Source organism: uncultured Kluyvera sp., assembly GCF_902485085.1.
GTDB lineage: Bacteria > Pseudomonadota > Gammaproteobacteria > Enterobacterales > Enterobacteriaceae > Kluyvera > Kluyvera ascorbata.
Genome location: NZ_CABTJS010000026.1, coordinates 1 through 56,814, shown reverse-complemented (window position 1 = coordinate 56,814; position 56,814 = coordinate 1). Strand labels below are relative to the sequence as shown.

53 protein-coding genes, 3 tRNA genes and 1 riboswitch (1 of these 57 only partly in view) are annotated in these 56,814 nt (G+C 55.7%); of the genes, 28 read left to right on the top strand and 28 right to left on the bottom strand.

The genetic code is table 11. From position 1 onward, the window contains the following. The 3 genes from RDN66_RS04195 to ybiJ all read left to right on the top strand — a co-directional run. Window positions 1-448, top strand: the final stretch of a protein-coding gene (locus RDN66_RS04195) for a catecholate siderophore receptor Fiu (RefSeq protein ID WP_202216187.1). It extends 1,835 nt beyond the left edge of the window; the window shows 448 of its 2,283 coding nt (coding positions 1,836-2,283); its start codon lies beyond the left edge, outside the window; its stop codon occupies window positions 446-448. Between the two features lie 47 nt (window positions 449-495). Continuing rightward, window positions 496-1,173: a PKHD-type hydroxylase YbiX gene (gene ybiX, locus RDN66_RS04190; protein WP_202216188.1), complete on the top strand. Its 678-nt coding sequence runs from the start codon at window positions 496-498 to the stop codon at window positions 1,171-1,173. 455 nt (window positions 1,174-1,628) lie between these two features. Then, complete coding sequence (gene ybiJ / locus RDN66_RS04185; RefSeq protein WP_035892289.1) at window positions 1,629-1,889, top strand: DUF1471 family protein YbiJ; 261 nt, start codon at window positions 1,629-1,631, stop codon at window positions 1,887-1,889. Between the two features lie 170 nt (window positions 1,890-2,059). On the opposite strand, the gene ybiB is transcribed toward ybiJ, so the two are convergent. From ybiB to rhlE, 3 genes are all read right to left on the bottom strand, one after another. Beyond that, window positions 2,060-3,028 (bottom strand): DNA-binding protein YbiB, encoded by a 969-nt coding sequence (gene ybiB, locus RDN66_RS04180; RefSeq protein ID WP_202216189.1) that lies wholly within the window; start codon window positions 3,026-3,028, stop codon window positions 2,060-2,062. Window positions 3,029-3,103: 75 nt separating this feature from the next. Further along, window positions 3,104-5,257, bottom strand: a complete 2,154-nt coding sequence (gene dinG / locus RDN66_RS04175; RefSeq protein WP_202216190.1) for an ATP-dependent DNA helicase DinG — start codon at window positions 5,255-5,257, stop codon at window positions 3,104-3,106. Window positions 5,258-5,353: 96 nt separating this feature from the next. Further along, entirely contained in the window at window positions 5,354-6,730 is a 1,377-nt protein-coding gene (gene rhlE / locus RDN66_RS04170; protein ID WP_202216191.1) for an ATP-dependent RNA helicase RhlE, read from the bottom strand. A gap of 229 nt (window positions 6,731-6,959) precedes the next feature. On the opposite strand from rhlE, the gene cecR reads away from it, so the two are divergent. Genes cecR through RDN66_RS04145 form a run of 5 tightly spaced genes read left to right on the top strand, consistent with a single transcriptional unit; the run spans window position 6,960 to window position 12,640 of the window. Further along, the gene (gene cecR / locus RDN66_RS04165; RefSeq protein ID WP_202216192.1) at window positions 6,960-7,637 is read left to right on the top strand and encodes a transcriptional regulator CecR; all 678 of its coding nucleotides are present in this window, start codon (window positions 6,960-6,962) and stop codon (window positions 7,635-7,637) included. Beyond that, window positions 7,634-8,629 carry a secretion protein HlyD gene (gene hlyD / locus RDN66_RS04160; RefSeq protein WP_035892258.1) on the top strand — a complete coding sequence of 332 codons (996 nt, stop codon included), beginning with the start codon at window positions 7,634-7,636 and terminating at the stop codon, window positions 8,627-8,629. Before cecR ends, hlyD begins: the two co-directional genes overlap by 4 nt. After that, window positions 8,622-10,361: an ATP-binding cassette domain-containing protein gene (locus tag RDN66_RS04155; protein ID WP_202216193.1), complete on the top strand. Its 1,740-nt coding sequence runs from the start codon at window positions 8,622-8,624 to the stop codon at window positions 10,359-10,361. Before hlyD ends, RDN66_RS04155 begins: the two co-directional genes overlap by 8 nt. Continuing rightward, complete coding sequence (locus tag RDN66_RS04150) at window positions 10,351-11,484, top strand: ABC transporter permease (RefSeq protein WP_035892255.1); 1,134 nt, start codon at window positions 10,351-10,353, stop codon at window positions 11,482-11,484. Before RDN66_RS04155 ends, RDN66_RS04150 begins: the two co-directional genes overlap by 11 nt. A gap of 49 nt (window positions 11,485-11,533) precedes the next feature. Further along, complete coding sequence (locus tag RDN66_RS04145) at window positions 11,534-12,640, top strand: ABC transporter permease (protein WP_202216195.1); 1,107 nt, start codon at window positions 11,534-11,536, stop codon at window positions 12,638-12,640. Here RDN66_RS04145 and RDN66_RS04140 read toward each other — a convergent pair. From RDN66_RS04140 to moaA, 7 genes are all read right to left on the bottom strand, one after another. Further along, window positions 12,602-13,012: a YbhQ family protein gene (locus tag RDN66_RS04140; protein WP_035892252.1), complete on the bottom strand. Its 411-nt coding sequence runs from the start codon at window positions 13,010-13,012 to the stop codon at window positions 12,602-12,604. The genes RDN66_RS04145 and RDN66_RS04140 overlap by 39 nt on opposite strands. A 206-nt stretch (window positions 13,013-13,218) precedes the next feature. Then, entirely contained in the window at window positions 13,219-13,923 is a 705-nt protein-coding gene (locus RDN66_RS04135) for a Bax inhibitor-1/YccA family protein (RefSeq protein WP_035892249.1), read from the bottom strand. Window positions 13,924-13,976: 53 nt separating this feature from the next. Further along, window positions 13,977-14,429 carry a molybdopterin synthase catalytic subunit MoaE gene (gene moaE / locus RDN66_RS04130; RefSeq protein WP_035892247.1) on the bottom strand — a complete coding sequence of 151 codons (453 nt, stop codon included), beginning with the start codon at window positions 14,427-14,429 and terminating at the stop codon, window positions 13,977-13,979. Window position 14,430: 1 nt separating this feature from the next. Next, window positions 14,431-14,676, bottom strand: a complete 246-nt coding sequence (gene moaD / locus RDN66_RS04125; RefSeq protein ID WP_035892245.1) for a molybdopterin synthase sulfur carrier subunit — start codon at window positions 14,674-14,676, stop codon at window positions 14,431-14,433. Further along, complete coding sequence (moaC, locus tag RDN66_RS04120; RefSeq protein WP_202216196.1) at window positions 14,669-15,154, bottom strand: cyclic pyranopterin monophosphate synthase MoaC; 486 nt, start codon at window positions 15,152-15,154, stop codon at window positions 14,669-14,671. The genes moaD and moaC overlap by 8 nt, the downstream gene beginning before the upstream one ends. 3 nt (window positions 15,155-15,157) lie before the next feature. After that, window positions 15,158-15,670 carry a molybdenum cofactor biosynthesis protein B gene (moaB, locus tag RDN66_RS04115; protein WP_123651735.1) on the bottom strand — a complete coding sequence of 171 codons (513 nt, stop codon included), beginning with the start codon at window positions 15,668-15,670 and terminating at the stop codon, window positions 15,158-15,160. Between the two features lie 22 nt (window positions 15,671-15,692). Next, window positions 15,693-16,682 carry a GTP 3',8-cyclase MoaA gene (gene moaA / locus RDN66_RS04110; RefSeq protein WP_202216197.1) on the bottom strand — a complete coding sequence of 330 codons (990 nt, stop codon included), beginning with the start codon at window positions 16,680-16,682 and terminating at the stop codon, window positions 15,693-15,695. Next, window positions 16,670-16,806, bottom strand: a riboswitch (molybdenum cofactor riboswitch). It overlaps the preceding gene by 13 nt. 240 nt (window positions 16,807-17,046) lie before the next feature. Between moaA and yvcK the strand changes: the two genes are divergently transcribed. The 4 genes from yvcK to pmrB are packed head-to-tail and all read left to right on the top strand — an operon-like array spanning window position 17,047 to window position 21,438. Then, the gene (yvcK, locus tag RDN66_RS04105) at window positions 17,047-17,970 is read left to right on the top strand and encodes a uridine diphosphate-N-acetylglucosamine-binding protein YvcK (RefSeq protein WP_035892239.1); all 924 of its coding nucleotides are present in this window, start codon (window positions 17,047-17,049) and stop codon (window positions 17,968-17,970) included. Between the two features lie 59 nt (window positions 17,971-18,029). Further along, a complete protein-coding gene (gene eptA / locus RDN66_RS04100; RefSeq protein ID WP_202216198.1) occupies window positions 18,030-19,661 on the top strand; it encodes a phosphoethanolamine transferase EptA in 1,632 nt (543 codons plus the stop codon). A 10-nt stretch (window positions 19,662-19,671) separates the two neighbouring features. Next, the gene (gene pmrA, locus RDN66_RS04095) at window positions 19,672-20,346 is read left to right on the top strand and encodes a two-component system response regulator PmrA (protein WP_035892237.1); all 675 of its coding nucleotides are present in this window, start codon (window positions 19,672-19,674) and stop codon (window positions 20,344-20,346) included. 3 nt (window positions 20,347-20,349) lie between these two features. Beyond that, window positions 20,350-21,438: a two-component system sensor histidine kinase PmrB gene (pmrB, locus tag RDN66_RS04090; protein WP_308537578.1), complete on the top strand. Its 1,089-nt coding sequence runs from the start codon at window positions 20,350-20,352 to the stop codon at window positions 21,436-21,438. Window positions 21,439-21,724: 286 nt separating this feature from the next. Here the strand turns inward: pmrB and uvrB are convergent, their stop codons facing one another. After that, on the bottom strand, window positions 21,725-23,749 hold the full coding sequence (uvrB, locus tag RDN66_RS04085) for an excinuclease ABC subunit UvrB (protein WP_202216201.1): 2,025 nt from the start codon (window positions 23,747-23,749) through the stop codon (window positions 21,725-21,727). 246 nt (window positions 23,750-23,995) lie between these two features. On the opposite strand from uvrB, the gene RDN66_RS04080 reads away from it, so the two are divergent. Continuing rightward, window positions 23,996-24,133: a hypothetical protein gene (locus RDN66_RS04080; protein ID WP_156105143.1), complete on the top strand. Its 138-nt coding sequence runs from the start codon at window positions 23,996-23,998 to the stop codon at window positions 24,131-24,133. A 252-nt stretch (window positions 24,134-24,385) separates the two neighbouring features. Here the strand turns inward: RDN66_RS04080 and bioD are convergent, their stop codons facing one another. From bioD to bioB, 4 genes are read right to left on the bottom strand one after another with little or no spacing between them, the layout of a single operon-like run. After that, a complete protein-coding gene (gene bioD / locus RDN66_RS04075) occupies window positions 24,386-25,063 on the bottom strand; it encodes a dethiobiotin synthase (protein WP_202216202.1) in 678 nt (225 codons plus the stop codon). Then, on the bottom strand, window positions 25,056-25,811 hold the full coding sequence (gene bioC / locus RDN66_RS04070) for a malonyl-ACP O-methyltransferase BioC (RefSeq protein ID WP_035892228.1): 756 nt from the start codon (window positions 25,809-25,811) through the stop codon (window positions 25,056-25,058). Before bioC ends, bioD begins: the two co-directional genes overlap by 8 nt. Next, window positions 25,795-26,952, bottom strand: a complete 1,158-nt coding sequence (gene bioF / locus RDN66_RS04065) for an 8-amino-7-oxononanoate synthase (RefSeq protein ID WP_202216203.1) — start codon at window positions 26,950-26,952, stop codon at window positions 25,795-25,797. The genes bioC and bioF overlap by 17 nt, the downstream gene beginning before the upstream one ends. Next, complete coding sequence (bioB, locus tag RDN66_RS04060; protein ID WP_035892226.1) at window positions 26,949-27,989, bottom strand: biotin synthase BioB; 1,041 nt, start codon at window positions 27,987-27,989, stop codon at window positions 26,949-26,951. The genes bioF and bioB overlap by 4 nt, the downstream gene beginning before the upstream one ends. An 83-nt stretch (window positions 27,990-28,072) precedes the next feature. Here bioB and bioA point away from each other — a divergent pair, with 83 nt between their 5' ends. The 6 genes from bioA (at window position 28,073) to RDN66_RS04030 (ending at window position 35,780) form a co-directional block, all read left to right on the top strand. Then, window positions 28,073-29,362 (top strand): adenosylmethionine--8-amino-7-oxononanoate transaminase, encoded by a 1,290-nt coding sequence (gene bioA, locus RDN66_RS04055; protein WP_202216204.1) that lies wholly within the window; start codon window positions 28,073-28,075, stop codon window positions 29,360-29,362. A 70-nt stretch (window positions 29,363-29,432) separates the two neighbouring features. Then, window positions 29,433-29,909 (top strand): kinase inhibitor, encoded by a 477-nt coding sequence (locus RDN66_RS04050; protein WP_270501458.1) that lies wholly within the window; start codon window positions 29,433-29,435, stop codon window positions 29,907-29,909. 459 nt (window positions 29,910-30,368) lie between these two features. Then, complete coding sequence (locus tag RDN66_RS04045; protein ID WP_035892221.1) at window positions 30,369-32,354, top strand: PTS mannitol transporter subunit IICBA; 1,986 nt, start codon at window positions 30,369-30,371, stop codon at window positions 32,352-32,354. Window positions 32,355-32,407: 53 nt separating this feature from the next. After that, on the top strand, window positions 32,408-33,562 hold the full coding sequence (locus RDN66_RS04040; RefSeq protein ID WP_308537577.1) for a mannitol-1-phosphate 5-dehydrogenase: 1,155 nt from the start codon (window positions 32,408-32,410) through the stop codon (window positions 33,560-33,562). 167 nt (window positions 33,563-33,729) lie between these two features. Beyond that, window positions 33,730-34,287: an MltR family transcriptional regulator gene (locus RDN66_RS04035; protein ID WP_227675190.1), complete on the top strand. Its 558-nt coding sequence runs from the start codon at window positions 33,730-33,732 to the stop codon at window positions 34,285-34,287. 209 nt (window positions 34,288-34,496) lie between these two features. Next, window positions 34,497-35,780, top strand: coding sequence for a putative acyl-CoA thioester hydrolase (locus RDN66_RS04030; protein ID WP_202216206.1), 1,284 nt, complete (start codon window positions 34,497-34,499; stop codon window positions 35,778-35,780). A gap of 98 nt (window positions 35,781-35,878) precedes the next feature. Here RDN66_RS04030 and pgl read toward each other — a convergent pair whose 3' ends face one another. After that, entirely contained in the window at window positions 35,879-36,874 is a 996-nt protein-coding gene (gene pgl, locus RDN66_RS04025) for a 6-phosphogluconolactonase (RefSeq protein WP_035892216.1), read from the bottom strand. Window positions 36,875-37,003: 129 nt separating this feature from the next. On the opposite strand from pgl, the gene RDN66_RS04020 reads away from it, so the two are divergent. Then, window positions 37,004-37,822 carry a pyridoxal phosphatase gene (locus RDN66_RS04020; protein ID WP_308537576.1) on the top strand — a complete coding sequence of 273 codons (819 nt, stop codon included), beginning with the start codon at window positions 37,004-37,006 and terminating at the stop codon, window positions 37,820-37,822. On the opposite strand, the gene modC is transcribed toward RDN66_RS04020, so the two are convergent. The 4 genes from modC to RDN66_RS04000 all read right to left on the bottom strand — a co-directional run bounded on the left by modC (window position 37,823) and on the right by RDN66_RS04000 (window position 40,672). Continuing rightward, window positions 37,823-38,881 carry a molybdenum ABC transporter ATP-binding protein ModC gene (modC, locus tag RDN66_RS04015; protein WP_202216209.1) on the bottom strand — a complete coding sequence of 353 codons (1,059 nt, stop codon included), beginning with the start codon at window positions 38,879-38,881 and terminating at the stop codon, window positions 37,823-37,825. A gap of 2 nt (window positions 38,882-38,883) precedes the next feature. Continuing rightward, entirely contained in the window at window positions 38,884-39,573 is a 690-nt protein-coding gene (modB, locus tag RDN66_RS04010) for a molybdate ABC transporter permease subunit (protein WP_035892212.1), read from the bottom strand. Then, entirely contained in the window at window positions 39,573-40,346 is a 774-nt protein-coding gene (modA, locus tag RDN66_RS04005; RefSeq protein WP_270501466.1) for a molybdate ABC transporter substrate-binding protein, read from the bottom strand. The genes modB and modA overlap by 1 nt, the downstream gene beginning before the upstream one ends. Window positions 40,347-40,522: 176 nt before the next feature. Continuing rightward, window positions 40,523-40,672, bottom strand: coding sequence for an AcrZ family multidrug efflux pump-associated protein (locus RDN66_RS04000; protein ID WP_035892210.1), 150 nt, complete (start codon window positions 40,670-40,672; stop codon window positions 40,523-40,525). A 130-nt stretch (window positions 40,673-40,802) separates the two neighbouring features. On the opposite strand from RDN66_RS04000, the gene modE reads away from it, so the two are divergent. The 7 genes from modE to gpmA all read left to right on the top strand — a co-directional run bounded on the left by modE (window position 40,803) and on the right by gpmA (window position 48,684). After that, complete coding sequence (modE, locus tag RDN66_RS03995; protein ID WP_035892209.1) at window positions 40,803-41,591, top strand: molybdenum-dependent transcriptional regulator; 789 nt, start codon at window positions 40,803-40,805, stop codon at window positions 41,589-41,591. A 67-nt stretch (window positions 41,592-41,658) separates the two neighbouring features. Continuing rightward, entirely contained in the window at window positions 41,659-43,128 is a 1,470-nt protein-coding gene (modF, locus tag RDN66_RS03990; protein ID WP_202216212.1) for a molybdate ABC transporter ATP-binding protein ModF, read from the top strand. 270 nt (window positions 43,129-43,398) lie between these two features. After that, window positions 43,399-44,415, top strand: coding sequence for a UDP-glucose 4-epimerase GalE (gene galE / locus RDN66_RS03985; protein WP_035892206.1), 1,017 nt, complete (start codon window positions 43,399-43,401; stop codon window positions 44,413-44,415). A 10-nt stretch (window positions 44,416-44,425) separates the two neighbouring features. Further along, window positions 44,426-45,472 (top strand): galactose-1-phosphate uridylyltransferase, encoded by a 1,047-nt coding sequence (galT, locus tag RDN66_RS03980; protein ID WP_035892205.1) that lies wholly within the window; start codon window positions 44,426-44,428, stop codon window positions 45,470-45,472. A gap of 2 nt (window positions 45,473-45,474) precedes the next feature. Beyond that, on the top strand, window positions 45,475-46,623 hold the full coding sequence (galK, locus tag RDN66_RS03975; protein WP_248537441.1) for a galactokinase: 1,149 nt from the start codon (window positions 45,475-45,477) through the stop codon (window positions 46,621-46,623). After that, window positions 46,617-47,657 (top strand): galactose-1-epimerase, encoded by a 1,041-nt coding sequence (galM, locus tag RDN66_RS03970; protein WP_202216215.1) that lies wholly within the window; start codon window positions 46,617-46,619, stop codon window positions 47,655-47,657. The genes galK and galM overlap by 7 nt, the downstream gene beginning before the upstream one ends. 274 nt (window positions 47,658-47,931) lie before the next feature. Then, window positions 47,932-48,684: a 2,3-diphosphoglycerate-dependent phosphoglycerate mutase gene (gpmA, locus tag RDN66_RS03965; RefSeq protein WP_202216216.1), complete on the top strand. Its 753-nt coding sequence runs from the start codon at window positions 47,932-47,934 to the stop codon at window positions 48,682-48,684. A gap of 40 nt (window positions 48,685-48,724) precedes the next feature. On the opposite strand, the gene RDN66_RS03960 is transcribed toward gpmA, so the two are convergent. From RDN66_RS03960 to aroG, 3 genes are all read right to left on the bottom strand, one after another. After that, complete coding sequence (locus RDN66_RS03960; protein ID WP_202216217.1) at window positions 48,725-49,711, bottom strand: ABC transporter substrate-binding protein; 987 nt, start codon at window positions 49,709-49,711, stop codon at window positions 48,725-48,727. A gap of 11 nt (window positions 49,712-49,722) precedes the next feature. Then, entirely contained in the window at window positions 49,723-51,891 is a 2,169-nt protein-coding gene (locus RDN66_RS03955; protein ID WP_035892199.1) for a TonB-dependent siderophore receptor, read from the bottom strand. A 174-nt stretch (window positions 51,892-52,065) separates the two neighbouring features. Further along, window positions 52,066-53,118: a 3-deoxy-7-phosphoheptulonate synthase AroG gene (gene aroG, locus RDN66_RS03950; protein WP_035892198.1), complete on the bottom strand. Its 1,053-nt coding sequence runs from the start codon at window positions 53,116-53,118 to the stop codon at window positions 52,066-52,068. A gap of 333 nt (window positions 53,119-53,451) precedes the next feature. Between aroG and zitB the strand changes: the two genes are divergently transcribed. After that, the gene (gene zitB, locus RDN66_RS03945; RefSeq protein ID WP_202216218.1) at window positions 53,452-54,396 is read left to right on the top strand and encodes a CDF family zinc transporter ZitB; all 945 of its coding nucleotides are present in this window, start codon (window positions 53,452-53,454) and stop codon (window positions 54,394-54,396) included. Here zitB and pnuC read toward each other — a convergent pair. The 5 genes from pnuC to RDN66_RS03920 all read right to left on the bottom strand — a co-directional run bounded on the left by pnuC (window position 54,393) and on the right by RDN66_RS03920 (window position 56,746). Next, on the bottom strand, window positions 54,393-55,112 hold the full coding sequence (pnuC, locus tag RDN66_RS03940) for a nicotinamide riboside transporter PnuC (protein WP_202216219.1): 720 nt from the start codon (window positions 55,110-55,112) through the stop codon (window positions 54,393-54,395). The genes zitB and pnuC overlap by 4 nt on opposite strands. Before the next feature lie 23 nt (window positions 55,113-55,135). After that, window positions 55,136-56,179, bottom strand: a complete 1,044-nt coding sequence (gene nadA / locus RDN66_RS03935; RefSeq protein ID WP_035892194.1) for a quinolinate synthase NadA — start codon at window positions 56,177-56,179, stop codon at window positions 55,136-55,138. Window positions 56,180-56,469: 290 nt separating this feature from the next. Continuing rightward, window positions 56,470-56,545 (bottom strand) — tRNA-Lys (locus RDN66_RS03930). A gap of 46 nt (window positions 56,546-56,591) precedes the next feature. After that, window positions 56,592-56,667 (bottom strand) — tRNA-Lys (locus RDN66_RS03925). A 3-nt stretch (window positions 56,668-56,670) separates the two neighbouring features. Further along, a tRNA-Val gene (locus tag RDN66_RS03920) sits at window positions 56,671-56,746 on the bottom strand. Window positions 56,747-56,814 lie beyond the last annotated feature (68 nt).

Below are 56,814 nucleotides of genomic sequence, written 5' to 3'. Positions count from 1 at the left end.
CGTGGAAGGCTATGAGCTCTCCGTTGCCGGGAACATCACCCCGGAATGGCAGGTGATTGGCGGCTTCACGCAGCAGCGCGCCACCATCCAGCAGGGTACAGAGGTGACACAAGACGGCTCATCATCACTGCCGTATACTCCGGAGCATGCCTTCACCCTGTGGAGCCAGTACCAGGCCACCGATGCGATTTCCGTCGGCGCAGGCGCGCGCTACATTGGCAGCATGCATCGCGGCAAAGACGGCGCCGTCGGCACGCCGGACTCCACCGACAGCTACTGGGTTGCCGATGCCAAGATTGGTTACCGCGTGAACAGCACGCTCGACCTGCAGCTGAATGCCTACAACCTGTTTGATACCAACTATGTTGCCTCGATCAACAAGAGCGGCTATCGCTACCATCCGGGCGAGCCAAGAACCTTCGTGTTGACGGCTAACGTACATTTCTAAGTATCACCGTGGGGCGCAAGCCCCACTTTCTTTAAGGAGAGATTCCCATGATGTACCGCATTCCTGGCGTGTTGAGCGCCGAAGAGGTTCGCCAGCTTGTCGCTGAACTGGAGCAAGCGGAATGGGTAGACGGCCGGGCAACCGTCGGCGCGCAGGGTGCGCAGGTTAAGCAAAACCAACAGGTAGATACCCGCAGTGAACGCTATGCCGGGCTACAGGCACGCGTGCTGGACGCGGTGAACCGTCACTCGCTGTTCTTCGCCGCCGCACTGCCAAAAACCATTTCCAGCCCGCTGTTCAACCGCTATCAGCAGCAGGAAACCTATGGTTTTCACGTCGACGGCGCGGTACGTCAGCACCCACACACCGGCTGGATGCGCACCGACCTTTCCGCCACCTTGTTCTTGTCGGAACCGGATAGCTACGAAGGCGGTGAGCTGACCGTTAACGATACCTATGGACAGCATGCGGTGAAGCTCCCGGCAGGTGATTTAGTCCTCTACCCTTCCAGCAGCCTGCACTGCGTCACGCCCGTCACATCAGGCGTACGAGTTGCATCGTTTATGTGGATCCAATCCATGATTCGAGACGATAAACGCCGCGCCATGCTGTTTGAACTCGACGGCAACATTCAGGCTTTAAAACGCCGTCACGGCGAATCGGAAGAAGCGCTCTCGCTGCTCAACCTGTATCACAATCTTCTGCGGGAATGGTCAGAAATTTAAGCTGAGAATATCTCTCAAATTTTATGATGGAGTTAAACGAAGCCGGGATAACAAAGCGGTCACCGACGTCGCCCTCTCCATCAGAATACAAAACATCGAGAAAAGTTTACTCATCTCGTATCAATAAGAATATAATGCTACAAATAGACCACTTAACCAGTTTTGATGACAAAACTATACCTGAACATACAGAGCAATCGATTATCTTTACGAGCACGCTTTTTAGCAAAAAAAGTGGCAAATTGTGCGCTAGATCTCTTTACTGACCGCACTTCACCCGTAAACACATTCACATCATGAATATTTTATTAATAATCAATACATTAATAATTGTTCAATTTTTTTGATTGTCGACATCAATTCTCTTCGATTTATTCCATCGAATAAAAGCGTGATACTTCTCACATCGACGGAAACAACGTCATCCGAACAACATCACCTGCGAGAGATTAATGATGAAAACGATTAAATATGCTGTTGCTGCTATTGCCCTTTCTACCCTGTCTTTCGGTGCTTTTGCTGCACAACCGGTAACTCAGGAACAAGCGCAAAAAATGAATGAAATTGGTGTGGTATCCGCCAACGGTGCAACCACGCTGGATGGTCTGGAAGCAAAACTGGCGCAGAAAGCTGCTGATGCAGGCGCTACCGGCTACAGCATCACCTCTGCTAACACCAACAACAAAGTTAGCGGCACCGCGGTTATCTACAAATAACCGACCTAAGTACTACCCCGTGAGTTTGACCTCTCACGGGTGCTCCAACCCTCATTGAACTTGTTGATACCCTTGCTTGCCCGGCCGCCACGCCGGGCTTTTTTTTGCGTGGAATTTTGGGATGCGGTTGATCCCGGGGTCACTGCGTTCGCCCGGGAAAGCACGACCGCTTAATACGACTGCGCGACGCGCGCCAGCCCTTCTTCAATACTAGGCACTTCCCCCGTCGCCAGCAGGCAGCAGGCGAGCTGGATTTTCAGCGAATGCGGCACCGGCTCAACGCCCGCCACGCAGCGCTCGATCCATCGCGCGGTCACTTCCGGGTCTTTACTCGATGGTAGCACCACTTCTGCTTCAGGCTGCTCGCTCTGGCGCGCATTGACCACCCGCGCCCCCTCGCTATCAATCAGCGTTATCTGCGGGCAACGCTGCGGGTTGGCATACACCTCACCTTCCGTGCCGTGCATTAACAGCCCACGCCCACCGATATCCGCAAAGAACTTCGCCACTTTGCCCACGTATTCAGGGTGTGACACGCTGGATAAGCGCAGCGCCGCGTTCTCTTCAAAAGGTGTGGCTAGTTTCGCCAGCGTGTGAGCACTGTTGCGCACGCCAAGCTGCCAGCGAAAGTTAAGCTGGCGCTCCAGCGGCGGGCACAGCGCGCCAACGGGAATATAAACCGGCTGATGGCCTTCAAGCTTCGCCTGTGCCTGACCGGCATGGCGAGTAGGCTCAATGCCCATCAGTTCAAAAATCGTTTCGGTAATCACCCGGGTTGGGTCTTCGCTGACGCCGTGCACCACCACCGGGAAGCCCAGTTTGTGCAGCAGCATCGCCAGCAGCGGCGTCAGGTTGGCCTGTTTGCGCGCGCCGTTATAGCTCGGGATAACAATCGGCATTGGCTTGCCTGCCGGCGGCGTTAAACGCAGCGTCTTTTGCTGCATCGCCTCGTAGAAGCCAATCATCTCCGCTTCGCCTTCTCCCTTAATGCGCATGGAGAGCAAAATCGCACCCATTTCCAGTTCCGGCACGTCACCCTCCAGCATCTGACTATACAGGCTTCGCGCGGTGTCCTGGTCCAGGTCACGGGCGTGATTTTTACCTCGCCCGATTTCTTTGATGATTTTGCGGTAATCCATGTGCTGCTCCTTTTGCTCGTCGTGGTGCACAGCGGCCGCCTGATGGCGCTACGCTTATCAGGCCTACATGCCGAGTTAACGTTTTTTACGGCGCGGCGATTTGGGTTTCGCCGTCGGGGCTTTCAGCTTTACTTCCGGCACTTCCGGTCGTTCTATCGGGAAAACCGGTAACGCATTCAGTAAACGCTTACCGTAGTTTTTGGTCAACAGCCGCTTATCGTAGATAACTACTTCGCCCCAGCAGCCGTGGCTACGAATCAGCCGCCCCACCTGCTGAATCAGGTTAAATGACGCGCTGGGTAAGCTCTGCACCTCAAAAGGATAGCGGTTGAGGCTTTTCAGCCACTCCCCTTCGGTAATCACCACCGGGCTATCAATCGGTGGGAAGGCAATTTTGTGGATATGCACCTGGGTGAGCAAGTCACCTTTCAGATCCAGACCTTCGGCAAAAGATTGCAGGCCAACCAGCACGCTGCGCTCGCCGTTCTCCACCCGCTTACGATGCAATTCCACCAGCCGATAGCGCGGCTGATCGCCCTGCACCAGCAGCATCAGCCGCAGGTCGGTGACGTACTCAAGAAAACGCTGCATCGCGCGTCCGCTGGCAAACAGCACCAGCATACCGTGGTGCTTTTTGCTCTCAACCTGCTCGCGGAAATAGGCCGCCATCTCGGCAATATGCTGCTCTTCGTTGTCGATAAGCGGCTCATACTGCATCTGCGGAATAACGATTTTGCCCTGCTCGACGTGGTTGAACGGCGAATCCAGCGCGACGAAGCGATCGCCCGCTTTCTCTTTCAGGCCGCTCATCTCCTGCAGACGGGAGAAACTGTTCAGCGAACGTAGGGTTGCAGAGGTCACCACAATATGCGGCACGCTGCGCCACAGCAGGCGTTCAAGCTGATCGCTCACGCGAATACCGACGCAGTGGAACCAGACGTGCATCTGCCCGTCTCGCATATCGCGCGTCGCCCACTTAGTGACCGGTGCGCCCGACGCCTGAGCAAGCGAAGCCAGCCGCCACAGTTTGCTCTGGGACTCAAACATGCCCAGCGCGCGATTCATCTGCAAAATCACGCGGTGTAGCCGCACGATATCGTGGCTGCCGGTTTTTTCACTGAGATCGTTTAAAAACAGCTCTGCAAGCCCGCGCAGCATCTCGGTGAGCTTGGCCAGACGCTGACAAATCTCCATCACCTCGTCGGGCAGTTCGCCCATCGGGAAGCGGTGCTCGGCCTCCTGAGTGACGGGAAGATAGAGATTCAAAATATTATTGAGTGAGGCAATCAGCTCGTACAGCTCTTCACAGTGGGCGGTCAGCCGCTCCGGCAGCGCCAGCGGCGGCGTGGTTTTTGGACGGAACTGCTCCATACAGGTCGCCACCAGCTTGCTGAAGAGATCGAGCTGTAACCTATACCACGGCGCGGTAATCTCTGCGCTCATCTCCAGCGCATCACGGGCAACATCCGGCAGATGATGACCTTCATCGAGCACCAGCAGCAGGTTTTTCGGCTCCGGCAGCACCGCTTCGCTTTCCATCGCGGCCATCACCAGCGCGTGGTTGGCGACAACCACTTCCGCTTCCTGAATCTCGCGACGTGCGACGAAGAACGGGCATTCGCGATAGTAGTGACAGTTGCGGTTCAGGCAGCTGGCTTTGTCTGTGCTCAGGCGACGCCACAGATCGTCGTCAATGGCGATATCGGTGTGATCGCGCAGACCGTCCCATTTATAGCCGTCAAGGTCGACCTTGAGCTTCGCGCAGCGCTTCTGCTCTTCCTGATTGTTTGGCGTGAGCTCGTCGTCAAGAAAGGCCAGCAGGTCCTGCTGGTTTGGTTCGGTGCTGGCGAGCGCCGCCAGATTACGCGGGCACACGTAGCGCCCACGGCCAAAGGCTGCGGTAAAGCGCAGGTCGGGAATGATTTTACGTAGCAGCGGCAGGTCTTTACTGTAGATCTGATCCTGCAAGGCGACGTTAGCGGTACTGACCACCAGCGTTTTTTGCTCTTCGCGTGCAATGGCAATGCCGGGAATCAGATACGACAAGGTTTTCCCGACACCAGTCGGCGCTTCAATCGCCAGGTGCCGCCCCTCTTCCCCGGTAAGCGTTTTGGCGACGTCCGCAATCATCTGCCGCTGCGGCGCGCGGGGGATAAAGTCGGGGATCTGTTCCTGGAGCGCCTTGTACCAGGCGGCGATTTGCGCTTTTAGCGCAGCGGTCAAAGCCATGAGAAAACCTGAGATACTGTATAAACAGCCACTATTGTGGCATTTTCTGTACGTTGCCGCAAAAAAGAAAGCCCGGCTTTCGGCCGGGCTCGCAATTTACTGTGCTGCTGCGGGTTTACGCGGGCGGCGCGGCGGTCGTGGCTTATCGCCAGCCGGTTTACCTTCCGCGCTGCGCGGTTTGGCCTTCGGTGCCCCGCCATCGTTACGACGCGGCTGCTGCTGGCTACGACCCGCGCCCTGCCCTTGACCCTGGCTCTGACCGCGACCACGGCCACCGCCGTTGCCGCCGCCACGCTGCTGGCGACCGTTCTGAATCGGCTCGGCTTTGATTGACGGATCGACGTCATAGCCGTCGAGTGCGATGCGTGGGATCTCTTTCTTCAGCAGACGTTCGATGTCGCGCAACAGTTTGAGTTCATCAACACACACCAAAGACAGCGCTTCACCGGTGGCCGCCGCGCGGCCGGTACGACCGATACGGTGAACGTAATCTTCCGGGACGTTAGGCAGCTCGTAGTTCACAACGTGCGGCAGCTCTTCGATATCCAGGCCACGCGCGGCGATGTCGGTTGCCACCAGCACGCGAATATCACCGGATTTAAAATCAGCCAGCGCACGCGTACGCGCACCCTGCGATTTGTTGCCGTGAATCGCCGCGCTGCGGATACCGTCTTTATTCAACTGTTCTGCCAGATGGTTTGCGCCGTGCTTAGTACGGGTGAAGACCAGCACCTGCTGCCAGTTACCCTGACCAATCATCTGCGACAACAGCTCACGCTTACGCTTTTTATCCACCATATGCACGTGCTGCGTCACCTGCTCGGAAGCGGTGTTGCGACGCGCTACTTCGATTTCCAGCGGGTTGGTCAGCAGTTTTTCTGCCAGCGATTTGATGTCATCAGAGAAAGTCGCCGAGAACAGCAGGTTCTGGCGCTTGGCCGGCAGTTTGGTCAGCACGCGGCGGATGTCGTGGATAAAGCCCATATCCAGCATGCGGTCCGCTTCATCCAGCACCAGGATTTCAATCTGATCGAGCTTCACGGCGTTCTGATGTTCGAGGTCCAGCAGACGGCCCGGCGTTGCCACCAGTACGTCAACGCCGCCGCGCAGTTTCATCATCTGCGGGTTAATGCTCACGCCGCCGAAAACCACCAGCGAACGGATATTCAGGTAGCGGCTGTATTCACGAACGTTTTCGCCAATCTGGGCGGCCAGCTCACGGGTTGGCGTGAGGATCAGCGCGCGTACGGGGCGACGACCTTTAACGTGCGGCTCGCGAGACACCAGCAGTTGCAGCAGCGGCAGCGTAAAGCCTGCGGTTTTACCGGTACCGGTCTGCGCGCTGGCCATCAGGTCACGGCCCTGCAGTACAGCAGGAATCGCCTGCTGCTGAATAGGAGTGGGTTCCTGGTAGCCCTGCTCGGCAACGGCACGCAGAATATCGGGGTTCAGTCCGAGGGAATCAAAAGACATAAATACTCCACACCCACCCCGACCGCACGCGGTGTAGTTTTCGAGGGGATAAAAAACGGGGGAATGACAAAAACCACAATGTCATGAAGGGGCGGAGTGTAGCAGTTTTTGTGATGCACCGCATAAATTATCCCCTCCGGGGAAGAAAACAAGATTATTCACCAGACTGGACAAGTTTAAAAACGCGGCATAATCTTAATCAATCGTTTGATTAATTTTTGGTGGCACCATGAATACAACGCCAATAACCAGCAAAGGTGAACAGGCTAAAAGCCAGCTGATTGCCGCGGGGCTCGCTCAGTTTGGCGAGTATGGGCTGCATGCCACCACTCGAGATATTGCCGCCCAGGCCGGGCAAAACATCGCGGCGATTACCTACTATTTTGGCTCAAAAGAAGATTTATACCAGGCCTGCGCCCAATGGATTGCCGACTTTATCGGCGAGAACTTCCGCCCGCACGCCGAAGCGGCAGAACAGCTCTTTGCCCAACCCGAACCGGACAGAGGCGCCATGCGCGCGCTGATTCTTCGCGCCTGCCAGAACATGATCCTATTGCTGACCCAGGACGATACCCTTAACCTCAGCAAATTTATCTCTCGCGAGCAGCTTTCACCGACCGCCGCCTACCAGCGGATCCACGATCAGGTCATCGCTCCGCTGCACGCACACCTCACCCGGCTGATTGCCGCCTATACTGGCTGCGATGCCAACAGTACGCAGATGATTCTCCATACCCATGCGCTGCTGGGTGAAGTGCTGGCCTTTCGCCTCGGACGGGAAACCATCCTGATGCGCACCGGCTGGTCACAGTTTGACGCCGATAAGGCCGAACAGATTTTCCAGGTGGTGACCTGCCACATCGATTTGATTCTGCAAGGATTAACGCAAAGGAGTCTGACCTCATGAAAAAACCGGTTGTCCTTATCCTGGTTGTCGTGGCGCTCGTCGCCGTGATTGGCGGCGGGACGTGGTGGTATCAGAGCCTGCAAAACAACGGGCTCACCCTGTACGGTAACGTGGATATTCGCACCGTCAATATGAGCTTCCGCGTCGGCGGCCGTTTGCAATCCCTGACGGTTGATGAAGGGGACGCTATAAAACAAGGACAAACGCTGGGCGAGCTGGATAAAGCGCCATTTGAAAATGCGCTGATGCAGGCGAAGGCCAACGTTGCTACCGCCGAGGCGCAGTACGACCTGATGATGGCGGGCTATCGGGCCGAAGAGATTGCCCAAGCGGCGGCGGCCGTCAAACAGGCGCAGGCCGCCTATGACTACGCGCAAAGCTTCTTGCAGCGTCAGCAGGGGCTGTGGAACAAACGGCTGCTGTCAGCAAACGACCTGGCAAACGCGACATCCTCCCGTGACCAGGCGCTGGCGACGCTGAAATCCGCGCAGGATAAATTAAGCCAGTACCGCGCCGGTAATCGTCCGCAGGAAATTGCCCAGGCCAAAGCCAATCTGGAACAGGCGCAGGCGCAGCTGGCGCAATCGACACTGGATTTGCAGGACACCGTGCTCACCGCCCCTTCTGACGGTACGCTGCTTACCCGCGCCGTGGAGCCAGGCAGTATGCTCAGCGCGGGCAGCACGGTGCTGACGCTCTCCCTGACTCGCCCGGTCTGGGTTCGCGCCTATGTAGATGAAAAAAATCTCAGCCAGGCACAGCCGGGACGTGAAATTCTGCTCTATACCGATGGCCGCCCGGATAAGCCATACCACGGTAAAATTGGCTTTGTTTCACCTACCGCAGAATTCACCCCGAAAACGGTTGAAACGCCAGACCTGCGTACCGATCTGGTTTACCGTCTGCGCATTATCGTGACTGATGCCGACGATAGCCTGCGTCAGGGCATGCCGGTCACCCTGCGCTTTGGCGATGAGTCGCGCCATGAGTAAACAGCAGATTCAGCTGCACGGGCTGGTTAAACAGTTCACTGGCATGAATAAACCGGCGGTGGCGAAGCTGGACTGCACGATTAACGCGGGCTACGTCACCGGGCTTGTCGGGCCGGACGGCGCAGGGAAAACCACCCTGATGCGCATGCTGGCGGGTTTATTGAAGCCCGACGACGGCAGCGCCGAAGTGCTGGGGCTCGACCCGATTCGTGACGATAGCGCCCTGCACTCGGTGATGGGCTATATGCCGCAGAAGTTCGGTCTTTACGAAGACCTCACGGTGATGGAGAACCTCAACCTCTACGCCGACCTGCGCAGCGTCACCGGCGAGGCGCGCGAGAAAACCTTCGCTCGCCTGCTGGAGTTTACCGCGCTCGGCCCCTTTACCTCACGTCTGGCAGGTAAGCTCTCCGGCGGCATGAAGCAGAAACTGGGGCTCGCCTGTACGCTGGTTGGTGAGCCGAAGGTGCTGCTGCTGGATGAGCCCGGCGTCGGCGTCGACCCTATCTCCCGCCGAGAGCTGTGGCAGATGGTGCATGAACTGGCGGGCGACGGGATGCTGATCCTTTGGAGCACCTCCTATCTTGATGAGGCCGAGCAGTGCCAGGACGTGCTGCTAATGAACGAAGGCGAGCTGCTCTATCAGGGCGAACCCACCGCCCTCACCCGCACCATGGCCGGGCGCAGCTTTTTAATGCATAGCCCGGTAGAGAATAACCGCCGACTGTTACAGCACGCGCTGAAGCAGGAGATGGTCAGCGACGGCATGATTCAGGGGCGATCGGTGCGGGTTATCCTGAAGAAATCGGCCACTGCGGAAGATCTCAAACGCGCGCCGGGGATGCCGGAGATTGAAATTGCAGAGACCACGCCGCGTTTTGAAGATGCGTTTATCGACCTGCTCGGCGGCGCGGGCACCTCTGAGTCTCCGCTGGGAGCCATTCTGCATACCGTTGAAGGCACGGCGGATGAGACGGTTATCGAAGCCAGACAGCTCACCAAGAAATTCGGAGATTTCGCCGCCACCGACCACGTTAACTTCGCGGTCAAGCGTGGGGAGATTTTCGGCCTGCTCGGGCCAAACGGCGCGGGGAAATCCACCACCTTCAAGATGATGTGCGGCCTGCTGGTACCCACCTCCGGCAACGCGCTGGTGCTGGATATGGATCTGAAAACCGGTTCGGGCAAAGCGCGTCAGCACTTAGGCTATATGGCGCAAAAATTCTCGCTCTACGGCAACCTGACCGTCGAGCAAAACCTGCGCTTCTTCTCCGGCGTATACGGCCTGCGCGGGCGAGTACAGAACGAAAAAATTGAACGGATGAGCGAAGCGTTCGGCCTGAAGGCTATCGCTCGCCATACCACAGATGCATTGCCGCTAGGCTTTAAGCAGCGCCTGGCATTGGCCTGCTCGCTGATGCACGAGCCGGATATTCTGTTCCTCGACGAGCCAACCTCGGGCGTTGACCCTATCACTCGCCGTGAATTCTGGCTGCACATCAACAGCATGGTGGAAAAAGGGGTGACCGTGATGGTGACCACCCACTTTATGGATGAAGCGGAGTACTGCGACCGTATCGGTCTGGTGTATCGCGGCAAGCTGATTGCCAGCGGCACGCCGGACGATTTAAAAGCCAAAGCCGCGGATGAACAACAGCCTGACCCCACCATGGAACAGGCGTTTATCACCCTCATCCACGACTGGGATAAGGAGCATGCCGATGAGCGCTAAAGGGCTTTCGTGGCGGCGCGTACGCGCGCTGTGCGTGAAGGAAACACGGCAGATCGTCCGCGATCCCAGCAGTTGGCTGATTGCGGTGGTGATCCCGCTGTTGCTGCTGTTTATTTTCGGCTACGGTATCAACCTCGACTCCAGCAAGCTGCGGGTCGGCGTGCTGCTTGAACAGCAGAGCAAAGAGGCGCTGGACTTCACCCATACCCTCACCGGCTCGCCCTATATCGACGCCACCATCAGCGACAACCGCCAGCAGCTGATTGAGATGATGCAGGCCGGACGCATTCGCGGCCTGGTGGTGGTGCCGGTCGACTTCGACAAAAATATGGCTCGTCCGGGCAACGATGCGCCCATTCAGGTCATCACCGACGGCAGCGAGCCTAACACCGCAAACTTTGTGCAGGGCTACGTCGAGGGGATCTGGCAGCTGTGGCAGAAACAGCGCGCCGAAGATAGCGGCCAAACCTTCGAGCCGCTTATCGACGTGCAGACCCGCTACTGGTTTAACCCGGCGGCCATCAGCCAGCACTTTATTATTCCGGGGGCGATAACCATCATTATGACGGTCATCGGCGCGATCCTGACGTCGCTGGTAATCGCCCGCGAGTGGGAGCGCGGCACCATGGAGGCACTGCTCTCCACCGAGGTGACCCGCGTCGAACTGCTGCTGTGCAAACTTATCCCCTACTACTTCCTCGGCATGCTGGCGATGCTGCTCTGTATGCTGGTGTCGGTGTTTGTGCTCGGCGTGCCGTATCGCGGTTCACTGGTGATTCTGTTTTTCATCACTAGCCTGTTTTTGCTCAGCACGCTGGGAATGGGGCTTTTGATTTCGACCATCACCCGCAACCAGTTTAACGCCGCGCAGGTGGCGCTGAACGCCGCGTTCCTGCCATCGATTATGCTGTCCGGGTTTATTTTCCAGATAGACAGTATGCCAGCGGCTATTCGCGTGGTGACCTATATCATTCCGGCGCGCTATTTTGTCAGTACGCTGCAAAGCCTGTTTCTGGCGGGGAATATTCCGGTGGTGCTGATGGTCAATACGCTGTTTTTGATTGCCTCGGCGGTGATGTTTATTGGCCTGACGTGGATGAAGACCAAACGTCGGTTGGATTGATGCTTTCCCGGGGTGAACGAAGAAATCCCGGGAACAACGGAGAACTCACATGCTGTACCGCTTATGGACGCTTATCCGCAAAGAGCTACAGTCGCTGTTGCGCGAGCCGCAGACGCGCGCCATTCTGATAATGCCGGTGCTGATTCAGGTGCTGCTGTTCCCCTTTGCCGCTACGCTTGAGGTGACTAACGCCACCATCGCCGTCTATAACGAAGATAACGGCAAGCATTCGGTGGAGCTAACCCAGCGCTTCGCCCGCGCCAAAGCCTTTACCCACGTCCTGCTGCTGCAAAGCCCGCAGGAGATCCAGCCGACTATCGATACCCAGAAGGCGCTGCTACTGGTACGCTTCCCGGCTGATTTCTCCCGTAATATCGACACGTTCCAGACCGCGCCGATGCAGCTATTGCTCGACGGGCGTAACTCGAACAGCGCCCAGATTGCCGCCAACTACTTACAGCAGATCGTCAAAAACTATCAGCTGGAGCTGCTGGAAGGGAAAGCGAAGCCGAATAACAGCGAACTGGTGGTGCGCAACTGGTATAACCCTAACCTTGATTACAAATGGTTCGTGGTGCCGTCGCTTATCGCCATGATCACCACCATCGGCGTGATGATCGTCACCTCGCTGTCGGTGGCGCGCGAACGCGAACAGGGCACGCTCGATCAGCTACTGGTCTCCCCGCTTGCCACCTGGCAAATATTCGTCGGTAAGGCGGTGCCCGCGCTGATTGTTGCCACCTTCCAGGCAAGCATTGTGCTAGCGGTCGGGATATGGGCCTATCAGATCCCCTTCGCTGGGTCGCTGGCGCTGTTCTACTTTACGATGGTGATTTACGGGCTGTCGCTGGTGGGATTTGGGCTGCTTATCTCGTCGCTTTGCTCAACGCAGCAGCAGGCGTTTATTGGGGTATTCGTCTTTATGATGCCCGCCATTCTACTGTCGGGTTACGTGTCGCCGGTAGAAAACATGCCGGTATGGTTGCAGCATCTGACCTGGATTAACCCGATTCGTCACTTTACCGATATCACCAAGCAGATCTATTTGAAGGATGCGAGTTTGTCGATTATCTGGGGGAGTTTGTGGCCGCTACTGTTTATAGCGGCCACGACGGGATCAGTGGCGTACGCGATGTTTCGCCGCAAGATCGCCTGAGGCTTTTTCTTTCACCAGCAGTGAGAACACGGCTGGGCCTGCAAGGATAGCAAGCCCGGCCAGCGCCAGCAGGTAGTTATTGTGCAGCACGCGTGACAGCAACCAGACGGCAATCATCGCCGCGCCAAAATACCAGGTGGTGGTTAACTCTTCGAGCACGTCGGCGAAGGCACGCCAGCGCTGCTCAGGGTGGCGCTGCAGCGCCAGCATCAATACGACGGTCACGGCATACAGCACGCAGAGCCCCAAGCCTACGCGTACCAACGCGCCGCCCATCCAGCCCATCACCAGTGCGGCGACGACCAGCAAATGCAACATAATCTGCCAGCAACTGAGTCCTGTTGCGACACGAATTCGTTGTTGCCACTTCATGGCTTCTCTCCTGAAGAATTTTATTCGCTTATTCAGAGTACTCAAGTCTACGGAAAATTCCGTAATAGTGGTGCTTTTTGTGACGCTGTTGTCACTATTTTCACCAACAGAGTGATGAATTGTGCCTAAACATTCATTTAACGAAGAGGAAAATGCAGGGGATTAGGTGAGATTCCCGGCGTCGCGCAGCGACGCCGGGGAGGTATTTAGCGGCGGTTGCCGAAAATACGCAGCAGCATCAGGAACAGGTTGATGAAGTCGAGATACAGCGTCAACGCGCCAAGGATGGCATATTTGCGCAGGTTCGACGAATCACGAACGTCAATCTGCTCACCGATATTTTTCAGCTTCTGGGTGTCGTAGGCGGTCAGGCCCACAAACACAATCACCCCGATGTAGGTAATAGCCCACATCAGCGCATCGCTTTTCAGCCAGAAGTTCACCAGCGACGCCAGTACGATACCAATCAGCGCCATAAACAGCATGTTGCCAAAGCCGCTCAGGTCGCGTTTCGTGGTGTAGCCGTACAGGCTCATAATACCAAACATCCCGCCGGTCACCACGAAGGTGCTGGCGATGGACGAATAGGTATAAACGATGAAAATACTCGATAGCGTCAGCCCGGTGAGCGCCGAGTAGAGCATAAACAGCGTCGTCGCCATGCCCGCACTCAAACGCTGCACCATGCCCGAAAGCACGAACACCAGCGCCAGTTGCGCGATGATCAGACCAAAGAAGGTAATTTTACTGGAAAAGACAAACATCATCACCGCGGGGGTGTTAGCCGCATACCAGGCGATAAACGCCGTCAGCAGCAACCCGCAGGTCATCCAGCCGTATACCTGCGCCATATAGGTTTGCAGACCGCTACGCGCCTGCACAATCGAATCGGATCGAGGGAATCGTTCCATGACTTTCTCCTGAGTGTGAGTAGAACTTATTCTAAGCGTACCACATTCACAGCTTACCAGCGCTCGGCAGCGTGTTTATCGCTATCGCGGGCTTCCACCCAGCGCTCGCCTTCCGGCGTAGCTTCACGCTTCCAGAACGGCGCGCGGGTTTTCAGGTAGTCCATGATAAACTCGCCAGCGTCAAACGCGCTGCTACGGTGCGCGCTGGTGACGCCAACGAACACAATCTCTTCACCAGGCCACATTTCACCGATACGGTGAATGACCGTTACGCGGCCAAGCGGCCAGCGTTCGCGTGCGGCATCAACGATTTCGGCCAGCGCTTTTTCGGTCATGCCCGGATAGTGTTCCAGGGTCAGCGCTTTGACGCTATCGCCCAGGTTATGGTTACGTACCTTACCGGTAAAGGTGACAACCGCGCCGTCTTCATCGCGCTCGGCAAGCCACGGGTATTCGTCGCCAACGCTGAAGCGTTCGTGGCGGACGATAATTCGGGTCTCGCTCATCTTAGCCTCCTGTTACCGGTGGGAAAAATGCCACTTCGTCGCCGTCTGCAACGGGATGGTCGAAGCTCACCAGCGTCTGATTAACCGCCGCCAGCAGCTTGCCCTCTTCCAGCGCCAGAGACCAGCGTCCTTCCTGCGCCGCCAGATGCTGGCGTACGGCTTCAACCGTTGAAAACTCAGGGGCTAGCGCCAGCGAGTCAATGCCTACCAGCTCGCGGACCTGAGCAAAAAACAGCACATTAATCATAGGAATCCGCCTTAAAATCGCCCGATTTGCCGCCGCTTTTCGCCAGCAGACGAACCGGGCCAATGACCATATCTTTTTGCACGGCTTTGCACATGTCGTAAATCGTCAGCGCGGCGACCGAGGCGGCCGTCAGCGCTTCCATCTCAACGCCGGTTTTCCCGGTCAGACGGCACAGTGATTCAATGCGCACGCGGTGATATTCCGGCTCGGCCTGCAGGTTAACTTCAACCTTGCTCAGCATCAGCGGGTGGCACAGCGGGATAAGCTCCCAGGTGCGCTTGGCCGCCTGAATACCGGCGATGCGCGCCGTGGCGAAGACGTCACCTTTGTGGTGGCTGCCTTCGATAATCATCGCCAGGGTTTCCGGCTGCATGGTAACAAACGCTTCAGCGCGCGCTTCGCGAACGGTTTCCGCCTTGGCGGAGACATCCACCATGTGGGCTTCACCCGCCGCGTTGATATGGGTCAGTTGCGACATCGTTTATTTCTTCAGATGAGGATGGAAGTTACACGGACGCGTACGGGCATCCAGCTGCGGGGCAATAATGTTATCCCACGCGGTACGACAGGCTTTGGTGGAACCTGGCATCGCGAAAATCAGCGTGCGGTTAGCCATGCCGGCGACGGCGCGAGACTGCAGCGTCGCGGTACCAATCTCTTCGAAGGAGAGCATGCGGAACACTTCGCCAAAGCCTTCGATTTCGCGGTCAAACAGCGGCAGCAGCGCTTCCGGGGCCTGGTCGCCATCGGTCAGACCGGTACCGCCGGTAATCAGCACGACCTGTACATCGTCGCGGGCAATCCAGGCAGAAACCTGGGCGCGAATCTGATAGCGGTTCTCTTTGATAATAGCCTTATCAACTATCTGGTGCCCGGCTTCCTGGGCGGAGTCGCGCAGGAAGTGACCGGAGGTGTCATCTTCTTCGCCGCGACGGTTGGAAATGGTAAGAATGGCAATGCGTGTTGGGATAAATTCAGCGCTCACCTGACTCATTTACATGCTCCTTGATTTGGAATTATCCACCAATATAGGACAAATTCTGCGTGATTCCGGTATTGCCCTGATGCAGGAAGTGGGTCTGTTTTTTGTGGGTTAAGGCTTCGGCAATGCGCTCTTCCAGCGCCTGCTGCTGGGCGTCATCCGCCAGCAGTTCACGCAGGTCAACGCCACCATCGCCAAACAGGCACAGATGCAGCTTCCCAATGGACGATACGCGCAGACGATTACAGCTGGCGCAGAAGTCTTTTTCATACGGCATAATTAAGCCGATTTCCCCTTCGTAGTCGGGGTGACAGAAGACCTGAGCCGGGCCGTCGCTGCGTTGACGGATTTGATGGATCCAGCCACGCTTGAGCAGTTGATCGCGCAGCACCATGCCAGAGATATGGTGCTTGCGGAACAGCTCGCTGCTTTCGCCGGTTTCCATCAGTTCAATAAAGCGGAGTTGAATGCGGCGCGGTTTGATCCACGCCAGAAAGGTGTCGAGCTGGTGATGGTTCACATCGCGCATCAGCACGGTGTTGACCTTCACTTTTTCAAAGCCCGCGGTAAAAGCGGCATCGATGCCGTCCATTACCTGGCGGAATTTATCCTGGCCAGTGATGGCATGAAACTGACGCGCGTCCAGACTGTCGACGCTGACGTTTATCGCGGTTAAGCCAGCATCACGCCAGCCCGCCACGTCACGCGCCATGCGATAACCGTTGGTAGTCACGGCAATCTGGCGGATAGCGGTATTTTCTCTCACTGCGGCGATAACGTCGGAGAAGTCGCGGCGCAGCGATGGCTCGCCGCCCGTCAGACGTACTTTCTCCGTACCCAACGCCGAAAAGGCGCGCGTCACCCGGCGAATTTCGTCCAGAGACAGAAAGCCGTTGTTGGTGACTCCATTTGGCTGGTAGCCGTTTGGCAGGCAGTAGGTGCAGCGAAAGTTGCACACATCGGTAATCGAAAGACGCAGATAGTAGAAGCTGCGTGCATACGCATCAGTGAGTTGTGAAGCCATAGACACCTTTCCAAATACGGGAGGCGAGATCATTTCTTCCTTCGCCCTGGCAACAGTGAAGTCTGTTGCGGCCAAAGCGCCCTATTTTTCAACTTAGGCGCAGAGGCTAGAGTGTGTTGTTCAACCTGCATGGCAGGATGACTGAACCATGTTATGCCGAATAGTAGCGCGAGAATAACAGTTTCGCCATTTTCGCTTTCGCTGTATAAAGTTGTATATAGCGAGCCTATCGTGCACTTTCCCTACAGAATACGTAAAAATCACGTTTTTGCATTGATATACGTCATTTTGATGCAGGTGGAGCATCGTCTTTTAGAGGTAGTTAGGCTAATGTAAGCAGGTTTTTCAGACATAAGGAAGTTGTATGCGCAATCGCACTTTTGCCGATCTCGACCGCGTTGTGGCGCTGGGCGGCGGGCACGGCCTTGGACGCGTGATGTCCTCCCTGTCATCGCTCGGTTCTCGCCTGACCGGCATTGTCACCACCACCGATAACGGCGGCTCTACCGGGCGTATTCGCCGTTCTGAGGGCGGCATTGCGTGGGGCGATATGCGCAACTGCCTCAACCAGTTAATTACCGAACCAAGCGTTGCTTCAACAATGTTTGAGTATCGTTTTGGCGGTAACGGCGAACTTTCAGGACATAACCTCGGAAATCTGATGTTAAAGGCATTGGACCACCTGAGTGTACGGCCTTTAGAGGCGATCAATTTAATAAGAAATCTGCTTAAAGTTGAGGCCTCATTGATTCCCATGTCCGAGCAGCCGGTCGATTTAATGGCTATCGACAGCGAGGGACATGAAATCTATGGCGAAGTGAATATTGATCAACTCGCCCTGCCACCGCAGGAGCTTATGCTCACGCCATCGGTATCGGCCACCCGGGAGGCCGTGCAGGCCATCGCCGAAGCAGATTTGATTCTTATCGGGCCGGGCAGCTTTTATACCAGCCTGCTGCCTATTTTACTGCTACCTGAAATTGCTCAGGCGTTGCGGCGTACTCCTGCGCAGATGGTCTACATCGAAAATCTGGGCCGCGAGCACAGCCCGGCTGGGCATTTAACGCTTGGCGATCGTCTTGCGCTGTTGGAACACTACATTGGTAAGCCGGTTATCGATGCCGTGATTGTCGGTCCGAAGACAGAAGTCTGCGGCACCGAGGGCAAACTGGTGATTCAGCAACCGCTCGAAGCAAGCGACATTCCTTATCGCCACGATCGCCACCTTTTACGTGCCGCGCTGGAAGAAGCGCTTCAGGCTTTTGGTCGAGTTTCCTTAAAATCTTAAGGTTGTCTTAAAAAACGTCGGGCAGCATAGCGAACATCAATTTCATTGGGTTCAACGTTATGCTTCGCCTGTTTCGTCAACGGCCTGTCGTCAACCGACTGACCTATATCATCCTGTTTTCACTTTATATCGCTCTGGCGCTGAACATCGCGTTCTATCGCCAGGCCTATACCCTGCTGCCGGTCGATGGTCTGCACAACGCGCTGGTGTTCCTGTCCATGCCGGTGGTGGCATTTGCTGTCATGGCCATTTTGCTGGCCCTGGCGTCGGTGGTTCGTTTAGAGAAAGTCGCCACAACGCTGTTTATTTTGCTCAGCGCCAGCGCGCAGTATTTCATGATGAACTTCGGTATTATTGTTGACCGTTCGATGATCACCAATATTCTCGATACGACGCCAGCGGAAAGCTACGCGTTGCTCTCCGGGCAGATGGTTTTGGTATTTAGTTTTACCGCTCTGCTCGCTATTGCACTGGCCTGGTGGATCAAAATTAAGCCAGCAGCAAGCGTATGGCGCGGCACAATAATGCGTGCAGGTACCGTGACTGTGTCGGTGCTGTTAATCCTGCTGGTCGCCGGACTGTTCTATAAAGATTACGCCTCACTGTTCCGCAATAATAAAGAACTGGTGAAATCACTGAACCCGTCCAACAGCATCGTGGCGATGAACTCCTGGTATTTTCACCATGAGATGGATAATTTGCCGCTGGTAAAAATTGGCGAAGATGCCAAACAGAAAGCGGTGATGAAAAATGGGCCGCGCAAGAATCTGACAATATTAATCGTCGGCGAAACGTCGCGCGCCGCTAATTTCTCGCTGGGCGGGTACGACCGCGAAACCAACCCACTATTAGCAAAAGATAACGTCGTCTATTTCCCCAAAACGGCCTCCTGCGGAACCGCGACGGCGGTATCGGTCCCTTGCATGTTCTCTAATATGCCGCGTACCGGTTATGACGAATCGTTAGCACACCACCAGGAAGGGCTGCTGGATATTATTCAGCGCGCAGGCATTCAGGTGCAGTGGAATGACAACGATGGCGGTTGTAAAGGCGCCTGCGACCGCGTACCGCATCAGGACGTCACCGCACTGAATCTGCCAGGACAGTGCATCAACGGCGAATGCTACGATGACGTGCTGTTCCATGACCTTGAAAAGACTATTGATGCTATGCAGGGTGACGGCGTGATTGTGCTGCACACCATTGGCAGCCATGGCCCAACCTATTACAACCGTTATCCGCCGGAATTTCGTCGTTTCACGCCAACCTGTGATACGAGTGAAATTCAGTCCTGTAGCCAGGAACAGCTGAAAAATAGCTATGACAACACCATTTTGTACGTCGACCATATTGTCGATAAAGCGATAAAACTGCTGCAATCTAAACAGGATAAATTCACCACCAGCCTGGTTTACCTTTCCGACCACGGTGAATCGCTCGGCGAAAACGGCGTGTATTTACACGGGCTACCTTATTCCATTGCCCCAGAAACGCAAAAACATGTGCCGATGCTGTTATGGTTATCTGATGATTATCAGAAACGCTATGGCGTTAATTACGCTTGCTTGCAGCAAAAGGCCAAAGAAAATGACTACTCGCAGGATAATCTGTTCTCTACAATACTGGGGTTAACGGGCGTAGAGACCCAGGAATATCACGCAGCAGATGATATATTAGCCACCTGTAAATAGAGGCCAGCAGATGAAAATATTAGTCGTGGAAGATGACACCCTGTTATTACAGGGGCTGATTCTGGCAATGCAGAGTGAAGGATACGCCTGCGACGGTGTGGAAACGGCGCAACAGGCAGCGCTGAGTCTGGCCAACGGGCACTACAGCCTGGTGGTGCTGGACTTGGGTCTGCCGGACGAAGACGGTTTGCACTTCCTCAACCGTATGCGCCAGGAAAAAATGAGCGTGCCGGTACTGATACTGACCGCACGCGATACGCTCGAGGACCGCGTGAGCGGCCTGGATACCGGTGCCGATGACTATCTGGTAAAGCCGTTTGCGCTGGAAGAGCTCAACGCCCGTATTCGCGCGCTGCTGCGCCGCAATCTGAATCAAGGCGATAACGAGATTACCGTCGAGAACCTGCGCCTGAACGTCACCCGCCGCCAGGTCTGGCTAGACGAAGAATTGCTGGATCTCACGCCGAAAGAGTATGCCCTGCTTTCGCGCCTGATGTTGAAAGCCGGTAGCCCGGTACACCGTGAAATTCTCTACAACGATATCTACAACTGGGATAACGAACCGGCGACCAATACGCTGGAAGTGCATATCCACAACCTGCGTGACAAAGTCGGCAAAGCGCGGATTCGTACCGTACGCGGGTTTGGCTATCAGTTGGTTAACACGATAAGCAAAGCGGAGTAAGGCATGGCGCTCTTTTCCATCCGCAAATGGCCGATGCGCCACCAACTGCTACTCACCATCGGTATCATTCTGGTGGTGTGCCAGCTTATTAGCGTGTTCTGGCTCTGGCATGAAAGCAAAGAACAGATTGACCTGGAAGTGGCGATGTTGCTCCACAACCACAACAATGCCAAGCATATCCGTCACGAGGTACGCGAAGCGATTGCCAGTCTGCTGGTGCCCAGTATGCTGATTATCGGCGTCGCTCTCTATCTCTGCCTGCAGGCGGTGAAGCGGATCACACGTCCTTTGGCCGACCTGCAACGGGGGCTGGACTCACGTACGCCGGGGAATTTACAGCCCATCTATCTGCAGCAAACCACCGTTGAGGTGGAAGCGGTGACGAATGCCATCAACCAGCTTGTCGATAACCTTACGCAGACGCTTAACCGTGAACGCCTCTTTACCGCCGACGTTGCTCACGAACTGCGAACGCCGCTGGCCGGGTTAAAGCTACACCTTGAGCTACTGGAAAAAGCCCAGCATCTGAATCTGGCTCCGCTAATACAGCGCCTTGACCAGATGACCGAAAGCGTTGCGCAACTGCTACAGTTGGCGCGTGTGGGCCAGTCATTCGCGGCAGGCGGCTATCAGCAGGTGAATTTGTTGAGCGACGTAATAGAGCCGTTGAAGGGTGAGCTGGAGACCATGCTTGAGGCTCGCGCGCAAAAACTGGTGATTACGGCGCCAACCCCAACGCTGACCGTCGCCGGAGACGCCACGCTGCTGCGGCTACTGCTGCGTAATCTGGTCGAGAACGCGCATCGTTATAGTCCAAAAACCTCAACCATTACGCTGTCTCTGGCGCAGGGTTCACGGCCTATGCTGATAGTGGAAGACCAGGGGCCAGGGATTGATGAGTCGAAGGTAGGGGAGCTCAGCCAGGCATTTGTCCGCATGGACAGCCGTTACGGCGGTATTGGTCTTGGTTTGAGTATTGTAACGCGCATCGCTCAGCTACATGAGGCGGCGTTCTTTTTACAAAACCGCGACACCGAAACCGGGACGCGGGCTTGGGTAGAGTTTAAACAACCTGGCGCGAAAGCGCTTTAGAAGGTCAGCATCCATTGGCAAATAAAGCCAGCAACGATGGCGACAGAGATAAGTACGGTGAACAGCTGCTGGACATTCAGATTAGACATAACACTACCCTCAATGATTTTACGGATAGTATCAGCAGATTATATTAAGTGAACCTTAAGGCGGGTTCCTGACGCGTGATGGCTGCCGCAATTCGGAGAAATAGTGTCGGGCGAGGCATTCGGTCGGCATAAACGCCTCGCCCGGGCTACGCAGTTTGTAGCCCGGCCAAGCGAAGCGCCGCCGGGACGGCCCCCATTCACGACGCCGCGATAAACAGCTCGCGCAGCTGATGCAGCCGGTCGCGAATTTCCGCCGCTTCTTCGAATTCCAGATTTTGAGCATGCTTGAGCATCTGCGCTTCCAGCGTGGTGATCTGCTGCTGCAGCGCTTTTGGCGTCAGCGCCTGAACATCCGGCTCAACAATTGATGCCGCTCCTTTCGACTTACCGCGGCCTTTCGCTCTGGTTTTCGCCAGCCCCTCACCCATCGCCAGAATATCGACAACGTCTTTCACCAGCCCCTGCGGCACAATACCGTGCTCTTCGTTATAGCGCTGCTGCTTCTCACGACGGCGTTCCGTTTCGCCTATCGCTTTCGCCATCGACGGGGTAATTTTGTCACCGTAGAGAATTGCTTTACCGTTGATGTTACGCGCCGCACGACCGATGGTCTGAATCAACGAACGTTCGGAACGCAGGAAGCCCTCTTTGTCGGCGTCCAGAATCGCCACCAGCGAGACTTCCGGCATGTCGAGACCTTCTCGCAGCAGGTTGATCCCCACCAGCACGTCAAACTCGCCCAGGCGCAGGTCGCGGATGATTTCCATACGCTCTACGGTGTCGATGTCGGAGTGCAGGTAGCGCACCCGTTCACCGTGCTCTTCCAGGTATTCCGTTAAGTCTTCCGCCATACGCTTGGTGAGCGTCGTTACCAGCACGCGCTCGTTGATCACCGAACGTTTGCGAATTTCCGACAGCAGGTCGTCCACCTGCGTCCCGACCGGACGAACCTCAATCAGCGGGTCGAGCAGCCCGGTTGGGCGCACCACCTGGTCAATCACATCACCGCCGGATTTTTCCAGCTCGTAGTTGCCCGGCGTCGCCGAGACGTAAATCGTCTGCGGCGCCAGCGCTTCAAACTCTTCAAACTTCAGCGGACGGTTGTCGAGCGCCGACGGCAGGCGGAAGCCATACTCCACCAGCGTCTCTTTACGCGCGCGGTCGCCACGGTACATGCCGCCAATCTGCGGAATGGTGACGTGGGATTCATCAATCACCAGCAGGCCATCGGCCGGCAGGTAGTCAAACAGCGTTGGTGGCGGCTCGCCCGGCCCGCGCCCGGAGAGGAAGCGCGAGTAGTTTTCGATGCCGGAGCAGTATCCCAGCTCGTTCATCATTTCGAGGTCAAACTGGGTACGCTGGCTCAGGCGCTGCTCTTCCAGCAGTTTATTATTCGCCAGCAGCACCTTGCGGCGGTCAGCCAGCTCTTCTTTGATCTCTTCCATCGCCTGCACGATGCGCTCACGCGGCGTCACGTAGTGCGATTTCGGGTAGATGGTAAAGCGCTGGATGGTTGAATCAACGTGGCCAGTCAGCGGGTCAAACAGCGAGAGGCGTTCCACCTCTTCGTCAAACAGCTCAACGCGAAGCGCCAGGTCATCCGATTCCGCCGGGAAGATATCGATAACTTCGCCGCGCACGCGGAAGGTCGCACGCTGGAACGCCTGATCGTTACGGGTATATTGCAGCTCGGCCAGACGACGCAGAATGGCGCGCTGGTCGATAATCATGCCCACCGTCAGGTGCAGCATCATTTTGAGGTACAGATCCGGGTCACCCAGACCATAGATAGCGGATACCGAGGCCACGACCACGACATCGCGGCGTTCCAACAGTGCTTTGGTGGCGGACAGGCGCATCTGTTCGATATGTTCGTTCACCGAGGCATCTTTTTCGATGAAGGTATCCGAGCTCGGGACATACGCTTCCGGCTGATAATAGTCGTAGTAGGAGACGAAGTACTCCACCGCATTCTCCGGGAAGAACGCCTTCATCTCGCCGTATAGCTGTGCGGCAAGCGTTTTGTTCGGTGCCAGCACCATCGTTGGGCGCTGAAGGTCAGCAATGACGTTGGCGACGGTAAAGGTTTTCCCCGACCCGGTCACGCCCAGAAGCGTCTGGTGCGCCAGGCCGTCTTCCAGCCCCTCTTTCAGGCGTGAAATGGCAGCAGGCTGGTCGCCTGAAGGACTAAACGCAGAATGCAATTTGAAGGGTTTACTCATGAATAACGCTACCTGATGACGGATGGGCCGGGCTGGAGATTAATTCTACTCGTCACCTGCCGAATTGCCAATAAAAAATACTGGATATAAAAACAGTAATCACTTATCGTATTTCGTCTATCCGGGGCAATAACCAGCGCCAGCGGCTGAAATTTATTCTCTGACAAGATAAAACACCAACCAGATAAGGTTATCCCCAGAATTTTTTCTCTTTTAACATTTGTCAATATACGTCATGAAAGTTTTATGGCAATCCGCAGCACTTTTTATTACGCCATTGCTTTTATTCATCTTATTGATAATAAAAGAAAAGTACTAAAAGCCGTGTTTCGCACCAATTCGGGCGCAGGCCGCATGTTCTCTCGTTTACCGCAGGTTTTCTAACTCTAATACACAGGGTTATCCACAGGAATAGTGGATAACTACCTCTAGCCCCTATCCCCCGGCACCCGGCGATTTGCGCAACGGCGTGTCAACGTGAATGAAAAAAAATATTTTATCCCCGATTTTGATATTTATCAGCGAAAAAGCACGCCCATTTTGTCCATCAAAACAGGCGATTTCCTTACGTTATCTGCGGGTTAGTGCTTACGAATGAAGAGGGATAACGAAGCAATGGGCGTGCCAGAAAAGCGCTTAAAGTGCGCTCAGGTCGAGGTATTGGCCCAACAACGGTGAATCCACGGCCTCACCGAGCCACGGAATTTCACCAAGCATGGGGGCTGGAATCATCCGCTGAAGCGTACTGAGGTATTCGCTATGACGACGACCCGGCGGGGTCACATCATTGGCAATCCAGCCTGCCAGCCGCAGCCCCGCTTGCTGTACCGCCTGTGCGGTCAGCACCGCGTGGTTGATACAGCCAAGCTTAACGCCCACCACCAGAATCACCGGCAGTTGCTCCATCTTGACCCAGTCTGCCAGCGTCAGCGTCGTGGAGAGCGGCGTAAACCAGCCTCCCGCGCCCTCAACCAGCACCCAATCCGCTTCCGCTTCCAGCGCACGTAAACCGGCAGACAGAATGTCAGCCTCAATAGGCCGCTGTTCGTCGGCGCTGACGATATGCGGAGACGTAGGTTCTGCAAAGGTATACGGATTCACCTGCTCGTAGCGTAACGGCAGCACGCTGTTGCGTTGCAGCGCCAGCGCGTCGCTGTTGCGCAAACCGTCGTCGGTCATTTCACTGCCGGAGGCCACGGGCTTATAACCTGCCGTACGACGCCCCAGAAGACGTGCCGCCTGTAACAGCGCGGTGCTGGCAACGGTTTTACCAACTTCGGTATCGGTGCCGGTTACATAAAAGCGTTCAGTCACGCGAGATAACTCCTGTAAAAAGATGGTAAGTCAGCGGGTATGCGCCCGCCTGAGACGGCCACGCCAGTTGAAGCTGTTGTAGCCTGCCCCGCGTCAGCGGCTGCTGACTGCGCCCTTCGTGAAGATGCGTCGCGCCAATGCCCTTCAGCGAGCGCATGGCGCTCAGCGCATCAGGAAACGTCAGCGTGACAGAAGTGGAAACGCTGCGGCTGTTATAGCCCGCCAGCGCCTGCTGGAGCGTCGCCTCGGGAAGAAAGCGGTTCGCGTGGAGTCGTTGGTCAATGGCGCACCAGGCCTGATTCAACTCCGGCAGTGAGCCTGCCGTCAGCGTGGTAAAGGCCAGCGTCCCGCCGGGACTGAGCTGGCGATAGAGCCCGTCCAGCGCTACGCGGAGGTCGCTACACCATTGAATCGCCAGGTTGCTCCACACCAGGTCAAAACCGCCCGCTGGCAGCGGAATTGCTTCAATATCGGCCTGTAGATAGTGGTCCGCCGCCTGCTGGCGCTGCGCCTGCTCAAGCATTTCTGCCGAAAGGTCCAGTGCCGTGACGTGGCTGCCTTTATCGCGCCAATAGCGGCTGTAGCTCCCCGGGCCACAACCTGCATCCAGCACTCGTTCAAACGCCCGCCCCGGCAACTGGGACAGCAGTTGCCGGGCGCTCAGGCGCTGTAACTCGTCGTGCTGATGGTAGTGCGCTGCCGCGCGGCCAAATGCCGCCGCCACCGCCTGTTTATTGACGGTTGCCATGCAGCACCTCCAGCAATAAGTCGATATCCTGCGATTCATGCGCGGCGGTCAACGTTAAGCGTAAACGCGCCGTTCCCGCCGGCACCGTCGGAGGACGAATCGCCGTCACCCAGCAGCCCTGCTCGCGCAGTTGCTCTGCCAGAACGAGCGTCTGCTGGTTATCGCCAACAATCAGCGGCTGAATCGCACTTTGTGAATCCGTCAACGCAAAATCCAGCCCCTGCGCACCGTGGCGAAACGCGGCAACGTGCTGTGCCAGCTTTTCACGTCGCTGCTGGCCGTCATCGCTACGAATCACCGCTAGCGCCGCCTGTAGCGCCGCCGCCTGGGCGGGCGGCATCGCCGTGCTGTAAATCAAGTGTCGGGCAAACTGTAAAAAGTAGTCCGCCACGTCCTGGCTGCACAGTACCGCTGCACCACTCAGGCCAAACGCTTTGCCAAAGGTCACCACCAATAGTTCTGGATGAACGCCCTGCTGATGGCAACTGCCGCGCCCGCTAGCACCGTTGATGCCAATGCCATGGGCGTCATCGACCATCAGCCAGGCCTTCGCGTCGCGTGCGGCCGCAGCAATATCCGCCAGCGGCGCACCGTCACCATCCATGCTAAACACCCCTTCCGTGACCACCAGTTGCTGACCATCGGTTGGCGCTGCCAGCAGCCTCGAGAGGTGCTGGCTGTCGTTATGCTGAAAGCGGCGAAGCTGCGCCGGGCTCAGCGTGGCGGCTTCGAGCAGCGAAGCGTGGCTGAGACGATCGGCGACGATCCGGTCTTCTCGCCCGGCAAGTGCGGCGATCGTCGCCTGATTGGCGGCAAACCCGGAAATAAACAGCAGCGCGCGGTCATAGCCCAGCCAGTCGGCCAGCTGTTCTTCAAGACGCTGATGCGCGTGGTGGTAGCCGGTCACATGCCCGGACCCACCGCTGCCCACGCCATACTGCTCTGCGCCCTGCTGCCAGGCCTGGATCACCTGCGGATGCTGGCTGAGGCCAAGATAGTCGTTGCTGGAAAAATTGCAGTAACGACGCTCACCGCGCACCAGCCAGCGGCCCGCACCTTGTTCCAGCGGCTGGCGAGAACGGAAGGCCTGAGCCTCCCGACGTTCGCTTAATGCCTGTTCAATGCGCTGTTGCCAGCTCATACCGCCGCCGCGTTGTAATAATCCTCGGTATCCGGCGTCATCAGCACCTGTTCCAGACGCTGCTGCTGTTCGTTATCACCCGCCGTCACCGTGGTCTGCTGCGGGTTGAGCCCCAGTTTACGGAACAGCTGCAGGTCTTTGTCCTCTTCCGGGTTTGGAGTGGTCAGCAGCTTGCAGCCATAGAAAATCGAGTTGGCACCGGCCATAAAGCACATTGCCTGCGTCTGCTCGTTCATCTGCTCACGGCCCGCGGAAAGGCGCACGTGGGAGGTTGGCATCATGATGCGCGCCACCGCGATAGTACGAATAAAATCAAAGGCATCGACATCGTCGTTATCTGCCAGCGGCGTACCTTTGACCTTCACCAGCATGTTGATCGGCACGCTCTCCGGCGGCGTTGGCAGGTTGGCGAGCTGCAGCAACAGCCCGGCACGGTCGGTAACGGTTTCACCGAGGCCCACAATGCCGCCGGAGCAGACTTTAATTCCGGCATCGCGCACTTTATCCAGCGTATCCAGACGCTCCTGATAGCTACGGGTGGTGATGATGTTGCCGTAGAACTCCGGTGAGGTATCGAGGTTGTGGTTGTAGTAATCCAGACCCGCCGTCGCCAGACGATGCGCCTGGCTATCGGACAGCGTGCCCAACGTCATACAGGCTTCCAGCCCCATCTCTTTCACGCCCTGAACCATCTGTTCCAGGTACGGCATATCGCGGTCGTTCGGGTTTTTCCACGCCGCACCCATGCAGAAACGGGTCGAGCCCGCCAGTTTGGCTTTACGCGCCGAGTCCAGCACCTGCTCAACTTCCATCAGGCGTTCGGTTTCCAGCCCGGTTTTGTAACGCGAGCTCTGCGGGCAGTATTTGCAGTCTTCCGGGCAAGCGCCGGTTTTGATCGACAGCAGCGTGCTCACCTGCACCTGCCGCGGGTCGAAATGCTGGCGGTGAACCTGCTGAGCTTCAAACAGTAAATCCAGCAGCGGTTTATCGAAAAGAGCGGTGACCTGCGACATTGTCCAGCGTAAAGGGTTAGCCATTGGCTTCTCCGGGGTTTTGTTAATTTTCGGTTCGGTTTATACTCGTAAACCTAAAACTTTTCAAAATGGTTTACAAGTCGATTATGACAACGGACGATCTTGCCTTCGATAGCCGCCATATCTGGCATCCCTACACCTCAATGACCAAACCGCTGCCGGTCTATCCGGTGGTTTCTGCCGAAGGCTGCGAGCTGCATCTCGCCAACGGCGAGCATCTGGTGGACGGCATGTCTTCGTGGTGGGCGGCCATTCACGGCTACAATCACCCGCGGCTGAACGCGGCGATGAAGACGCAAATCGACCAGATGTCGCACGTGATGTTTGGTGGAATCACCCACCCTTCCGCCGTGGCGCTGTGCCGTAAGCTAGTGGCGATGACGCCGGATCCGCTGGAGTGCGTATTCCTTGCCGACTCGGGTTCGGTGGCGGTGGAAGTGGCGATGAAAATGGCGTTGCAGTACTGGCAGGCCAAAGGCGAGTCGCGCCAGCGTTTTCTGACCTTCCGCAACGGCTACCACGGCGACACCTTTGGCGCGATGTCGGTATGCGACCCGGATAACTCGATGCATAGCCTGTGGAAAGGCTACCTGCCGGAAAACTTGTTTGCGCCTGCGCCACATAGCCGTTTTGACGGGGAGTTTGACGAGTACGATATGGTGGCCTTTGCCCGCCTGATGGCCGCACATCGCCACGAGATTGCCGCCGTTATCCTCGAGCCTGTCGTTCAGGGCGCGGGCGGTATGCGGATGTATCATCCTGAGTGGCTAAAGCGTATCCGCAAGATGTGCGATCGCGAAGGGATCCTGCTGATTGCCGATGAGATTGCCACCGGCTTTGGTCGTACCGGCAAGCTGTTTGCCTGCGACCATGCGGGGATTAGCGCCGACATTCTGTGTCTCGGCAAAGCATTGACCGGCGGCACCATGACGCTCTCCGCCGCCATCACCACCCGCAACGTTGCCGAGACCATCAGCAACGGCGAAGCGGGCTGCTTTATGCACGGCCCGACCTTTATGGGTAACCCGCTGGCCTGCGCCGTCGCGACAGAAAGCCTGGCGCTGCTGGAGAGCGGAGAGTGGCAAATGCAGGTAGCGGCAATTGAACGCCAGCTCAAGCGCGAACTCGCCCCAGCCGCCGACGCGCCGCTGGTCGCCGATGTCCGCGTGCTGGGCGCCATTGGCGTCGTCGAGACGCGCTACCCGGTGAATCCGGCGCTGCTCCAGCGCTTTTTCGTTGAACAGGGCGTGTGGATCCGTCCGTTTGGCCGCCTGATTTATCTGATGCCGCCATATCCGATCTCCCCGCAGCAGCTGACGCGCTTGACCCGAGCGGTGTGTCTCGCGGTCGAACAGGAAACATTTTTTATCCAATAAGCTGCGGTAATCCGCCCGCGTTGCCGCTACACTCCTTTGTTAATCAGTTGATTAACAAAGGAGGCAGTTGATGAAATTAGTCAGCCACGACCTGCGTGACGGTGAAAAGCTTCCCCATCGCCAGGTGTTCAACGGCATGGGCTACGATGGCGAAAACCTTTCTCCCCATCTGGCCTGGGACGATGTCCCCGCTGGCACCAAAAGCTTTGTCGTAACCTGTTACGACCCGGATGCACCAACCGGCTCCGGCTGGTGGCACTGGATTGTTGCCAATATTCCAGCAGACACCCGCGAACTGCCAGCCGGCGCAGGTTCTGGCCTGGTCGGCTTACCGGCAGGCGCTTTGCAAACGCGTACCGACTTCGGTAAAGCGGGCTACGGCGGCGCGGCTCCGCCAAAGGGTGAAACCCACCGTTATATCTTCACCGTCCACGCGATGGACGTTGAGAGCATTGAGGTTGATGAAGGCGCCAGCGGCGCGATGGTTGGCTTCAACGTGCACTTCCATAGCCTCGGCAGCGCATCCATCACCGCCCTGTTCAGCTAATCAAAAAACGCTCTGTTAAAGCCCTGCTCGGGAAACCTGGCAGGGCTTTTTTGCGCCTGAGGCGCCGCGCTGTAATTTTCTAACGTAAAGGTCGAAGCGTGAAGGGAAAGCAAGGAAGCGTCAGAGGAATGTAAATATATCTTGTGAATTTGATCACAATTCAAAAACAAACAGCCCAATGCAAAAGGTGATTCAAATCACAAAAAACCGTCCGGTAAAGGTGAGATTTTCGCTTTGTTGCCGACTTACAGCCTGTTTATGTGATGAATATCACTATAAACAGCCATTTGATAGGGTTTGGATGGTGATCCAGATCACAAACACCCCTCGGGGTACGCGAGACGAAAACGCCGTGATAGAGTCGATTTTGCATACAGAACGACTGGATGGTTTTTGGCGAAACCATCACGACTATGACGACGCGCAGCATCTAAGACGCGCACCACGAGGGGTGTTTTTATGTTATCACCAGATATCAAGGTCAAGGTACAGAATTTTGGCCGCTTCCTCAGCAATATGGTGATGCCCAATATTGGCGCATTCATTGCCTGGGGTTTGATTACTGCATTATTTATTCCCACCGGATGGCTCCCTAACGAGACGTTAGCCAAACTGGTTGGCCCGATGATCACCTACCTGCTGCCGCTGTTAATCGGCTACACCGGTGGTCGCCTTATCGGCGGCGAACGCGGTGGCGTGGTCGGTGCCATCACCACCATGGGCGTTATCGTTGGCGCCGATATGCCAATGTTTATGGGCGCGATGATTGCCGGCCCGCTGGGCGGCTGGGCAATTAAACGCTTCGACCGCTGGGTTGACGGTAAAATCAAAAGCGGCTTTGAGATGCTGGTGAACAACTTCTCAGCCGGTATTATCGGCATGCTGCTGGCGATGCTCGCCTTCCTGGCCATTGGCCCGATGGTTGAGCTGCTCTCTAAAGCACTGGCAACGGGCGTTAACGTCATGGTGCAGAACAACCTGCTGCCGTTAACCTCTATCTTTGTTGAACCGGCGAAAATCCTGTTCCTCAACAATGCCATTAACCACGGTATCTTCTCACCGCTGGGTATTCAGCAGGCCACCGAAACCGGTAAATCTATCTTCTTCCTGATTGAAGCAAACCCAGGCCCAGGCCTCGGCGTGCTGCTGGCGTACATGTTCTTTGGCAAAGGTAGCGCCAAACAGTCTGCGGGCGGTGCGGCAATCATTCACTTCTTCGGTGGCATCCACGAAATTTACTTCCCGTACGTGCTGATGAACCCACGCCTGCTTCTGGCGGTGATTCTGGGCGGCATGACCGGCGTATTTACCCTGACGCTGTTCAATGCAGGGCTGGTCTCCCCGGCTTCTCCAGGTTCTATCTTTGCCGTACTGCTGATGACGCCGAAGGCCTCCATTATTGGCGTGGTGCTGTCGATTCTGGCCTCAACGCTGGTCTCCTTCCTGACCGCCTCGATGCTGCTGAAGCGCGTTCGCGTTGGCGATGAAGAGAGCAACGGTCTGGCCGAAGCCACCCGCCGCATGCAGAGCCTCAAGCAGCAGTCTAAATCCGGTGGGAAATCGTCCGGTGAGCTGCCGCAGCCTGCGATGCGTAGCGAAACGCTCGACCTGTCTAAAGATTTGCACCACGTGCGTAAAATCATCGTGGCGTGCGATGCGGGCATGGGCTCCAGCGCATTGGGCGCAGGCGTGCTGCGCAAGAAGGTTAAAGATGCGGGTCTGACCCATATTTCAGTCACCAACTGCGCCATCAACAGTCTGCCTGACGATGTTGACCTAGTGATTACCCATCAGGATTTAACCGAACGCGCCATGCGCTTTGCGCCACAGGCGATGCATATGTCGCTCTCTAACTTCCTGGATAGCGGCCTGTATACCGACCTGACCACTCGTCTACTGGCAGCTAAACTGCCTGCCGCCGCCAACGACAGCCGTCTTATTAACCAGACGATTATCGCGGCGAACGATGACGCGTTCGACGGTACCGAGCGCGACGAGAATCTGTTTAAGCTCAGCGCAGACAACATTTTCCTCAACCTGACCGCCGAGAATAAGGCTCAGGCCATCCGCTTTGCCGGTGAGATGCTGGTTTCCGGTGGCTACGTTGAGCCGGACTACGTTGACGCCATGCTGGCGCGTGAAGCGCTGACCACCACCTATCTTGGAGAATCCATCGCGGTGCCGCACGGTACCGTCGAAGCCAAAGACCGCGTGCTGCGCACCGGGATTGTCATTTGTCAGTACCCGGAAGGCGTTCGATTCGGCGATGAGCCGGACGATATTGCCCGGCTGGTTATTGGCATTGCCGCCCGCAACAACGAGCACGTTCAGGTTATCGCCCGCTTAGCCAACGCGCTGGATGATAAAGACGTGATTGAGCGTCTGACGCAGACCACCAGCGTTCAGGAAATCCTGCAGATTCTGTCAGGCGAGCAAGCAGCATAAGGCTTCAGGGGCAGACGCCCCTGACATGGAAAGATTTTCTCGAGGTCAGATTTATGAAAGCGATTCATTTTGGTGCAGGGAATATTGGCCGGGGCTTCATTGGCAAACTGCTGGCCGACGCACAGGCGGAGTTAACCTTTGCCGATGTTAATCAGCCGCTGGTCGATCAGCTGGCGCATCAGCAGCACTATCAGGTCAACGTGGTAGGCGAAAACGCCCGCGTCGAGCAGGTCAACCGCATGAGCGCCATCCACAGCAACAGCCAGGATGCCATCCGACAAATCGCCGAGGCGGACATCATCACCACTGCCGTTGGCCCGCAGGTTTTGAGCAAAATCGCCAGCACGCTGGCGCAAGGGCTGATTGCCCGCCACCAAAACGGCAACCAGCAACCGATGAACATTATTGCCTGCGAAAATATGGTGCGCGGCACCAGCCAGCTCAAGCAGCACGTACTGCTGGCGATGCCTACCGAGCTTCACGGCTGGGTGGAAGAACACGTCGGTTTTGTCGATTCCGCCGTCGACCGCATTGTGCCGCCGGGCTCCGCGGCGAACGACGATCCGTTGGATGTCACCGTTGAAACCTTCAGCGAATGGATTGTCGACAGCACGCAGTTTAAAGGCCAGCTTCCCGATATTGCGGGGATGGAATCCACCAGCAACCTGATGGCCTATATCGAGCGTAAGCTGTTTACCCTCAATACGGGTCATGCGATTACCGCTTATCTTGGACAGCTGGCCGGACATAAAACCATTCGCGATGCCATTCTCGATCCGGCGATTCGCGATGTCGTAAAAGGCGCAATGACCGAAAGCGGTGACGTGCTGATCAAACGTTATGGCTTTGATCCTGTACAGCATGCCGCTTACATCGAAAAAATCCTGACGCGTTTTGAAAACCCGTATCTGCATGACGATGTTGAGCGCGTAGGCCGTCAGCCGCTGCGTAAACTGAGTGAAGGTGACCGCCTGATTAAGCCATTGCGCGGCACGCTGGAGTACGGCCTGCCCTACAGCAACCTGGTGATGGGCATCGCGGCAGCGTTAAGCTATCGCAGCAGCAATGACCCGCAGGCGCAAGAAATGGTGGACCGGCTGCGTGACAATGGCGTCACCCACACTGTGACCCAGGTCTGCGGCCTGCAGGACGAGCCAGCCCTTGTCGCTCAGATTGTGAATGTGTATAACGCCATGCAACGGAAATAAATGTTGTTGCCCATTGGGTTGGAGCTGCTGCGCTGGCAGCAGCTCCGGAATAAGAAGGTAAGATGAAACAAAATCGCCTGCGCGTGATCGCGCAACCAGAGATAAAAGGACCTCATCCGAAGGAGCAGGCTCCCGTAAAGTCACGCGCTTCGGTCAATGAAACCACCATGATGGCAACAATGGACGAATCTGACCTTTATAAAAACCAGGCCGCCGAAAATCGGGTTCTCGAAAAACTCAACGCGCGCCAGACGCTCAGCGGGTTTATTCAGACAACGGTCATTTTGCTCGCCGAGGCGGTAGACTTGTTGATCCTGCAGGCCTTTCGCAAAGATGACTACGCGGTGAAATACGCGGTTGAGCCACTGCTCGAAGGCAGCGGCCCGCTGGCCAACCTGTCGGTGCGCCTCAAGCTGATTTACGCCCTCGGTGTGATTAGCCGCGACGAGTACGAAGACGTTGAGCTGCTGGTTGCCCTGAACAACGAGCTGGAACAAGAGAATATTGTTTACAGCTTCACCGACGATGAAATCCTCGGCCCGATTAGTATGCTGCACTGCATGACGGCGCTGCCGCCTCAGCCGACGCTGCATATGCCGGAAGATGTCGTGGATGACGCGCTGCGGACCATGCAGGAACAGCGCTATCAGCAGATGGTGCGCTCCGCATTGGTACTGAGCGTCACTGACTTGATTACCCGTTTGTCGCACAAAAAAGCGTTCTGACCGCCCCGCCTTTTGCACATCAACCCTCTGCATAGGCTATTCGCACGGCGGTCTTTTCCGCCAGATGCTTTCCCCTCCTGCGTACTTCACGGTAAGTCGGCAAAAAAACAGGTGATTTTTTTGCCAGCACATCTTCCCGTTTCGCTCAACTTAGTATAAAAAGGCTGCTTTTACGGGATTCACATTCACTTAAATTAGCCTGGAGCAACATGAACACTTTCTCGGTTTCTCGTCTGGCGCTGGCATTGGCTTTTGGCGTGACACTGACGGCTTGCAGCTCAACCCCTGCGGATCAGCAGCCTTCTGACCAGGCTGCCCCTGGTACGGCGTCTCGCCCGGTGCTGTCAGCGGATGAAGCGCAGAACTTTGTCGCCGCGCGTTATTTCTCTTCTCTTGACCCTAACGCTGCCGCCTGGTCTCCGTCTTCCATCGCCGTTCCGGCCAAAGCAGACTTCGTCGTAGGTCCTGCTGGCACTCAGGGTGTGACTCACACCACCATTCAGGCTGCGGTTGATGCCGCGATTGCTCGCCACAGCAGCTCTCGTCTGTACATCGCGGTTCTGCCAGGTGAATACCAGGGCACCGTCTACATTCCAGCGGCACCGGGTAGCGTGACCATTTATGGTACCGGCGAGAAAGCGATCGACGTAAAAATCGGTCTGGCGATCGACTCCGAGATGGACCCAACGACCTGGCGTCGTCAGGTGAACCCTGGCGGCAAGTACATGCCGGGTAAACCAGCATGGTATATGTTTGACAGCTGCCAGAGTAAGCGCAGCGCAACCGTGGGCGTGATGTGCTCCGCAGTAGTCTGGTCGCAAAACAACGGTCTGCAATTGCAGAACCTGACCATCGAAAACAACCTCGGTGACAGCGTGGATGCCGGAACGCATCAGGCGGTAGCCCTGCGTACCGATGGCGATAAAACCCAGATTAACAAAGTGAACATTCTGGGCCGTCAGAACACCTTCTTCGTGACCAACAGCGGCGTCGATAACCGCCTGCAGAACAACCGCCAGACCCGTACGCTGGTCACCGACAGCTATCTGGAAGGCGATGTGGATATCGTTTCCGGTCGTGGCGCCGTGGTGTTCGATAAAACCGACTTCCGCGTGGTGAACTCTCGTACCCAGCAGGAAGGTTACGTGTTCGCGCCAGCAACACTGTCCAACGTCTATTACGGTTTCCTGGCCACCAACAGCACCTTCACCGCAGCCGGTGACGGCGTGGCGCAGTTGGGCCGTTCTCTGGACGTGGATGGCAACACCAACGGTCAGGTTGTAATTCGCGATAGCGTGATTAACGAAGGCTTTAACTCGGCGAAACCGTGGGCTGACGCTGCCGTTTCTAAACGTCCGTTCAGCGGCAATACCGGCGCGCAGGACGAGAAAGGTCAACTGAAACGCGATCTGAACGATCGTAACTTCAACCGCATGTGGGAGTACAACAACCGCGGCGTGGGAAGTCACGTGGTGGCTGAACCTAAGAAGTAATCCAGCAAAAAGGGCTCATTGAATGAGCCCTTTTTATTGTTGCCTGAATGTGGCACAGAGCCGATTCCCGGCGGCGCTTCGCTTGGCCGGGTTACCGTTTAATGTGCGTTAACGACTACCCACATTGGGCCCTGGCCTACCGCGTAACGCCCTTTCTCTTGCAGCAGCCCCTGCTCACCAGCAATCTCATACACCGCGACGTGGTGCGATTTCTGTCCGGTAGCAATCAGGTATTTCCCGCTGTGATCGACGTTGAAGCCACGCGGCTGCGTTTCGGTCGGCTGGAAGCCTTCCAGTGACAGCACACTGCCATCTTCGGATACGCTGAAGATGGTAATCAGGCTGGAAGTACGGTCACAGGTGTACAGGTGACGACCATCTGGAGTGATATGAATATCAGCCGCCCAGCGGGTATCGGTGAAATCAGCAGGCATCATATCCAGCGTCTGCACGCATTCGATTTTGCCGTACGGATCTTTAAGCTCCCAGACGTCTACAGAGCCGTTCAGTTCGTTGACGCAGTAAGCGTACTGTTCGTTCGGATGGAACACCATGTGCCGCGGACCAGCGCCTTCTACGGTGGTCACTTCCGCCGGGGTCTGAGCGGACAAGAAGCCGTCGTCACTCAGGGTGAACAGGCAGATGCGATCCTGCTTCAGCGCCGGAACCCACAGGGTGCGGTTGTCCGGGGAAATATTTGCGGAGTGACAGCCATCCAGCCCTTCCACAACCGTCACGGTATCGCGCGGCAGGCCATCTTCCAGACGAATCACGCTGACGTTGGCCTGGTTATAGGAGGCGCTAAAGATGAAGTTGCCTTTGCGGTCGGTAGAGATATGGGTAGGGCTACCCGGCAGCGGTGCCTCAGCTTCATAGGTCAGTGCGCCATCGTCCGGCGCAATGCGGTAGGCCAGCACGCGGAATTCAGGGCGTACGCCGACGTACAGAAAGCGTTTATCAGGGCTGATGACCATTGGCTGTACCTGACCTGGAACATCCACCACCTGAACCAACGTCAGGCTGCCGTCATGGTTCAGCGTCCAGACGTGGATCTGCTGACTCTCCGGGCTGGCGGTATAAACGGTCTGTTTCATGACTACTCCTTTCTGAAATCATTGAATTGGCAGCGACGACACGCTGCCTGGTCCACACAATTTTGCCGTACAGGTATCTCGGTGTACCATCCTGCACAGCGAATTTTCTCTTTAACTCGAGACAACACTATGACTGTACGTGTGATTGCCCTGGATCTGGACGGAACGCTCCTGACGCCTAAGAAAACCCTTCTCCCCTCTTCACTGGAAGCACTGAATCGTGCCCGTGCAGCGGGCTATCAATTAATGATTGTCACCGGTCGACATCACGTTGCCATTCATCCTTTTTATCAGGCACTGGCGTTAGATACACCTGCAATTTGTTGTAATGGCACTTATCTTTATGATTATCAAAATAAAAAAGTACTTGATGCCGATCCAATGCCGGTCGAAAAAGCCCAGCAACTGATTACCCTGCTGGATGAACATCAGGTACATGGCCTGATGTACGTCGACGATACCATGATGTATCAGTACCCAACCGGCCACGTTATCCGCACCAGCAACTGGGCACAAAGCCTGCCGGAAGCGCAGCGTCCGTCGTTCACCCAGGTCGATTCACTGGCGCAGGCCGCTCACGAAGTCGAGAACGTCTGGAAATTCGCGCTGACCGATGAAAACGGCCAAAAACTGCGTGAATTCGCCGACCACGTCGAAAAAACGCTGCAGCTGGAGTGCGAATGGTCATGGCACGATCAGGTCGATATTGCCCGCCAGGGAAACAGCAAGGGCAAACGCCTGACGCAGTTTATCACCGCCCAAGGTTGGTCGATGCAGGACGTGGTCGCATTTGGCGATAACTTTAATGACATCAGTATGCTGGAAGCGGCCGGAACCGGCGTGGCGATGGGGAATGCCGATGACGCGGTAAAAGCCCGCGCCAACGTGGTGATTGGCGACAACACCACTGATGCCATCGCCGATTACATTAACCACCACCTGCTGTGATCAGGCGGTGATGGAAACGCTTTTCACCTGAGCGTAGAGCCATTGGCCTGGTTTAACCGCCAGGTCATCCCTCGCCCACGGGCTGATGCGCGCCCACAGCGTGCGCCCGCTGACGTCCAGCTGCACTTCCACCTGCCCGTTATCGTCGTAACACTGCACCACCTTCGCGTGCAGGACGTTACGAATACTGGTGTGTAACGAAGGTTGTAGCACCAGCGACACATCGGTGGCCTGAATGCGCACGCGCACCGCGCTCTGTAGCGGCTTATCAAGTTTATTCACCCAGATATGCTGGTCACCCAGCGCCAGTGCGGTCATTGAATAATGCGGATGATGTTCCAGCACCGTGACGCGCAAAATGCTGCTCTGCTGCTCCTGCGGCAACCACGGATGCATCACGCTGCTGCCCCACACCTCTTCCAGATTGCCAAAGGCTTTCACCTTTCCGCCTTCCAGCACTAGCACTTTATCAGCCAGATGCAGGATCTCATCCAGCGAGTGGCTGACGTAGAGCATGGGAATATTGATTTCCCGCGCCAGGCGCTGCAGATACGGCAGCAGCTCACGTTTACGCGGAATATCAAGCGAGGCCAGCGGTTCATCAAGCAGCAGCAATTCCGGTGCGGTTAGCAGCGCGCGGCCAATCGCCACGCGCTGTTTTTCACCGCCGGAGAGGCTGCCAGGCAGTCTGTCGAGCAGAGGTTCGATCCCGAGCAGCGCCACCAGCTTATCGAACTGGTCGGCCATACTTTTTGCCATGCCGTAGCGCAGATTCCCGCGTACCTTATAGTGCGGAAACAGACGCGCATCCTGGAACACGTAGCCGACACGGCGTTTTTCCGGCGCCAGACACACGCCCTGCTCCACATCATTTAATACGCGACCGTTGAGGACAATTCGCCCCTGCTGCGGTTTAGTCAGGCCGCTAATGGCGTTAATCAGCGACGTTTTACCCGCTCCGGAAACGCCAAACACGGCGGTAATACCGGAAGCCGGTAGGGATTCATCGATTTGCAGACAGTGCGTACCCAGCGTCTGGCTAAAGTTCAGCTCCAGCATGGTTACGCTCCCATCCGACGGCGGCTAATGCTTGCCAGCCATTCAGAAATCATCAGGGAAATTAGCGCCAGTACGATAGAAATCAGGCACAGACGCGCCGCCGCGCTTTCGCCGCCGGGAGTCTGAATCAAGGTATACATCGCGGAAGGAATGGTGCGCGTCTCGCCTGGGATGTTAGAAACGAAGGTAATGGTCGCGCCAAACTCGCCAAGCGAACGGGCGAAGGCCAGCACGGTGCCGACGATAATTCCCGGTAGCATCAGCGGCAGCGTAATGGTGCAGAACACCCGCCAGCGTCCAGCGCCCAGCGTGCGCGCCGCTTGCTCCAGCTTGACGTCTACCCCTTCCAGCGCCAGACGAATGGCGCGAACCATCAGCGGGAACGACATCACCGCCGCGGCAATCACCGCGCCGCGCCAGCTAAACGCGAAGGTCAGCCCGAACCAGTCATACAGCCAGGAACCGATAAAACCACGCCGCCCTAGCGCAATCAGCAGCAGGTACCCAACCACCACCGGTGGCAGCACCAGCGGCAGATGGATAAGACCATCGAGCAGCGCTTTACCCGGGAAGCTGCGACGAACCAGCAACCAGGCGAAAAAGATCCCAAACGGCAGGCTAAACACCACGGCCAGGGACGAAACTTTCAGGCTCAGCAGAACCGCCTGCCATTCGGGATCGGTCAATATCATTAGCGAGTCGTAAATCCGTAACGTTTAAAGATTTCGGATGCCTGCGGCCCTTTCAGGTAGTCATAGAACGCCGAGACGGTTGCGTTTTTATGGCCATCGATGATGGCAATCGGGTATTCCACTTTCTGGTGAGAATCTTCCGGGAAGGTGCCGACCACTTTGACGCCTTTACTGGCGACCGCATCGGAACCGTACACGATACCCAGAGGGGCTTCGTTACGTTCAACCAATGCCAGTGCGCCGCGAACGTCTTCAGCCGGAGCCAGTTTTGGTGACAGCGTTTCCCATGCGCCCAGCTTCTGCAGCGCTTCTTTCGCGTAGATGCCTGCCGGTACGTGATCCGGGTCGCCTACCGCCAGACGGCCGCCTTTCAGCAGGCTGGTCCAGTTGGTTTTCGCATTAATGGTGATATCGCCCTGGGCGCTGGCTTTTGGCGCCACAACGACGAGGCTGTTACCCAGCAGGGTTTCGCGGGTTGCAGTGTCGATAGCTTTCTTATCAACCGCATAGTCCATCCATTTCTGGTCAGCGGAGATAAACAGGTCAGCCGGGGCGCCGGCTTCAATCTGGCGTGCCAGCGTAGAAGAAGAGGCAAAAGAAGAGACAACTTCAACGTTCTTCTCTTTTTTATATTCTTTCGCAATATCCTGCATTGCGTTAGTCAGCGATGCTGCCGCAAATACGGTGATCTTGCTTTCATCAGCCAGCGCGTGACCCGCAACGGAAAGGGTTAAAGTCGCCCCTGCAAACAAACGTAACCATGAACCTGTCATTTGAAACTCCTGTGTGTGGCGTTGTATATCGAAAAATACAGCGCAGAGTATAGGGGCTTTCCTGGATTAATGCATTACAGATACATGAATTATTGCTGTGTTTACGGGGTGTTATCGGCAGGAGTGTGAAGAACTTCATAGCAAAACGCCCGGTTAGACCGGGCGTTTTGAGGAAATCAGTGGTTTTGCTGGTTGCCGTCTTTATGACCGACACCGGAGAAGATGTTAAACACTTCACCCAGACCGTAAATTAACCCCAGGATGATAGCCATCACTACGGGTACCATGATTACGGCAAAAACCAGACTTTTCAACAGCTCTAACATGGTTTACTCCAGACATTGTGATGCGGTTATTGTAACCGGATATCGCAGAATTACACTCCCTTTTGTGCGGTGTGCTTTGCGCTTGCTAACATTTGGGTCAGAATACCCTTTTTATTGCCAGGATACTCTTATGCAGGCCGAAATCCTTCTTACCCTCAAGCTTCAGCAGCGCCTGTTCGCCGATCCGCGCCGCATTTCACTCCTCAAACAGATAGCACAGACCGGCTCTATCAGCCAGGGAGCGAAAAATGCGGGTATCAGTTATAAGAGCGCATGGGATGCAATTAATGAAATGAACCAGCTAAGCGAGCAATCGCTGGTTGACCGGGCGACCGGGGGCAAAGGCGGCGGCGGCGCGGTGCTTACCCGCTACGGTCAACGCCTGATCCAGCTCTACGACCTGCTGGCGCAGATCCAGCAGAAAGCCTTTGATGTGCTGAGCGATGATGATGCCCTGCCGTTAGACAGCCTGCTCGCTGCCATTTCGCGCTTCTCATTGCAAACCAGCGCCCGCAACCAGTGGTTTGGTACCGTGACCCAGCGTGACCACCAGCAGGTTCAACAGCACGTGGATATTCTGCTGGCCGACGGCAGTACGCGCCTCAAGGTCGCCATTACCGCCCAGAGCGGCGAACGTTTAGGGCTAGATGAAGGCAAAGAAGTGCTGGTATTGCTGAAAGCACCGTGGGTTAGCGTCACCCGTGACCCACAGGTCGCCGCATCGGCAGACAACCAACTACCGTGCCAGATAAGCCATATTCAGCGCGGCGAAGAACAGTGTGAAGTGTTGATGGCACTGCCGGATGGACAGACGCTATGCGCTACCCTGCCGCTGGCAGAAGCCGCGGGGCTGGAAGAAGGTGCTGACGTGACAGCATACTTTAACGCCGATCGCATCATTCTTGCCACGTTGTGCTGATGGCATTGACTTTGCGCTGAGGAAGACGTATCCCTGATACATATTGCTGCAAAAAACGGGATACATCATGTCATCATTGCATATTTCGCAAGGCACGTTTCGTCTTAGCGACACAAAAACGTTAAAAATTGAGCATCTGAAGCTGCGTGCTGGTGAGAGCTGGGCCTTTGTAGGTAGCAACGGTAGCGGCAAATCAGCGCTGGCCCGCGCGCTGGCCGGTGAGCTTCCGATACTCTCCGGCAGCCGCGACAGCACGTTTACCCGGATCACCCGTCTCTCCTTCGAACAGTTGCAAAAGCTGGTCAGCGACGAGTGGCAGCGCAACAACACCGACATGCTGAGCCCTGACGAAGACGACACCGGGCGCACGACGGCGCAAATTATCCAGGATGAAGTCAAAGACGAGGCGCTGTGCGCCCGGCTTGCCGCACAGTTTGGCATCAGCCATCTGCTGGAACGCCGCTTTAAATACCTTTCCACCGGTGAAACCCGCAAAACGCTGCTCTGTCAGGCGCTGATGGCGCAGCCGGATCTATTAATCCTCGATGAGCCTTTTGACGGGCTGGACGTGGCCTCTCGTCGCCAGTTAGCAGAACATCTGGCGGTGCTGCATCAGGAAGGTTATACGCTGGTGCTGGTGCTTAACCGCTTTGACGATATCCCTGATTTCGTGCCGTTTGCCGGGGTACTGGCCGACTGTACGCTAACGGAAACCGGCGAGAAGAAAGCGCTGCTCGAACAAACGCTGATTGCGCAGCTGGCGCACAGTGAGAAACTTTCCGGCATGACCTTGCCCGAGCCAGATGCCCCATCAGCCCGGCTCTCTATCGCTGATGACATGCCGCGCATCGTGCTGAACGACGGCGTAGTCTCCTATAACGATCGCGCGATCATCGACCATTTAAGCTGGACGGTGGCCCCGGATGAACACTGGCAAATTGTGGGTCCGAATGGCGCGGGTAAATCCACCCTGCTGAGCCTGGTGACTGGCGATCATCCACAGGGCTACAGTAACGATCTGACGCTGTTTGGCCGCCGACGCGGCAGTGGTGAAACCATCTGGGACATTAAAAAACATATCGGCTATGTCAGCAGCAGCCTGCATCTGGACTACCGTGTGAGCACCACGCTGCGCAATGTCATCCTCTCTGGCTATTTCGACTCTATCGGCATTTACCAGGCGGTTTCGGATAAACAGCGCAAGCTGGTTGATGAGTGGCTACAAATCCTCGGCATGGACCCGCGCACCGCCGACGCACCGTTCCACAGCCTTTCCTGGGGGCAACAGCGGCTGGCGCTGATCGTCCGCGCGCTGGTGAAGCACCCTACGCTGCTGATCCTCGATGAACCACTTCAGGGGCTGGACCCGCTCAACCGCCAGGTGGTTCGCCGCTTTGTGGACGTACTGATTAGCGAAGGCAAAACACAGTTGCTGTTTGTATCGCACCATGCGGAAGACGCGCCGGAGTGCATCACCCACCGGCTGGAGTTTGTCACCGACGGCGACGGCTATCGCTACGAAGTCGGCCCAATTTAAGACCGCCACGATTGCCTGATGGCGCTACGCCTGTAGCCCGGCCAAGCGAAGCGCCGCCGGGTTTACACAACACGTTCCGATTATCACCTCACCTTTTTCAGACTTTTTTCACCCCACCCAGCTAACCCCTTTGATTTATAATGCAATCTGCTGAGATTGTTGCACTGATTCAAGTAGTGTAAGCGATTCCACTAATTTAGCCCATGTCACACTTTTGGCTTCTCTGTTATGCTAAGGTTATTCCATGCCATAAGCTTAACGGAGCTAAAAATGAAAGTATTGGTTACAGGTGGTAGCGGTTACATAGGAAGCCACACATGTGTGCAACTGCTGCAACAAGGCCACGATGTTGTCATCCTCGATAACCTGTGCAACAGCAAGCATAGCGTCGTTCCGGTTATCGCCCGCCTGGGCGGCAAGCAGCCGAGCTTCGTCGAAGGTGATATTCGTAACGAAGCGCTGATGGTTGAGATCCTCAAGGATCACGCCATTGAGGCGGTGATTCACTTCGCGGGCCTGAAAGCCGTCGGTGAGTCCGTGCAAAAGCCGCTGGAGTACTATGACAACAACGTCAACGGTACCCTGCGTCTGGTTGCCGCCATGCGTACCGCCAACGTCAAAAACTTCATCTTCAGCTCCTCCGCAACCGTCTATGGCGATCAGCCAAAAATTCCTTACGTTGAAAGCTTCCCGACCGGCACGCCGCAAAGCCCGTACGGTAAGAGCAAACTGATGGTTGAACAGATCCTGACCGACCTGCAAAAAGCGCAGCCGGACTGGAGCATTGCGCTGCTGCGCTATTTCAACCCGGTGGGCGCTCATCAGTCTGGCGATATGGGCGAAGACCCGCAGGGCATCCCGAACAACCTGATGCCGTACATCGCACAGGTCGCCGTGGGCCGCCGCGAATCGTTGGCCATTTTCGGTAACGACTACCCAACGCCCGACGGTACCGGCGTGCGTGACTACATTCACGTCATGGATCTCGCCGACGGCCACGTCGCCGCGATGGAAAAACTGGCGAACAAAGCCGGCGTACATATTTACAACCTGGGCGCAGGCGTTGGCAGCAGCGTGCTGGATGTGGTTAATGCGTTCAGCAAAGCCTGTGGCAAACCGATTAATTACCATTTTGCTCCACGTCGCGATGGCGATCTCCCCGCTTACTGGGCCGATGCAACCAAAGCTGACCAGGAGTTGAACTGGCGCGTAACCCGTAACCTTGACGAAATGGCGCAGGACACCTGGAACTGGCAGTCCCGTCATCCTCAGGGATATCCAGACTAAGGATTTTGTCATGACGCAATTTAACCCCGTCGACCATCCACACCGCCGTTTTAATCCGTTAACCGGCCAGTGGATCCTTGTATCACCGCATCGTGCAAAGCGCCCCTGGCAAGGAGCGCAAGAGACACCAGCAAAACAAACGCTGCCCGCGCACGATCCGGATTGTTTTTTATGCCCAGGTAATACCCGGGTGACGGGTGATAAAAACCCCGACTACACCAGCACATACGTTTTTACCAATGACTTTGCTGCGCTGATGACCGACACGCCGGACGCGCCGGAAAGCAACGATCCGCTGATGCGCTGCCAGAGCGCACGCGGCACCAGCAGGGTGATTTGCTTCTCGCCAGACCACAGCAAAACGCTGCCGGAGCTGAGCGTCGATGCGCTGAAAGCCGTGGTGAAAACCTGGCAGGAGCAGACCGCAGAGCTTGGCCAGCAGTACCCGTGGGTACAGGTATTCGAAAACAAAGGCGCGGCGATGGGCTGCTCCAACCCGCACCCGCACGGACAGGTCTGGGCTAACAGCTTCCTGCCAAACGAGATTGAGCGTGAAGACCGCCTGATGCGCGAGTACTACGCCGAGCAAAAATCGCCAATGCTGGTTGACTACGTTAACCGCGAGCTGGCCGATGGTAGCCGCACGGTCGTAGAAACCGAGCACTGGCTGGCGGTGGTGCCGTACTGGGCGGCGTGGCCGTTCGAAACGTTGCTGCTGCCAAAAGCGCACGTGCTGCGTATTACCGATTTAACCGAAGCGCAGCGTGACGATTTAGCGCTGGCGCTGAAAAAACTGACCAGCCGTTATGACAACCTGTTCCAGTGCTCCTTCCCCTACTCTATGGGCTGGCACGGCGCACCGTTTAACGGCGAAGAGAACGCACACTGGCAGCTGCATGCCCATTTCTATCCGCCGCTGCTGCGCTCCGCTACCGTGCGCAAATTTATGGTTGGCTATGAAATGCTGGCAGAAACCCAGCGTGACCTGACGGCAGAACAAGCGGCTGAACGCCTGCGTGCGGTCAGCGACATCCACTTTCGCGAGTCCGGAGAATAACAATGAGTCTGAAAGATAAAACCCAAACCCTGTTCGCTGAGAAATTCGGCTACCCTGCTACCCACATTATTCAGGCTCCGGGCCGCGTTAATCTGATTGGTGAACACACCGACTACAACGACGGCTTTGTTCTGCCGTGCGCCATTGATTACCAGACGGTAATCAGCTGCTCGCCGCGTGATGACCGCCTGGTACGCGTGATTGCCGCCGACTACGACAACCAGAGCGACGAGTTCTCTCTCGATGCCCCGATCGTTAGCCACGATACCCAGCAGTGGTCAAACTACGTACGCGGCGTGGTGAAGCATCTGCAAAAACGCAATAACGCATTTGGCGGCGCAGACCTCGTTATCAGCGGCAACGTGCCACAGGGCGCGGGCCTGAGCTCATCGGCGTCTCTGGAAGTAGCGGTCGGCACCGTTTTCCAGCAGCTGTATCATCTGCCGCTCGACGGCGCGCAGATTGCGCTGAACGGCCAGGAAGCAGAAAACCAGTTTGTCGGCTGTAACTGCGGCATTATGGACCAGCTTATCTCGGCACTCGGCAAAAAAGACCACGCGCTGTTGATCGACTGCCGTTCGCTTGGCACCAAAGCGGTATCCATGCCGAAAGGCGTCGCGGTCGTCATCATCAACAGTAACTTCAAACGCACTCTGGTCGGCAGCGAGTACAACACGCGTCGCGAGCAGTGTGAAACCGGCGCACGCTTCTTCCAGCGCCCAGCGCTGCGCGACGTGACCATCAACGAATTCAACGCCGTTGCCCATGAGCTTGACCCGATTGTGGCTAAGCGCGTGCGTCACGTGCTGACTGAAAACGCGCGTACCGTTGAAGCGGCCGCTGCGCTGGAAAAAGGCGACCTGCTGCGTATGGGCCAATTGATGGCTGAGTCCCACGCTTCCATGCGTGATGATTTCGAAATCACCGTGCCGCAGATTGATACGCTGGTTGAGATCGTGAAAGCGACTATCGGCGACCAGGGCGGCGTACGCATGACCGGCGGCGGATTCGGCGGCTGCATCGTGGCGCTGATCCCTGAAACGCTGGTGCCTGCGGTGCAACAGGCCGTGGCCGAACAGTACGAAGCCAAAACAGGAATTAAAGAGACGTTCTACGTCTGCAAACCGTCACAAGGAGCAGGACAGTGCTAAGAGAAACGCCAGCGCTGGCCGCAGATGGCCAGCCGTACCGAGTGATTACGTTACGCAACGCCAATGGCGTGGTGGTGACGTTAATGGATTGGGGCGCCACGCTTTTGTCTGCGCGCATTCCGATGAAAGACGGCAGCGTGCGCGAAGCGCTGCTGGGCTGTGCGTCGCCGGAACAGTATACCGAGCAAGCGGCGTTCCTCGGCGCTTCTATTGGCCGCTATGCTAACCGTATCGCCAACAGCCGCTATACGCTGGACGGGAAGACGGTCGAGCTTGCGCCAAGCCAGGGTCAGCATCAGCTGCACGGCGGTCCTGAAGGCTTTGACAAGCGCCGCTGGGCGATTGCCTCTCAGAACCCTACGGAGGCCGTTTTCATCCTCACCTCGCCTGACGGCGACCAGGGCTATCCGGGCGAGCTTCAGGCAAAGGCGACCTATCGCCTCACCGAGGATAATCGTATTTCGATTGAGTACCGCGCAAGCGTCGATAAAGCCTGTCCGGTGAACCTGACAAACCACGTCTATTTCAACCTCGACGGCAATCAGACCGATGTGCGTAATCACAAGCTGCAGCTGCTGGCGGATGCTTATCTGCCCGTTGATGAGGGTGGGATCCCGCACGATGGGCTGAAAGATGTTGCGAACACCAGCTTCGATTTCCGTGAACCGAAAACCGTGGCGCAGGATTTCCTAAGCGACGATGACCAGAAGAAAGTGAAAGGCTACGATCATGCTTTCCTGCTTCAGGCAAAAGGCGATGCCAGTAAAGTGGTCGCCAACGTTTGGTCCGAAGATGAAAAGCTGCAGATGGCGGTTTATACCTCCGCACCGGCAATTCAGTTCTATTCCGGTAACTATCTGGACGGCACGTTATCCCGTAGCCCCCAGCCTTACGCCGCCTGGCAAGGTCTGGCGCTGGAAAGCGAGTTCCTGCCGGATAGCCCGAACCATCCAGAGTGGCCGCAGCCGGACTGCGTGCTGCGCCCAGGCGAAGAGTATGTCAGCCTGACGGAATATCAGTTTACCGCGTTGTAATATTACGTTTTGCCGAGTGGCGCTTCGCTTATCCGGCCTACGCGTAGCCCGACCGAGCGAAGCGACGCCGGGTATTTCCCCACTCTCTCGACGAAGTTTTAGGCACATCGCTGAAAATTGCGCCACGCAAAGACAAAATCATAACGCCTGATTCACATGCACCTTACACTGGAGCACTATTTTCGCTATGGTTATGCATAAGCGTTGCCGTCGAGCCTATCGCGGCAATATAATGAGAATTGTTATCATTCAATAAAGCTTGAGGAGTGAGAGTATGGCTGTAACTAAGCTGGTACTGGTTCGTCACGGTGAAAGTCAGTGGAACAACGAAAACCGCTTTACCGGTTGGTACGACGTTGATCTGTCTGAGAAAGGCGTTAGCGAAGCAAAAGCGGCAGGTAAACTGCTGAAGGCTGAAGGCTTCAGCTTTGATTTTGCTTATACCTCCGTGCTGAAACGTGCCATCCACACTCTGTGGAACGTGCTGGATGAACTGGATCAGGCCTGGCTGCCGGTTGAGAAATCCTGGAAGCTGAACGAGCGTCACTACGGTGCGCTGCAGGGTCTGAACAAAGCTGAAACCGCTGAAAAATACGGTGACGAGCAGGTTAAACAGTGGCGCCGTGGCTTCGCGGTAACCCCACCAGAGCTGACCAAAGATGACGAGCGCTACCCGGGCCACGACCCGCGTTACGCGAAGCTGACCGATAAAGAGCTGCCAACCACCGAAAGCCTGGCGCTGACCATCGAACGCGTCGTCCCTTACTGGAACGAAACCATTCTGCCACGCCTGAAAAGCGGTGAGCGCGTGATCATCGCCGCTCACGGTAACTCCCTGCGTGCACTGGTGAAATACCTGGACAACATGGGCGAAGACGAAATCCTCGAACTGAACATCCCAACCGGCGTACCGCTGGTGTATGAGTTCGACGAGAGCTTCAAGCCAATCAAACATTACTATCTGGGTAACGCTGACGAAATCGCTGCGAAAGCAGCTGCCGTAGCGAACCAGGGTAAAGCGAAGTAATACACCAATGCCGGATAGTTTTCGCTATCCGGCATTTCCTCTATTTTGACGGATTGAGTATCTCGTCAATTTGCGCGTCGCTAAGCGAGAGTGCAAAAAAAGTCTGATAAAAGCGTCGCGTTTCCTGGCGCATATCCACGTCGGTAAATCGCTGAGGATAAAGCGTTTTTGCCAACCACAGGAACTGTAACGCCTCTTCGCTCGTCTCCCGACACCACCAGAACATCCCTTTAGGGTTCACGTACACCCGATGGTGAATCACCGCATCAACCTGAGCCCACTGTGGCGACGTCATCATTTCATCGGCATCGCGTTTATTCATGGCAACGATAACCGCCGGATTAGCCGCCAGAATCTGTTCCAGTGAGACTTCACCGGCACGATTAGGCTTAGCCGCAAACCAGTTTTCAGCCACGTTACGGGCCCCGGCAAGGTCCATCCAGTCCTGATTTAACGACGGTTTACCGGTGGTAGTCAGCGCGTTGCCCATACTGTGATACACCGCGCGTCGCTCATTATCCGGCAGGTCTTTCAGCCGTGAGGCCACCAGCGCGACGTTATGATCAAAATAGTGCTGATAGCGTGCGGCTTTTTCCTGGGCATCTGGCCCCAGCACATCTGCCGTTTTCTGTACCCTCGCGGTGAGCGCCGCCATCGAATTCGCCTCAAAGGCCAATATGCGAACCCCCGCGCCTTCCAGTAGGGATTGGCGAGGAATACTCATTGATTTCGGCACGAACAGGAGCTGAGTGCGAAGCGAAAGAATGCGTTCAGGATTCAGTTCATGCCCATTGTTGACGCTCACCACCGGTACATCGTCAATCCGCGGTAGGCTTTGGCGAAAGAGCGGGATCCGTTTGGCAACCTGGGAGGTCCCGACAATATTATCGCCGTAACCCAACATGGCGATGATGGTGTTTTGCGCTGGCCACGGCGAGACAATGCGAACATCACTTTGCGGCGTGGCAGCAAACAGGCTCCCCGCCACCAGCCAGGCTAGCGCGGGGATAAGACGACTTATCGTCATGCCATTTTCCTTTAGAAGTCCAGCGTTACGGATGCGCGAACTTCGCGGCCGCTGCCGATAAAGGCGCTTGGGGAACCGTTATCGCCATCGGTACCTGATGGGAAAATAGACGCCCAATAATGCTTATCAAACACGTTATTGACCACTACGCGGAAGGTGGTCGGTACGTTGCTGATTTTAGTGGTATATCGAGTGCCTAAATCCCAGGTGGTATAACTGCTGGCCCAGGCGGTATTGGTATCGTTGGCGGCGCGCTTACCGGTATAGTGCACGTTCGCGCTGTACACCCATTCAGGCATCGATGGCAGGCTGTACTCTGCCAGCAGGTTAGCCTGCACTTTAGGCACCCCAACAACCTGTTTATCACTGGTCGCGCTGCTAACGGTATCTTTCAGTTTTGGATTAAGGAAGGTCACACCGCTGTAGATATTCAGCCCCTGCCAAACGTTGCCGGAAGCCGTCAGCTCAAGCCCGTTATTGACCTGATTACCTTGCTCTTTATAGACATTTTCCGTCGGGTCAACATAAGCAAACGGGCGTTCAAGACGGAACAGCGCCGCGCCCAGGTTCATCCCGGAGACATCGGCCTTCAGACCCATTTCGTACTGCTTGCTACGGTAAGGATCGAGCGTCTGACCGGCGTTTTTCACGCCGCTATCCGTTGGTGCAGTGCCGCCCTGTTCCAGCGATTCAGCATAGCTGATGTAGCTCATCACGTTCGGCGTGATTTTGTACATAATCGCGGCGTTAGGGCTCAGGCCATTCTCATCAACCTGACTGGTTTTGCTACCGCTTTTATTGTAGTTCTGCGCCTGAATCCAGCTCTGGCTAAGGTAGAACATCGCAGACCACTTCGGCGTAAAGGTGACCGTATCGCCCAGGGTGATGCTCTGCTGCGTGTTTACGCTGGATTTATAGCGATCGCCGCTGGTACGAATTTTCCCATCACCCAGCTCTTCCATTGAGGAAGGGTTATACATGTTGGTGGTTCCCCAACTGTATGACGACCCGGTGCCTTTTGCGCTGTACAGTGACCATACGTAGCCCGTCGTCGAGAGCGCAACATCATGCCCGATAGAACCGGTATCCACATGCCCGTTCAGCGCTACCGTATTACTCAGCACGCGAAAACGTCCGGCGGCCGTAGAGTCTTTCATCGAGCGGCTAATATCGCCGTTGTTGTTGATGATTTTGTTCGACACGCTGCGCATAGCGCGATCCGCCTGCTGCCAGCCCACTCCGGCGTTCACAGACCAGTCATCATTGAAATAGTGAATGAGTCGAGTACTGATGGTATCGGTCGTCAGATCGTTACCGGCGGTATGCAACGCCAGGTTCTTATCTTTTGGATTCGGCGCAGAAGGCAGTTTAATGCCGGGACCATAGCTGAAGCTTCCTGGATAACCTTTCTGGATAAATTCATAGTGGCTGGCATCGAGCTGTAGCTGCGTGCCAGGCTGAATATTCCAGTCGAAGGCAACGGAAAGCAGCTTACGGCGCAGCGTACTATCATCCAGGTTCCCCTCGCCTTCCTGATTCAGCACGTTGACGCGATAGCCAAAACGATGCTCATCATCAATGTGTCCACCCAGGTCAACGTGGCCGGTGAACGCGCTGCGGCTTTGGTAGCCTAACGTGACTTTTCGCAGCGTTTCTTCCGTTGGGCGTTTCGCCACAAAGTTAAACTGACCCGCAGGGCTCGCCGGACCATAAAGCGCACCTGTCAGGCTGTTAAGCACATCCAATCGCTCCAGCATTTCCACCGGGAATGCCGTCGTAGAGACAATATTCAGTCCATCCAGGCGACTGTTCGCCACCACGCTGCCCTGCATGCCGCGGCTCTGCGGACGTCCAACGTCCATGCCGCCGCGCGCCTGCATTTGCGTACTGGGTGAGTATTTGAGAAGTTCGCTGACGCTTTGCGCCTGCTGGTTTTCGATCATCTCTTTGGTGACGGTGGTGCTGGAATATGGCGTATCAACCCAGGATTTGGTGCCGAGCGGGCCCACATCGATATCGTTAGTTTTAAATCCCGCGCCGGAAGCCGCGTGCGTAGTATCGGCTTCGGGCTGGCTGGTCACCACCATGGTGTCTTCGGTAGACGATTTAGCATGCGCGCTTTGCGGCGCCAGAGTGATAAGTAGCGGCAACAGCGTTGCCAATTGGGTAGGTTTATTCATTTGTATTATCAATCGTTATGTAAATATTTATATTACGATCGATATGTATGTGTAAATTTGATCTCAATCATTTCAAAACTTTTAAGGGCTTGAGATAACCCTTTATGATTACGAGATTTTTATATAAAAAAACCGGCATGGTTAGCCGGTTTTAAGACGAAATGAGGTAAGGAATTAGCTGCGTCGAGCCTTGACTGCATTCGCCAGTTGGCGCAGTACAACGTCGGTATCTTCCCAGTTAATGCACGCATCGGTGATGCTTTTGCCATACACCAGCGGCTCGCCGCTATCTGGGTTCTGATTGCCTTCTACCAGATGGCTTTCAATCATCACGCCCATAATCGCTTTCTCGCCGTTGGCAATCTGTTTGCAAACGTCAGCGCCCACTTCCATCTGCTTTTTGAACTGCTTGCTGGAGTTAGCGTGGCTGAAATCAATCATGATTTGTGCCGGGAGGCCTGCTTTCGCCAGACCCTCTTTCACCGCCGCCACATGGGAAGCGCTATAGTTTGGCTCTTTACCACCGCGCAGGATGATATGGCAATCGCCGTTACCGCTGGTGTTTACAATCGCAGAGTGACCCCATTTGGTAACCGACAGGAAACAGTGCGGCGCACCGGCAGCATTGATGGCATCAATGGCTACTTTAATCGTGCCATCAGTACCGTTTTTGAAACCGACCGGGCAAGAGAGGCCGGAAGCCAGCTCACGGTGAACCTGAGATTCCGTGGTACGCGCGCCAATCGCGCCCCAGCTCATCAGGTCAGCCAGGTACTGCGGCGTGATCATATCGAGGAACTCGCCCGCTGCCGGCAGACCGGTGTCATTAATATCAAGCAGCAGCTTACGCGCGATACGCAGGCCATCGTTAATCTGGAAGCTGTTATCCATATGCGGATCGTTAATCAGCCCTTTCCAGCCAACGGTGGTACGCGGCTTTTCAAAGTAGACGCGCATAACGATTTCCAGCTCACCCTGCAGCTCTTCGCGAATTTTCAGCAGGCGCTGCGCGTACTCTTTGGCAGCAACCGGATCGTGAATAGAGCAAGGACCAATCACTACCAGCAGACGATCGTCTTCACCTTTCAGGATCTGATGGATCGCTTTGCGGGCGTGAGACACCGTATTGGCGGCATTCTCGGTGGCTGGGAATTTTTCAAGGAGCGCTACAGGAGGTAATAACTCGTTGATCTCTTTAATGCGTAAATCGTCGTTCTGATAATTCATGACTGTTCCAGTGTTGCCATACTTATACAATTGGGTGCAATCCCTTCAATCTATATCGTCAGCCAAAAAGTGTAAACTGGCTTTTACACTTTAGCCGGATAATGACTAAAAAAACCCTACAAACTAGAATTTAATAGCAATTAATTAGAGTTTAAGCAGCAATTACAAACATAATTATCTGCAAATTAATTTAAAAACAATATATTTCAATATCACCTATCGCATTAGACGCTATTTTTACCCGTGGGATTACGTTGCTTATTTCTGTGCGGAAAAAGCAAAGATCTGCAATGATGTCAGATAGTCACACTCAAATAGGGAAGGATGAGCGTCATGGCGCATAGGCATGATTCACACTCGCACACCACGCAGAATGATGGCAACGCCCGTCGATTATTGCTGGCTTTTGGGGTCACCGCTGGTTTTATGGTCGTCGAGGCGATTGGCGGGGTTGTCTCCGGATCGCTGGCGCTGCTCGCCGATGCCGGGCATATGCTGACTGATTCAGCCGCGTTATTGTTTGCGCTGCTGGCCGTTCGCTTTGCCAACCGGCCACCGAGCGGGCGTCATACCTTTGGCTGGCTGCGCCTGACCACTCTCGCCGCCTTCGTCAACGCCATCGCCCTGCTGTTTATCATCATCCTGATTGTCTGGGAGGCCGTGCAGCGCTTCTATCATCCGCAGCCGGTCGCTGGCGTCACCATGATGACCATTGCTGTCGCTGGCCTGCTGGCAAATATTCTGGCCTTCTGGATTTTGCATCGCGGCAGTGAAGAGAAAAACCTGAACGTGCGCGCTGCGGCGCTGCACGTCATGGGCGACTTGCTCGGTTCTGTCGGCGCGATTATCGCGGCAGTAGTGATTATGACTACCGGCTGGACGCCTATCGACCCGATCCTGTCGGTACTGGTCTCCTGCCTGGTGCTGCGCAGCGCCTGGTCATTGCTGAAAGAGAGTATTAATGAACTGCTGGAAGGTGCACCGCAGTCGGTTGACGTTGCCGCGTTAAAGCGCAATATGCGCCGTTCGCTTCCGGAAGTACGCGATGTTCACCACGTGCACGTCTGGCTAGTCGGCGAAAAACCCTTAATGACGCTGCACGTTCAGGTCGTGCCACCGCACGATCACGATGCGCTGCTGGATCGTATTCATCATTTCCTTGAAGAACACTATCAGATAGACCATGCGACGGTGCAGATGGAATACCAGCCCTGTAACGGCCCGGAATGCCACCTTAACGAGGCGCATTCCGAACACGGGCATCATCACCACCACTAATGGGACAGCGCGCGAGAACCCCGTTCACGTGCGCTATTCATCCACATCCGGCTACCGTTCAGGGCAATGAAGGTCAGGATCAGATATTCCAGCGCCATCGCATAAACGCCCTGCAGGGCAAAAATCGCCACGCTGATGACGTTGATGATGACCCAAAGCAGCCAGTTCTCGACATATTTGCGTGTCATCAACACCATCGCCGCAATCGACAGTACCATCATGCAGGAATCCCAGAACGGGAACGCATCCGGCTGTAGCGTCGGCATCACCACGTTCACGCCCATTGCCTGCATCACGTTGACCGCAACACGCGTAAGCACGGCGAAAACGGGGTCGATATAGAGCGTCATTAACGCAATCGCCACTACGCATGCCGCCAGCCAGCTCAGCGCCTTTGACAACGGCAGCCAGCGAATCTGAAGCTCAGCCTCATTCTGACTGGTTTGCCGCGACCACGCGTACCAGCCGTACAGATTGGCGGCAAAGAAAAACAGCTGAAGCAGCAAGCTAGCGTAAAGTTGAATCTGGAAAAAGATAATCGCAAACAGCGTTACGTTTATCAGACCAAACAGGTAGTTCACGATCTTTTCAAGGCTTGCCAGCCAGATGCAGAGCAGACCGGCGACCGTCCCAACCGCTTCTATCCACGAGAGGTCGTACCCTCCCGCACCCAGCGGTATATGAACCAGAATATTTTGCGTACTAAAGAAATCCATTTTAACTCCAGCGCGTTAGAGGTTTATCCTCGTAGTGTAGCCGCAAAATCCAGCATTCGGTTCAGCGGAACGAGCGCGCCCTGGCGCAGCTGTTCATCAACGTGAATTTCATGGGCAGCCCCGCCGTTCTCCAGACTTTCCGCAATCGCCTTCAGACCGTTCATTGCCATCCACGGGCAGTGTGCGCAGGTACGACAGGTAGCCCCTTCACCGGCGGTTGGCGCTTCGAACAGCTCTTTATCCGGCACGGCCTGCTGCATTTTGTAGAAAATACCGCGATCGGTTGCCACGATAAGTTGCTGATGCGGTAGCGTTTTGGCGGCATTAATCAGCTGACTGGTTGAACCGACGGCATCGGCCATATCTACAATCGCCTGTGGAGATTCCGGGTGCACCAGCACCGCAGCCTGCGGGTACAGCGATTTCATTCGGCTTAAGGCCTGGGTTTTAAATTCGTCGTGGACGATACATGCTCCCTGCCAGCAAAGTACATCGGCACCGGTCTGTTTTTGCACATAGCGACCAAGGTGGCGGTCCGGTGCCCAGATGATTTTCTCTCCCAGGCTATCGAGGTGTTCAATCAGCTCGACAGCGATGCTGGAGGTGACCACCCAGTCGGCGCGTGCTTTTACCGCTGCCGAGGTGTTGGCATAGACCACCACGGTACGGTCTGGATGGGCATCGCAAAAGGCATTAAACTCCTCAATCGGACAACCGAGATCCAAAGAGCATTCGGCATTCAGCGTTGGCATCAGAACCGTTTTTTCAGGGCTGAGGATTTTTGCCGTTTCACCCATAAAACGAACGCCAGCGACCAGAAGGGTTGAGGCAGAATGCTTCGCTCCGAAACGTGCCATCTCCAGGGAATCAGAAATACAGCCCCCGGTCTCCTCCGCAAGCTGCTGGATTTCAGGATCGGTGTAATAATGCGCCACCATGACGGCATCACGTTCCTTGAGCAACCGCTTGATTTTTTCGCGGTAAAATTGCTTCTCATCGAAACTCAACGGGACAGGTTTCGGCGGGAACGGGTAAATTGCGGCTTCTGGATCAAACATCACGCTCATCATGCTTCTCGTTTTACTGGCTTAACGAAATAAACGGTTATTCGGCGAAGATTCGCCGTTACCACGGCAATATGTTTTATATGCTAAACAAGATAGCCGATTCTATGAAAAAAGTCGTGGTGAATTTTGCACCCTTCCCCGGAGTCGGTGCGTAGCACCTCGTCCGGGCTACAGGCAAATACAAACGTAGTCTGGCCAAGCGTCAGCGACGCCGGGAATGCTAGAGAATGAAAGAGACAGGAATGGAATCGCAGATAGCAAAAAAGCGCCTTTAGGGCGCTTTTTTACACTGGTGGGTCGTGCAGGATTCGAACCTGCGACCAATTGATTAAAAGTCAACTGCTCTACCAACTGAGCTAACGACCCATTCGGGTGCAGCCTGAAAGATTTTTACTCGGAGCCACCATTAAGATGGTGGGGCGTGCAGGATTCGAACCTGCGACCAATTGATTAAAAGTCAACTGCTCTACCAACTGAGCTAACGCCCCGAGTGGTGGGTGATGACGGGATCGAACCGCCGACCCCCTCCTTGTAAGGGAGGTGCTCTCCCAGCTGAGCTAATCACCCACTTCTCAATTTCTTGCTACACGGCGGAGACTACATAAAGTAGTTGGTGGGTGATGACGGGATCGAAC

What these genes read in the sequence shown, in the direction of transcription:
- RDN66_RS03955 (WP_035892199.1), bottom strand. Translation starts at nt 51,891, where the DNA reads ATGAATAAACCTACCCAATTGGCAACGCTGTTGCCGCTACTTATCACT.
- bioA (WP_202216204.1), top strand. Translation starts at nt 28,073, where the DNA reads ATGACAACGGACGATCTTGCCTTCGATAGCCGCCATATCTGGCATCCC.
- moaD (WP_035892245.1), bottom strand. Translation starts at nt 14,676, where the DNA reads ATGATTAATGTGCTGTTTTTTGCTCAGGTCCGCGAGCTGGTAGGCATT.
- galE (WP_035892206.1), top strand. Translation starts at nt 43,399, where the DNA reads ATGAAAGTATTGGTTACAGGTGGTAGCGGTTACATAGGAAGCCACACA.
- galK (WP_248537441.1), top strand. Translation starts at nt 45,475, where the DNA reads ATGAGTCTGAAAGATAAAACCCAAACCCTGTTCGCTGAGAAATTCGGC.
- RDN66_RS04135 (WP_035892249.1), bottom strand. Translation starts at nt 13,923, where the DNA reads ATGGAACGATTCCCTCGATCCGATTCGATTGTGCAGGCGCGTAGCGGT.
- modB (WP_035892212.1), bottom strand. Translation starts at nt 39,573, where the DNA reads ATGATATTGACCGATCCCGAATGGCAGGCGGTTCTGCTGAGCCTGAAA.
- RDN66_RS04150 (WP_035892255.1), top strand. Translation starts at nt 10,351, where the DNA reads ATGAGCGCTAAAGGGCTTTCGTGGCGGCGCGTACGCGCGCTGTGCGTG.
- bioC (WP_035892228.1), bottom strand. Translation starts at nt 25,811, where the DNA reads ATGGCAACCGTCAATAAACAGGCGGTGGCGGCGGCATTTGGCCGCGCG.
- RDN66_RS04080 (WP_156105143.1), top strand. Translation starts at nt 23,996, where the DNA reads ATGGCAATCCGCAGCACTTTTTATTACGCCATTGCTTTTATTCATCTT.
- uvrB (WP_202216201.1), bottom strand. Translation starts at nt 23,749, where the DNA reads ATGAGTAAACCCTTCAAATTGCATTCTGCGTTTAGTCCTTCAGGCGAC.
- zitB (WP_202216218.1), top strand. Translation starts at nt 53,452, where the DNA reads ATGGCGCATAGGCATGATTCACACTCGCACACCACGCAGAATGATGGC.
- ybiB (WP_202216189.1), bottom strand. Translation starts at nt 3,028, where the DNA reads ATGGATTACCGCAAAATCATCAAAGAAATCGGGCGAGGTAAAAATCAC.
- eptA (WP_202216198.1), top strand. Translation starts at nt 18,030, where the DNA reads ATGCTTCGCCTGTTTCGTCAACGGCCTGTCGTCAACCGACTGACCTAT.
- modF (WP_202216212.1), top strand. Translation starts at nt 41,659, where the DNA reads ATGTCATCATTGCATATTTCGCAAGGCACGTTTCGTCTTAGCGACACA.
- RDN66_RS04035 (WP_227675190.1), top strand. Translation starts at nt 33,730, where the DNA reads ATGATGGCAACAATGGACGAATCTGACCTTTATAAAAACCAGGCCGCC.
- ybiJ (WP_035892289.1), top strand. Translation starts at nt 1,629, where the DNA reads ATGAAAACGATTAAATATGCTGTTGCTGCTATTGCCCTTTCTACCCTG.
- RDN66_RS04000 (WP_035892210.1), bottom strand. Translation starts at nt 40,672, where the DNA reads ATGTTAGAGCTGTTGAAAAGTCTGGTTTTTGCCGTAATCATGGTACCC.
- RDN66_RS04050 (WP_270501458.1), top strand. Translation starts at nt 29,433, where the DNA reads ATGAAATTAGTCAGCCACGACCTGCGTGACGGTGAAAAGCTTCCCCAT.
- RDN66_RS04020 (WP_308537576.1), top strand. Translation starts at nt 37,004, where the DNA reads ATGACTGTACGTGTGATTGCCCTGGATCTGGACGGAACGCTCCTGACG.
- hlyD (WP_035892258.1), top strand. Translation starts at nt 7,634, where the DNA reads ATGAAAAAACCGGTTGTCCTTATCCTGGTTGTCGTGGCGCTCGTCGCC.
- modE (WP_035892209.1), top strand. Translation starts at nt 40,803, where the DNA reads ATGCAGGCCGAAATCCTTCTTACCCTCAAGCTTCAGCAGCGCCTGTTC.
- pgl (WP_035892216.1), bottom strand. Translation starts at nt 36,874, where the DNA reads ATGAAACAGACCGTTTATACCGCCAGCCCGGAGAGTCAGCAGATCCAC.
- yvcK (WP_035892239.1), top strand. Translation starts at nt 17,047, where the DNA reads ATGCGCAATCGCACTTTTGCCGATCTCGACCGCGTTGTGGCGCTGGGC.
- cecR (WP_202216192.1), top strand. Translation starts at nt 6,960, where the DNA reads ATGAATACAACGCCAATAACCAGCAAAGGTGAACAGGCTAAAAGCCAG.
- rhlE (WP_202216191.1), bottom strand. Translation starts at nt 6,730, where the DNA reads ATGTCTTTTGATTCCCTCGGACTGAACCCCGATATTCTGCGTGCCGTT.
- RDN66_RS04145 (WP_202216195.1), top strand. Translation starts at nt 11,534, where the DNA reads ATGCTGTACCGCTTATGGACGCTTATCCGCAAAGAGCTACAGTCGCTG.
- bioB (WP_035892226.1), bottom strand. Translation starts at nt 27,989, where the DNA reads ATGGCTAACCCTTTACGCTGGACAATGTCGCAGGTCACCGCTCTTTTC.
- RDN66_RS03960 (WP_202216217.1), bottom strand. Translation starts at nt 49,711, where the DNA reads ATGACGATAAGTCGTCTTATCCCCGCGCTAGCCTGGCTGGTGGCGGGG.
- dinG (WP_202216190.1), bottom strand. Translation starts at nt 5,257, where the DNA reads ATGGCTTTGACCGCTGCGCTAAAAGCGCAAATCGCCGCCTGGTACAAG.
- RDN66_RS04155 (WP_202216193.1), top strand. Translation starts at nt 8,622, where the DNA reads ATGAGTAAACAGCAGATTCAGCTGCACGGGCTGGTTAAACAGTTCACT.
- RDN66_RS04045 (WP_035892221.1), top strand. Translation starts at nt 30,369, where the DNA reads ATGTTATCACCAGATATCAAGGTCAAGGTACAGAATTTTGGCCGCTTC.
- pmrB (WP_308537578.1), top strand. Translation starts at nt 20,350, where the DNA reads ATGGCGCTCTTTTCCATCCGCAAATGGCCGATGCGCCACCAACTGCTA.
- gpmA (WP_202216216.1), top strand. Translation starts at nt 47,932, where the DNA reads ATGGCTGTAACTAAGCTGGTACTGGTTCGTCACGGTGAAAGTCAGTGG.
- modC (WP_202216209.1), bottom strand. Translation starts at nt 38,881, where the DNA reads ATGCTGGAGCTGAACTTTAGCCAGACGCTGGGTACGCACTGTCTGCAA.
- RDN66_RS04030 (WP_202216206.1), top strand. Translation starts at nt 34,497, where the DNA reads ATGAACACTTTCTCGGTTTCTCGTCTGGCGCTGGCATTGGCTTTTGGC.
- nadA (WP_035892194.1), bottom strand. Translation starts at nt 56,179, where the DNA reads ATGAGCGTGATGTTTGATCCAGAAGCCGCAATTTACCCGTTCCCGCCG.
- galT (WP_035892205.1), top strand. Translation starts at nt 44,426, where the DNA reads ATGACGCAATTTAACCCCGTCGACCATCCACACCGCCGTTTTAATCCG.
- bioF (WP_202216203.1), bottom strand. Translation starts at nt 26,952, where the DNA reads ATGAGCTGGCAACAGCGCATTGAACAGGCATTAAGCGAACGTCGGGAG.
- ybiX (WP_202216188.1), top strand. Translation starts at nt 496, where the DNA reads ATGATGTACCGCATTCCTGGCGTGTTGAGCGCCGAAGAGGTTCGCCAG.
- modA (WP_270501466.1), bottom strand. Translation starts at nt 40,346, where the DNA reads ATGACAGGTTCATGGTTACGTTTGTTTGCAGGGGCGACTTTAACCCTT.
- RDN66_RS04140 (WP_035892252.1), bottom strand. Translation starts at nt 13,012, where the DNA reads ATGAAGTGGCAACAACGAATTCGTGTCGCAACAGGACTCAGTTGCTGG.
- pmrA (WP_035892237.1), top strand. Translation starts at nt 19,672, where the DNA reads ATGAAAATATTAGTCGTGGAAGATGACACCCTGTTATTACAGGGGCTG.
- aroG (WP_035892198.1), bottom strand. Translation starts at nt 53,118, where the DNA reads ATGAATTATCAGAACGACGATTTACGCATTAAAGAGATCAACGAGTTA.
- moaC (WP_202216196.1), bottom strand. Translation starts at nt 15,154, where the DNA reads ATGTCGCAACTGACCCATATCAACGCGGCGGGTGAAGCCCACATGGTG.
- RDN66_RS04040 (WP_308537577.1), top strand. Translation starts at nt 32,408, where the DNA reads ATGAAAGCGATTCATTTTGGTGCAGGGAATATTGGCCGGGGCTTCATT.
- moaB (WP_123651735.1), bottom strand. Translation starts at nt 15,670, where the DNA reads ATGAGTCAGGTGAGCGCTGAATTTATCCCAACACGCATTGCCATTCTT.
- pnuC (WP_202216219.1), bottom strand. Translation starts at nt 55,112, where the DNA reads ATGGATTTCTTTAGTACGCAAAATATTCTGGTTCATATACCGCTGGGT.
- moaA (WP_202216197.1), bottom strand. Translation starts at nt 16,682, where the DNA reads ATGGCTTCACAACTCACTGATGCGTATGCACGCAGCTTCTACTATCTG.
- moaE (WP_035892247.1), bottom strand. Translation starts at nt 14,429, where the DNA reads ATGAGCGAGACCCGAATTATCGTCCGCCACGAACGCTTCAGCGTTGGC.